Below are 56,445 nucleotides of genomic sequence, written 5' to 3'. Positions count from 1 at the left end.
CGAGGCGGGCCGTTTCTCCCCGAAGCTGGTTGAACCGAGCCCCACGAGCTGGCTCAACCAGCTTTGGTCTTCCCGAAGGTGGTTGAGCCGGCCTGCGAGCGTCAGCGAGTGGGTCGTGTCGAAACCATGGTGACCGTGTCCGGGGAGCTGGGGTGGGGTTTTACCCGCTGGGTGCCAGTAGTGGTTTCGACTCAGCCGTTCGCTTCGCTCACGAGCTGGCTCAACCAGCTTTGGTCTTCCCGAAGGTGGTTGAGCCGGCCTGCGAGCGTCAGCGAGTGGGTCGTGTCGAAACCATGGTGACCGTGTCCGGGGAGCTGGGGTGGGGTTTTACCCGCTGGGTGCCAGTAGTGGTTTCGACTCAGCCGTTCGCTTCGCTCACGAGCTGGCTCAACCAGCTTCAAAAGGGGTTTCGACTCGGGCTGCTCCTTCCTCGCGGCCCGGCTTAACTGGTTTTCAGGGGCATTCCGTGATTCAGCGCGGTTGGGTTGGCGTGCTTGGCTTCGAGGGTGTGCCCGGGCCGCACTCTTGTGGGGTGGGAACATGCGGCAGCGCCGTGGCCTCCCGGAGTGGGGCGGGAGACCACGGCGCCGGCTCGGCAGCGATTGTCGGAAGACCTCTCAGTTCGCAGTTCCAAGGGTCACTTTCAGTTCAAGGGTTTCGCTGCCTCGGAGTACCTTCAGGGTCACCTCCTTCCCCACCTCGTAGCTGCGCACCTGCGCCACGAGGGATTCGGAACCGACCACGGGGGTGCCGTCGATCGCGGTGATGAGATCACCCTTCTGCAGCCCCGCCTGCGCGGCTGCAGAACCTTGGGTGATTTCCTCCACCCGGGCGCCGAGTTGGGTGCCGGAGGTGCCGTTGCTGGCCCGGATGCCCAGTTGCGGGTGCTTGACGGTGCCGTTGGCGATGAGCTGCTCCACCACGGACTTGACCTGGGCCGACGGGATCGCGAAACCGATGCCGATGTTGCCGGACTGACCGGAGGACGAGCCGCTGGAGGCCAACGACGCTATGGAGGATGTGATGCCCACCAGCGCACCGGACGAATCCACCAGCGCACCACCGGAGTTGCCCGGGTTGATGGCGGCGTTGGTCTGGATGGCGGAGGTGACCACCACGTCGCTGTCCCGTTGGCTGTTGAAATCGGTGCCGTCGACGTTGTTGTCGTTGACCGCCTGGGTCGTGACGGGCCGGTTCAGGGCGGAGACGATGCCGGTGGTCACCGTGTCGGACAACCCCAACGGGTTGCCGACCGCCATCACCGGTTGCCCCACCTTGAGCTTGGAGGAATCCCCCCAGGACGCGACCGTCAGGTTCGACGGTGGGTTCTCAAGCTTCAGCACCGCCAAATCGGTGGAGGGATCGGTGCCGACGACCTTGGCCGAGTAGGTCTTGTCGCCGATCGTGACGCTGAGTTTGGCTCCCTGTCCCGCGCCGGAGACCACGTGATTGTTGGTCACGATGTGGCCCTTGGCGTCGATGATCACACCGGAACCCTGCCCTTGTTTGTTGCTGCCCTCCACCTTGATCGCCACCACTGCGTTCTTGATGGCGGCCGCCGTCGCGGTCCAGTCGGGGCTGTTCTCGGAGGGCTGCGCCACCTGGGTGGTGGTGGCCGTCGAGATGGCGCTGGGTTGGTTGCCCCCCAGGTAGTGGTTCGCGGCGATCGCGCTGCCCCCACCAACCCCGGCCGACAGCAGGGCGACGGCGACGAAGGCCGCCAGGGTTTTCCGGGCCTTCCGGGGTTTCTTAGTCGCGGTCTGCACCTGTACCGGGGCCGAGGCGGGGTAGGGCCCTGCCGCTTGGCTCGCACCGGAAGGCAGCGGTTGTGGGGCGGGGGCAGGTCCTTGGGTCGCCTGGGGGTTCTGGACCGTTTGGGGGCCTTGAACGGTCTGGGGTCCTTGAACGGTTTGGGGGCTTTGAGGACCTTGGGGAATGGGGGCGCCCGCGGGCTGGAAGGTGGGGGTGCCCTGGCCGGGTTGTCCGGGCCCGGAGGCCGCCTGGCCGGGTTGGGGATTGGCTTGGCCGGGCTGCGGGTTGGCTTGGCCGGGCTGCGGGTTGGCTTGGCCGGGTTGCGAAACGGGCTGTTGGGAGCCGGCTGCGTTCCGGAAGGGGTTCCCGGGCAGACCCTCTTGGGTGTTGTGGGCCGGGTGGATGTTCTCCTGGTTCGTCATGAGGCTCTCCTGTTCGCTTCGTTGGCTACGGGAGATAGAGAACTCCGGGAATCTGTGTGTTACCTGTGTGTTGTGTGCGTGCTTCCTGTGGGCAGGTCACAGGTTTGTAAACGTCAGTTGATAGTTCCGGTCCTGGGCTACGACCCTGGTCCGACCAATCCGGGTGGCGAGCTCCCTGCGCCACGGCAGATGGGAGTTGAACACGCACCAGAACTGTCCGCCGGGACGCAGCACCCGGGCCGCCTCGTCGAACATCCGCAGGGTGGGTTCCGACTCCTTGGCGTGCCCCCGGTGGAATGGGGGATTGGTGGCGATCACGTCGAAGCTGTGGTCGGGGAAACCGGACAGGCCGTCGGCCCAGCGGACATCGATGTCGAGACCGTTGGCCTGAGCGGTGGCGCGGGTGGCGGCCACCGCCGACCAGGAAACGTCGGTCGCGGTCGTTTCGAGTCCCCGGCGGGCCAGGACCGCGGCGATCATCCCGTTGCCGCACCCCAGGTCCAGCGCGGTCCCGTCCCCGGGATCCAGGTGGTCCAGGAGGAGCCGGGTGCCGTCGTCGATCCGGTTGCCGTTGAAGGTGGCGCCGTGCGCGGCGAGGACCAGTCCGAGATCGGGGTGGTTGCGGGTCTTGGGCCATTCGGTTTCGAGCTGGTTCGGTCCCCAGGCCCGCAGCACGCGGCACTTGGAACGCCCGAGGCTGGCGTTGACGGCCGTGAAGTGGCGGGCCAGCACCTGGTTCATGGAGCGGTTCATGTGCTTGACCCTCGCCCCGCTGAGGAACATCACATCCGGGGCGCCCTGGACGCTGGCGCAGTGCTCGTCCAGGGCGGCCAGGGACTTCGGCAGATGCCCCCAGACCAGATCCACCCCGCGCAGCTCACCGGGATGGGAGACGAGCAGGCCGGGATCGATCTCGGACACGGCCTGCGCATCACGCAGGTCGTCGCACCACACCCTCACGTCGCTGCTGCGTTCCAGGGCGGCCGTGACGAGCCCCGGGGCGTCGATGACGGCGATGGCCCCGGCCCGTTCGGGTGATTCGTCCAGGATCAGGGGGTCGACGGGATGCATGAGGAAATCCTCCCACGGCGAAGAGAAAACGACGCTGATCCGGCGCCACTGCGCACGGTGGTTGTGCGCGTCCCGGGTCGCCACCGGATGGCCGCGGCGGAGGGCCCTCGTTCGCGGATCCTTCTTCAAGATCCTGCTGCCTCGGCTGTTCCGGTAGAGCGCCGGATCGTGTCCTTTCCCTAGGCGCGCACAGATCCGGATGATGTCCGTAGCGCGGCCAGGGTACGGTGTCCCGCTTCCGTTGCTGGCCTAGACTCGTGGGCGTGATCCGTTTCTGACACCGTCCACCAACCCACCCGGCCAGTCCCGTCACGAAATGGATTTCGTCATGCCCTCCGACCTGCTCACCGCTGATCTGTCCCTCCTCCCGGCCCGTGTCCTCCCCGAACCGTCGCCGCGGATCATCAGACCCGATGATCTTGAACCGCTGGCCCGGCTCTACCTGATCAGCTATCCCCCGGGGATCGGGGCCGGGAATCACGCCGAGGCCCTTTCGGAGATCGCCGCTACCTTCGAGGGCGACTACGGTGTTCTCCGTCCCGGGGCCAGCCTTGTGGCCGAGGCCGGTGGCCGGCCCGCAGGGGCCGTGCTGACGGTGGAGCGTTCCATCTGGGACGAGGGACTCGAGGGGCCCTTCATCATCGATCTGTTCGTCGATCCGCAATTCCGCGGCCGGGGAATCGGGCGGGCCCTGATGACCGGCGCGATGCTCGCCTGCCGGAAAGCGGGCGATGCCCAGCTGTCCCTGCGGGTGGGGGAGGGGACCTCGGATGCGGCCCACCGCCTCTACGGGTCGCTGGGATTCCGGAGGGCCGGTTCCCCGGAGCCGCGGGAGCGGCCCTGAAGTGGGCTCGCGCTCCCCGGGGCGGTGTGGCATGCTTCCTGTGCGGTGACGGGGTCGTCGCCGAGGAACCACCCGGGAGTCATTGATGAAAAGACCATTCACCGAACTCAGCCGCGTGCTCTCCCACGCCCTGCGACACGACCCCGGTCGCTACGGGCTGGAACTCGACCCCGAGGGTTGGGTGGGTCTCGGGGAGGTCGTCGCGGCGCTGCGGAGCAGGCCGGGCTGGGAATCGGTGGGCGTCGCCGACATCGAGGAGACCCTGGCGGTGGCCAGCAAACAACGACACGAGATCCGCGACGGCCGGATCCGGGCGATCTACGGGCACTCCCTGCCCGAACGCATCGAACGAACCCCCGCCACCCCGCCCGACCTGCTCTACCACGGCACCTCCCCGGACATCCTGGAACGCGTGATGCGCGAGGGGTTGCTGCCCATGTCGCGGCAGTTCGTGCACCTGTCCACGGATGTCGGGATGGCGCGCTCGGTGGGGTCGCGGCACGCGTCGCGCCCGGTCGTCCTGCACATCGACGCCGCAGCGGCCCACGCCGCCGGCATCCCCTTCTACAAGGGCAACGACAAGGTGTGGTTGGCCGACGAGGTGCCGCCTCGATTCGTGACCGCCCAGACCCGGACGAATTGAGGGAGAGCCGCGTGGTGCGCATCAACCAGCGATTCCCTCGGCCGGGACACGACTGAGGACGGTTGCGAACAATTTCCCGGTGAAACCGACGCGGGTGAATGCTTCGGGCCCCTCGACAGCCGCGCCGGTCGGATCAGCGCCATCTCCGGAACCGGCGGTGACATCACATTGGGGCGGTGCGGGAGCCGGTGAGCGGGACCTCCGCAGAACACTCCCAGGTTTCCGTGTCCCAGAAGCGGATCGCCCGGCCGGTGGTGCTGGCCACGAGGCTTCCTCCAGGACCCCAACCCACGGCCTCGACACCCAGATCCTGGAGGGCGCGGATCAGTTTCCCGGAAGCGGCCTCCCAGACCCGGACACCTTCGAGGCTGGGGGCGGTCAGGATCCGCTTCCCGTCGGGGCTCCAGGAGGCGTCCCAAGGAAACGGGTACCAGTCCTCGACCGGCTCCCGATAGCCGAAGGTCCGCAACAGCTCACCCGTTCCGGCATCCCAGAGGCTCGCCAGGCAGTTTTCGTCGGTGGTGGTCAACAGGTGTTTCCCGTCGGGGCTCCAGGTCACGGCGCAGACGTGGGCTCCGTGTTCCAGGACCCGCGGTGTTCGGCCGGTCGCGACATCAAGGATCTGGGTGGTGACATCTCCCGCGGTGGCCAGGCGGTCACCGCCCGGGCTCCACGCAAGGGCCAGGATGCCTTTTCCGTGGCTGGTGCCGAGCCCACCATCTCGGGCTCCGGTGCAGGCATCCCACAGCTGCACCTCCTGCGGCGCCCCTGCGGTCGCGATCCTGGTGCCGTCGGGGCTCCAGGCCACCGCGCGGGTGGCATCGCTGGAATCCAGAGTGGTGAGCAGCTTTCCCGAAGCGATCTCCCAGACCCGGGCAGCGCCTTGCCAGGACCCCGTGACCACGCGGCTGCCATCGGGGTGCCAGGCCAGCGACCACACCGGTTCCGGGGCGATAAGCTTTCCGGCGGTCGCATCCCGGAGGTGAAGCCCCTGCCCGGAACCCACCGCGATCCGTTTCCCGTCGGGGCTCCAGGCCAGTGAGACGGCATCCGAACTGCTGTGGTGAGGAGGTGGCACCGGAGCATCCTAGTGGCGTGGTCCCGTAAATGGTGGAAGCTTATTCACAGCCTCCCCGAAGCTGGTTGAGCTGGACTGCGACGAAGGAGCAGTCCACCGCGAAACCACCAGAGCCCGCCGCAATTCCCAAGACACGACCACTAGGGGTTTCGACACGGCCAGCTCGCAGAGCGAGCAGGCCGGCTCAACCAGCTGTCAATTTTCGAAACCTAGGCCACAACCCCCTCACCAGAGGATTGCGCTGGCCGGTGCCCCGCCCACCTGGTGCGCTACTGGATGCAGCTCGACCCAGAACCACATGATGCTCCAGCAGCAGAGGTCATTGAGCTGTCGGCCCTCCGGCGCCGCAAACTCGGTTTGGCGTCGTCCCCAAAGGAGGAAGGCCAAGGACCGACGAGTCCGAGCGGGAAGGCGACATGATGGAGCGGTTGGTCGAACTGCTGTGGCACAGCAAATCCCTTCAGGTAGCGTGTCACAGTCACTACTTCTCAGGCAAAGGTTCCGTGAGAACCCGGGAGCAGCCAATGAGACGATATGTGCACTGGAAGGACTGAACCATGCAGATCACCCATGTCACTGCACACAACTGGCGCAATTTCAAGAACCTTGACTTCGCAGTGGCGGATCGCCTGCTGATTGTCGGACCAAACGCAGCGGGTAAGTCGAATCTGCTTGACCTCTTCCGCTTCCTGCGCGATATCTCCCGGCCAGGCGGTGGTTTGGCGGCGGCCCTTGAAGCGCGCGGTGGCTTGTCAAGGGCACGTTGCCTGTTCGCCCGAAACAACCACAAGGGCGAACTCGCCATCATGGTTGATCTGCGCGACGGGGAAGATGAATGGCGCTATGAGTTGGCGATCAAGGGGAAGAAGGGCGGCCACAACCGCCCCATCGTCGTTCGCGAGATCGTCACCCGCAACGGCAGGGAGCTGCTGTCCCGCCCGGACACCAACGATGACCGGGACCCAGAGCAGCTCACCCAGACGCACCTGGAACAGATCTCCGCCAACCAGGAGTTCCGGCCCATCGCCGAGTACTTCGCCAAGGCCAACTACTTCCACCTGGTGCCCCAGATGATCCGTTATCCTCAAGCGGGCGGGGCGAGCCCTCGGGCATTCGGCAGTTCCATGATCGCAGACATGAACGCGACGCCGGCCCGCACCAGGCAGGCGTGGTTCCGGCGCATCGAGCGGGCCCTGCAGTCGGCGGTTCCAGGATTCGAAACGCTGCGGCTGGAGGTGGACAAGGCGGGACAGCCACACCTGATTGCCGGATACCGCAACTGGCGCAAGAGCCCGTCGGAGCAGAACGAAACCGACTTCTCTGACGGTACCTTGCGCCTGATCGGACTCCTGTGGACCATCATCAGCTCTCCTGCCAACGGCGGAGTGCTGCTCCTGGAAGAGCCGGAACTCTCGCTCAACGCGGCTGTCGTGCAGAAGCTGGCCTCGCTTCTGGCGATGGCCCAGCGCGGGACCAGCATGCAGGTGATCCTCTCGACCCACTCCCCGGAGCTGCTCGACGACGAAGGCATTCGCCCAGGGGAAGTTCTGGTACTGCAGGTGACCAGCGACGCCACGGTCGCCAACCAGCTCTCCGAGATAGCCGAGGTAGAAGCTCAGATCAGCGCCGACCTTCCCCTGTCCGAAGTGGTGGCGGAGCTGATCAACCCAGGCGACCTGACCGGTCTCATCAAGGCCGCGAGGCGGTAGCCATGCACGTCGTGGTGGAGGGCGAGTCCGACAAAGCAGCCGCGACATCCGGGAAGAGGTTGTGCACGGGCAAGCACATCCAGGCCCGCTGTTCGTGGAGCACCTGACCGAGTTCGCATCCCGCCACTGGGACGTTTCCGCCGCCGCTCAGAGCTGCCCGTCCCTGCAACGAGCCATCACCGCTATCCAGGCGCTACCAAAGGCTGGCCAACGATAAACGAATCCGAGCGGGCGGACGCCATGATGGGGGGCTCCGAGTGTGGCTGGCTGCTCGGCGCCGGACCGATCTTGAGGCGGGCCGGGCGTCGTTGGATGACCTGGTGCTGCGCGACGAGTTCCTCCACGCCCTGTTCCTGTTCTTCGAAATTCACGACTAGGACGGCAGGGCCCCGTCGGTGATCAATCTCACCGACCCGCTCATCGTCCAGCGGGGATGCAAGAAGCGGGCAAAGAAGAACGCCGACGGCGAGATCGTCCGGTCCGAGGAGAACGAGGACTGATCCCGCCGTCGACGCTGGGTCAGGCCAGGCGCAGGTCCTTGGCCTTGATCGCAGCGACCTCCTCATGGGTCGGTGCGTAGGCGCCCGCGCGCTGGACCGTCAGGCCCGACGTGATCGTTGCCCGGTGCAGCGCCGGCATGACGTCGTCCCAGCCTGCGGACCGGAGCCGGGCCTTGGCCTCGCGGCTACCGAGCAGGTCGGCGTCGAGCAGGCCCGAGATGAGGCCACCCATGAACGAGTCGCCGGCGCCGACGGTGTCGACGACGTCAGTGGTGAGCGGGTCGATCACCAGCATGTCGCGTTTGGAGGCGAGCTTGACATAGATGCCCCACGGGCCGCGGGTGACGATGACCAGGCTCGGACCGAGCTTCAGCCACTGCCGCATGACCTCCTCGACGGGGGTGCTCTTGCCGTAGAGCCACTCGAGGTCCTCGTCGGAGACCTTGACAACATCGGCCAGCGCAACGAGCTCCTCGACGCGGCCGCGCGACTTTTCGGGGGACTCCATGATCGCTGGACGGGCGTTGGGGTCGTAGGAGACGGTGCCGACCTGTGACATTGCGCGGGCCGCCTCCAGGACCTGGGTGCCGCCTGGCTCAAGGGTTGCGGCGAGGCTGCCGGTGTGGAGGTGGACGATCGCTTCCGGGGCGGGCAGCGGCGGGACCTCCCACGACAGGTCGAACTCGTACTCGGCGCTGCCGGCCTCGTTGAGGCGGGCGTACGCGAGCGATGTCTTGGCGGCTCCGTCGCTGCCGGGCACGACCCCGACGCCGTGTTCGGCGGCGTAGTCCTCGATCAGCTTGCCGTGGTCGTCGCGCCCCCACCAGGCCCCGATCAGGGCGGGCCGGCCGAGGCTGGTGATCACGCAGGCGACGTTGAGGGGGCTGCCACCGACGTGCTCACTCCTGGTGTCGTCGCGGATGACGACGTCGATGAGTGCCTCACCGAGGCAGAGGACGGGCTTGGATTGAGTCATGGGGACCTCCTTGTCGGTCGGCTACTTGTTGAGGCCGAGTTTGTCTTCCATCTCCTCGAGTGGGATGCCCTTGGTTTCCGGCATCTTAGTCAGCACCCAGACGAGTTGACCGAACATGCAGACCAGGAAGATGGAGAACGCCCAGCCGCCACCCCAAGCGCCGATGATCGGCGGGAACGCGTAGGTCGTGATCGCGGCGAACACCCAGTGGGTCAGCGAGCCGAGGGACTGACCGAGGCCGCGCACACGCGTCGGGAAAATCTCGGAGATGAACACCCAGATCACCGACCCTTGACCGAAGGCATGCGCCGCGATGAACACCAGGAGGCCGATCAGCACCAGCGTCGACGAGGTCGAGTCGAAGTGCCCTTGGAACATGAACATGACAGCGGTCAGGAAACCCATCGAGGCCAGGTAACCGATGGAGCCGACGATCATGAGGGAGCGACGACCGATGCGGTCGATGACGGTCAAAGCGGCCATTGTTGCGACCAGGTTCATCAGGCCGACGGCGACGGACATGAGCAGGGCCGCGTTGTCGTCGGCACCCGCCTGCTTCATGACCTCGGGGGCGTAGTACAGGATCGCGTTGATGCCGGAGAGCTGGTTGAACATGGCGATGAAGAAAGCCAAGGCGATGACCTTGAAGTAGCGGCGCGTGAAGAACTGGCTCAAGGTGGCCTGCGACCCGGCGGCGGCGAGCTGGTCGCGAATCTCCTGGACCTGCTCGTCGGATTCCTCGACGGTGTTGCAGAGACGACGGCTGATGGCGATCGCTTCTTCCTCGCGGCCTTTGGCCATGAGCCAGCGTGGTGTTTCGGGAACCACCATCAGGAATGCGAGGAACAGCACCGACGGGACGACCATCACGCCGAGCATCCAACGCCACGCGATCTGCGGGTCGTGGACGATCTGAGCGACGATGTAGTTCGATAAATAGGCCACGAGGATGCCGAGGACGATGTTGAACTGGACGAGGCCGACGAGGCGGCCGCGGACCTTGGCCGGGGCGATCTCCGCGGTGTAGATCGGCGCGCACACCGAGGACAGGCCGACGCCGACGCCGCCGACGAACCGGAAGATCATGAGCACCAGGTGGCTGGGCGCCAGGGCCGTTCCGAGGGCGCCGAGTACGTACAGGATGCCGATGAAGAACAGCAACTTGCGGCGGCCGAAGTAGTCGGCGGAGCGGCCACCGATGAGCGCGCCGACGATGGTGCCGACTGTGGCGATGGCGACGGTTGCGCCGAGGCCCCCGTCGTCGAGGTTGAACTGGACTTTGAGCGCGGCGTTGGCTCCGGAGATGACGGCGGTGTCGAAACCGAAGATCAGGCCGCCAACGGCGGCGACAATGGCGCTGCGGATGACGAGCGAACTCGCCTTGGATGAGGTTTGTGTGCTGTTGGACATCGCGACTCCTTGTTCTCGACTTGGACGGAAACGGGTACAGCGATAGGGGCGGCCGGAGTAGCACTTTGTTCCGGTCGCCAGTGACGAACCGGTGTCGCTAGGAAGCGTAATCCGGATGGGGCGCCGCTGGGCGGAAGGCGAAAAGTTTTTCATCGCGAGACGCGACCCATGTGCCTGGACAACACACCTAGAACGTCGTCGTGCTCATGCTGTTCATGAATGCGCCGTGGCCGGTGGTCGTGTTCCAGCAGGTCATGCCCGCCCTCTCGGATGCGCACGTGTAGTCGCCGTGGTAGACGACGGTGCCGTAGGGCACCACCTGTGGGGGAGTTTCCGGTCTTTGGAAAGCGGCGGCCCTGTTCTTGGACCTGATCGTGGGCTCCTCAAGGCCGGGAGAATCGCTCGTGGACATCTCCACCCACCATTTCGATCCCGCATGGTCGCGGCCATAGGGCATGTCCGTGACGTAACTCTCGATCCCGCAACCAACATACGAGTGCTGGTCGGCGAATTCGCAGCCGATGTTCTTCGCCGGATTGATTATCGTCGCCACATCCTGATGAACGGCGGTGACCGGGGTTGCGTTCTCGGGACGTGGACCACCGGCCCCCGGATAGGCGCCGGGAATCTGCACCGGCGTCGGGGCAGGGCTGGAGGCCGGGGCCGGCGATGATGTTGGGCTCGGTGACTCGGAGGCCGGGGTTGGTGATGGTGTTGGGCTCGGCGATTCGGATGCCGTCGTTGGGGTGGGCGTCGTGGCATCGGGAACCGGGGCGGGCAGAGGATTGCAGCCGACCAGTAGACCTCCGGTCAGTACAACGGCGACAAGCAGACTCGGACGACGGTGGACGCACTGAAACATGGTCTTCTCCTGGCTCTCGTTGCCTCGGCAGGGTCAGTGATACCATTTACCCTGCCACGCGAGGATCCGCGGAGAACAGTCATCTCAGGACGAACACACGTGCTGTGTTCCCGGATCTCTCCGCGCGTCGTCGGCGCCGACCGGAAACCCCGGTTGCACGGCACCCAGCCCGGATTTGACCCCGAAAAAGGCGGACGGGGCGGCTGAGCGCTGCCCAACCGGGGAAACGCCCGTGAGGCACAGCCGAGATCGGGAACGGAAACATCGAGAAAGCACAGCGCCCCAGGTCCTGAAGGAGCGGGGCGCCGTGCGTGGGCTTCTCGGTGGTGCCTCTGCCGGCAGCTACCGGCTCGGGGAACCCTCCTGGGCCAGCGCATCCATCAGATCGATCATGAACTCGGTGTCCTCCTGGCCCAGACGCTCCCAGCCGTGGGGTGCACCCAGCGCGGTGAGCAGTTCCGCATCGCTGGGATCGGCGTTCATCTGTTCCAGGCCGTGCCAGATCGGTTCCACGAGATGTGCGATTCCGGGGCTGGCGAGGAGGCTGCTGCGCACCACGTAGATGCGGCTCCGGATCAGTTCCCGGAGCTGCTTCTTCACCATCGACGACAACTCGTCGTAGGCGTCCTGCGGGAAGAAGCCGACCTGCACCTGGCCCTGCATGACCGCTTTCGCAACGAGCACAGGATTGGGTTTGAGGGAGACCTCGATGTCCGGGTAGCCGAGGCTCGCGGGTTCCAGGAGGATGCGGCAGATCCTCTCGACGTCGGGGGCGTCCGTGGCCGCCGCGGTCAGCGGGGCCGTCAGGTCCGTGACCTCCTGGAGGTCGCTGTCGGCGGCAACCACCACGGTGGCTTCCTTCGCCATTCCACTGGCCCAGGCGACGGGAAGGTATCCTTTGTCCCGGACGAGGTAAGCAGTATCCGCTGCGTTCGCATAGACCAGGTCTGCCCTGTTCTCCTCGAAAGCGGCGTGCAGGTCCGCGAAGTCCGTGTAGGAAGTCGGGCGGAAGGCCTCTCCCGTGATCCGCTGCAACTTTGTGTTAAAAATAAACCAGTCCGTGACATTTTGAATGTTCACATCCGGACTGATGGCGAACTGCAACGTCATTTCAGCGACCCTCGGCCTTCACCATTTCCGCGTACAGCGCTTCCATTTCGGACACTTTGTTCCGCGACGGCTCGCGTCGCACGGAGGTGTGCCCGACGATCTCGCCGCCGCGCACCTTCGGGATCACGGTGGCGTAGACCCAGTAGTAGCCACCGTCGGCCCGGAGGTTCTTCACGTATCCACTCCAGCGCTTGCCCTGCTGGACGGTGGCCCACAGGTCCGCGTACGCGGCCCGGGGCATGTCCGGGTGGCGCAGGATCGAGTGCGGTGACCCGATCAGTTCTTCCTTGGTGAATCCCGACATGATGACGAACGCCTCGTTGCACGTGGTGATCACACCATCCCGGTCGGTCTGTGACACGATCAACTCACCCGTCGGGAAGCGGGTCTCCACGTCGGTGACCACCACCTGACGGCTGCTTCCGTCGTAGTAGGTCCACTGCGTGGCCTGCCCCGGGCAGGTCATGTCCTCCAGCGGTTTCATGCGAGTTCGCGAGCGAGGTCCTTGGCAGTCGCCTTCATCTCGAAGAGGATCATGCCGAGCTTCGCGTATCCGTTGGAGATGCCGATCAGGACGGCTTCGGGTCCGGCCGCGATGTGGACGATGTAGCCGTCGCTGCCCTTCACGAGGACCTGCTCCAGCTCGCCACGCTTCAGTTCGCTGACGGTGCGGGTGCCGGTGGCCAGCGCGGCCGCACCCATGGCGGCGACGCGGTCCTCGTCGGTGCCCCCGGCCAGCGCCGATGCGATGGGCAGGCCGTCGAGGGTGACGAGAAGTGCGCCCTCGAGGTCGGGGGTGAGAGCGACGAGCCTTTGTAGGTGCTGATGGATCTGATCAATCCTTGACATTGTCTTCCTTTGGTTTTGCGGTCCGGTGCTGGTCTCCAGCGCCCTGAGTGGTACGGTCATATTAGAAGTTTGGCGACGGAACTGGATGGTTGTCAAAAGTTTAAAGCTCAGCTTTAGCAGCGTCGCTGAAAGTTACTGGCCTTCTTGAGTGAAAGAAGCTTGGTTCGCCAGCCCGAGATGCCTTGGAAAAACGTTCTGGGCTGTTGAGAAGTCGGCGGGTGATGTGCATCCGGTGTGCGCGTTTCGCGGGGGCAGGGCCGGCGAGGAGTTTCCCCGGGGAGTGACTGGTGGGCCGGTGGGTGGTTGGATCGGGGTTGGTGGCGGTCGGGTGGAGCGCGTCCGCCCGGGGTTGACATTTGCAACAGCGAACTCTAGATTCGCAGTTGCAAAGATTGGAGGTAGATCGATGAACCGATCCCATCGCCTGGCGGCGGCCTGCGGGGCCTTGCTGCTGGTTTCCGTGTGTGGTCCCGTCCTGCCCGCCGCACACGCGGATGAACCCGCACCCAAGGTCCTGCTGATGCTGGATTCCTCGGGGTCGATGAAGGACGCGGATCCGTCCGGCGGCACCAAGATGGATGCCGCGAAGAAGGCCCTCATACACGCCCTCGACTCCGTGCCCGCGAACGCCGAGGTCGGGCTCAGGGTCTACGGTGCCGACGTCGACGGCAACGGCGCCCCGGGTTCCTGCACGGACTCCCGGCTGGCCCATCCCGTCGGCGCCCTGGACAAGGCGGGCCTGACCAATGCGATCAACCAGTTCCAGCCCCGCGGCGACACCCCCATCGCGTACGCGCTGAAGGAAGGGGCGAAGGACCTGGGCGACAGCGGCAAGCGCCACATCATTCTCGTCTCCGACGGGGAGGAGACCTGCTCGCCCGATCCCTGTCAGGAGATCCGTGAGTTGATCGCGGGCGGGGTGAGTCTTCAGATCGACACCGTCGGTTTCGGCGTGGAGGACAAGGCCCGCCAGCAGCTGGCGTGCGTGGCCGAGGCCGGTGGTGGCAGCTATTACGAAGCGAAGGACGCCAAGTCCCTGGAATCGAGCCTTCAGCGGCTCGGCGCCCGCACGGCGCGTGGTTTCACCGTCGCGGGCACCCCGGTGCAGGGGGCGGACATCCCCGCCGGTGCTCCGTTGCTGGCCCCCGGACAGTACACGGACATCTCCGTGGCCTCCAACGAGAAAACCGAGAAGTACTACAAGGTGAGGCGGAGCCAACCCGGCTCCACGCTGCGCGTGAATGTCCTCACCCGTATGCCGAACGCCCGCTTCTTCGACTCCGTCAAGCGTGGCTCGTGGGTCTGGGAGTTGAAGACCATGGACGACGACGCGTGCGCATACGAGAGCAGCACCGGTTTCGACAGCGGCAAAACCGGGGTCGTGGTCGGGCAGACGCTGGTCGCGCTGCCCGCGGATCCCAGGAATCCGGCGTCCAAGGGAACGAAAGAACAGACCTGCGCCGACGCCAAGGATTTCTACTTCAAGGTGGCGCGCATGCCCGGTTCCGGCGGGGCGATCCCGATCGAGATCCGGGTGATGGAGGAGGCGCCCGTGGAGAACGCCGACCAGCTTCCGACCGGGGTGCAGGAGGTGCCCTCGAGCAACTCCGAGGGGGTCAGTTCACCCGCGACGGACAACGTCACGTCGGTGCTCGGCGGGGCCAGCTTCAATGACGCCCTCGAGGTGGCTCCCGGCACCTACAGCGTCGAGCTGGTGCCCGGGGAGATGGCCTTCTTCAAGACCCCCATCAAATATGGCCAGAGCGGGATCTTCGCCCTCGACGGTCTCGAACTCTCTCCGGATGTCATCAGGAATTCCACTCTGTCAGACCACGTCGCAGTCTCCTCCGCGGTTTACGCGCCGGACTTCAGCCGGATGGATTCGGCATCCAGCGGGCAAGTCACGTTCTTCATGAAGAAGACGGGCGCGCACTCCAGCAGCGCCCCGCACATCAATCAGGTGCCGGAGGTGCGCTACCGGAACCGTTGGGACTCCCCCGAGATGCACTACTCCAGCCGGGGTTTCGCGATGGAGGGTTACTACTACTACGCGGTAGCGCTGGGCGATGAAACGTTCCTGAAGGGGCAGCCCGCGAACGTCAAGTTCTCGCTCGCCGTCTTGGGTGAGGCGACCGAGCAGTCCGGTAACGTCCAGGTGAGCGAGGTTCCCGCGGGTGAATCCAGCGGCACCGATTCCGGTCAGGAAAGTCCCTTCGGGGATTCCACCAAGCTGGCGCTGTTCGGGGCCGGCGGCGCCCTGGTGGTGCTCGGCGGTGGGGGCGTGGCCTACGTGCTGCTGCGGCGCCGCAGCTGATCGGGAAACTCCACGACGGTGGTTCCGGAATGCCCGGAACCACCGTCGTTTCGTTCCGGTTTCTTCAGGGCAGGTACCAGACGACCAGCAGGATCACCCCGCCGAGGAGCAGCAGCACGGAGGCGGCGAGCAGCACCCGGTCCGGGATGCGGCGTTTCCCGCCGCGTTTCCCGGGGGCGGGGACATCCGCTGGTGGGGGCGTCGCCAGCGCCTGCGTCGGCGGCAGGGCCGGGACGGATGTGGGTGCGGATTGGAGCGGGCTGGTCGGGGGAGTCGGTTGCTGGGGCCGGGAGACCATTGAGGGTGGCTGCCGGGGCTGACCGGTCGGCGGGGCCGGCGGCTGTGGGGTTCCGGGAGTCGCCGGGGAAGGAGCGGGGTACTGGGGGGACAGCGGTCCGGGCGTCCCGGGGCGGCGGGACGTCGTCGTCGGGTTTTCGGAATCCAGCGGCTCCAGTTGTTGGAACACCTCGACATCCCTGGCGGCGCCGTCCTGCCAGGCCAGTTCCGGGACATCCAGGCGGCGCAGGGCCTCCGATGTACCCGGCCGCGCCTCGGGGCGGGGGGCGGTGAGGTCGCGGACCAGGGACCAGAAGCTCTCGGGGACGCCGTCGGGGGTGCCGCGGTTGAGGTCGATGTCGCGGGGGCGGGCGCCGGTGAGCATCGATGCGGCCACCATGCCGGCCGCGAACATGTCGACCGCGGGGGTCACGTCCCCGAGGGTCATCAGTTCGGGGGCCAGGTACCCGGGGGTGCCGTGGACCATGCCGGTTTCGGTGAAGCGTGGCCCGGCGAGGTCGATGGCGATCCCGAAGTCCGTCAGGTAGGCGTGGGGGCGTCCGGAGCCGGTGGCGTCCAGGAGGATGTTCGCCGGTTTGACGTCGCGATGCACCAAGTGGGCGGAATGCACGGCCTGGAGGCCGGACAGGAGCTGCCGCAGGATCTCGGCGGCGAAACGGGGAGGCAGGGCGCCGTGGTCGCCGATCAGCGTCGCGAGCGAACCCCCGGCGACGATGCGCATGGTGAACAGCACCTGGTTGTCCTCGCCGATCCAGCCGAGCGGGGCGATCACATTCGGGTGGTTCACCCTGAGGCCCTGTTCACGGACGAAACGCAGCAGGGTCGAGGCGTCCGACTGCCGCAGCACCTTGGCCGCCACGATCCGGTTCAGTTTCAGGTCGCGGGCGCGCCACACGGCACCCATGCCACCCTCACCGATCAGGTCGATCAACTCATAGCGTCCTCCGAAAACCTCACCCATGTTCGGCAGCGATCCTCAGCAGGCGGGCGAGCTCCGGGGCGGTGGTGAGTTCGGCGAGTCGCCGCAACTCTTCCGCGGGGGCCGCGTTGTGCAGTTCTCGGGTGGCCGGGTTCATGGAGGTGGAGATCGTGGGTGTGGCCTCCCGGATCTCCTTGAGGCGTTCCGTGCGCTGTGCCGTGGTCAGTTTCGGGGCCTGCTGGGACATCTCGATGAGCGCCTGAAGGCGTCCCAACACGGCGGGGTTCCCGATCTTGGCGCGCTGTCCCGACAGCAACTGCGACATCATGGGGGCTGACAGCCCCAGGACCTGCGCCAGACCCGCCTGGGTCAGTCCCAGGTCGCCCCGGATGCGCCCCGCGATGTCGGCGAGCGGCTCCCCGTAGAGCTGTCGTTGTCGTGCCAGGTTCTCCTCGATCGCCATCTCGCCTCCTTCGCCGACATCCTACGGGACGGGCAGCCGACGGCATGCCACGGTTTGTCGGGATGGGGCGGGTTTCAGCAGCTGGGACGGTGGGTGTCCCGAGGGGTCAGTGGCGCAGTCGGCGGATGAGGCACACCGCCACGGGGAACAGCAGCAGCCAGAAACCCGAGGCCGGCATGAGAACCACCCCGGTCAGCGTCAGCAGACCGAAGAGCACGATGAAGGACCACGGGATCGCCACCCCTGTGCGTTCCAGCTGCGCGGCGAGCAGACCGATGGCGATCAACGCGAATCCCGTCACCAGGAACCAGAAGATCAGACCTTGTGGGGGTGGGTCGTCCCAGACTCCGATCAGCCCCGCGTTCGCGGCGTCGAGCAGAATCCGCCACCCGACGACGATGCCGAAGAGATTGTGAATGATCCCGATGAGCACGAGACTCCAGCCCACCAGGGGAAAAGTTTTTGATTCCATGCTCAAAAACTAGCACGGGGTGGGTACGCTTGCTGTCGTGGGAAGGCCGCCGAAGTTCAGTGAAGACGCGCTGTTGGACGCTGCTCTCGTGGTTGTTGCCCGGGACGGGAAGACGGCCACCACGGCCGATGTCGCGGCCGCCGTGGGGGGTGGGGTCGGGTCGCTCTACTACCGGTTCGCGAACCGGGAGGTGCTGCTGCTGGCCTTGTGGGTGCGCAGTATCAAGCGATTCCAGGTCGACTTCCTGGCCGCCGCCGGGTCGTCCCGGGATCCCGGGGAGGCGCTCGTCGCGGCCGCCGTCGCCATTCCCCGTTACTGTCGCGAGAACCCCGGCGAGGCCCGGGCCTTGACGCTTTTCCGTCACGCGGAGCTGCTGGCGCGCCTGGAGGCCGGTGACGACGAGCTCGCCGCCTGCCCCGGCGACCTGCGGGAGGCGGTCCGGGGACTCAACGACGAGGTCCTGGCGGTGCTGGGGGAGCTGACCCGGCAGCGTTTCGGGTCCCTGAAACCCCTGGAACTGGTGCGGGTCGCGGTCCAGCAGACCCCCTATGGCCTGGTTCGACCCTTCCTCGGGGCGGGCGCCGGGCCGATGCCCGCCTGGCTGGACGACATGGTGGCGGCCATGGTGCCCGCGGCCCTGGCGGTCGCGGATCGTCCGGGATGGTCCGAGGGGCACGAGTGATGTCGAACGCCTGCCCAAAGGCTGAACGCTTGTCTTGTTGTCGAATGCTTGCGCTGTAGCGCTGGCGGATGACCATAAGGCTGGCGTTTGTGTGGGAAGGCCAGCGGATGACCATAAGGCTGGCGGTTTGCGGGAAGGCTGGCGAACCGGGGTGGAGTGTGGGCGACGCTTGTCTTGTTGTCGAATGCTTGCGCTGTAGCGCTGGCGGATGACCATAAGGCTGGCGTTTGTGTGGGAAGGCCAGCGGATGACCATAAGGCTGGCGGTTTGCGGGAAGGCTGGCGAACCGGGGTGGAGTGTGGGCGACGCTTGTCTTGTTGTCGAATGCTTGCGCTGTAGCGCTGGCGGATGACCATAAGGCTGGCGTTTGTGTGGGAAGGCCAGCGGATGACCATAAGGCTGGCGTTTGTGTCGGGTGGGCTGGCGGTTTGTGGGAAGGCCGGCGGACCGTGAGGGCGGGAGGGCCGATGAGCCGGGGTGGGGAGGGTACTTCTCCGGGAAAGACCGAACCCCCGGTGTGAACGCCGGGGGTTCGAGCGATATGGCTTGTGGCGGAGGATACGAGATTCGAACTCGTGAGGGCGTGAACCTGCTTTGACAAGGATATTTGAGAACTATGAGAATCGGGTAATGGGCAGTAGGGGGGTTAACAAAGGGGGCTAACAGGGTCTACCATGGTCCCATGCCAAGGAAGAGCAGCTGGGGGCTATCCTGCACCATCGAACGCCCAAAAACTTCCCAAGGAACGCGGAGTTTTCGAGCAGTGAGCTGGCCCGGAGGCACTGGGGGGTCGAGGGTCAAGGCCAAGGGCACCACCATCCCCATGGCTGTGGCCCGGTTGGTGCTCAAGCTGGAGGCTCTTGGTCAGCAGGAGGAAGCCGCCAAGCTGCGGGCCAGTGCCGAGGCAGCGCTGGGAGCCTCCTTCATCGATGTTCTTCTGGCACCAAAGGACTCCGCGACACCTCAGGGCGTACTGAAGCCCCTTGGAGAGGCCGTGGAGTCCCTCATCGAGACCCGGCACAAGGCTGGCAAGCTCAGCGGGGGTACGTACCCCCGCTACCGGGGTTTGCTCCGAAACCACATCATGCCTAGCGCCTTGGCCAAGATGCCGATGGATGCCATTTCCCCTAAAGACATCGAAAGGTTTCTCGACCAACTGCGGGCAAAGAAGGGGAAGGACGGTACTCTTCTCCTTGGGACCACCCCGCTAACCACGATAGAAGGGCTCCTGGCGCAGGCCTTCCACAAGCAGTTGGCCGAAGGGAAGCTGGTCATCGACCCCATGGCGTCCATCGAGCGCACCAAGAAGCTGTCCAAAGCCGTTGGAGCGCAGTTCGCGGCCAGGGAAGGGGCGGCGCGATTCATCACCCTGCTGATGCAGGAAATCCCCTATAAGGCCTACTTGACAAGCTTTCTGCTGGGGTTTGGCCTCAGAACCTCGGAGAGACTGGCCATCCGTCACTGCTCCATTGCGACCGCGTTGCGCCATGGGAAGAACCGCCTACCGCAGCCAGTCATTACGGTTGACAGGCAGTTGGCTGAGGACCTCAGCTTGCAGCCCCTCAAGAAGAACTCTGAGCCCAGGAGACTCCCCCTTCCGATGGTGTCAGCACCTCACTTGGATGCCCTCTATCTCCGGCGGGCTATCCACCTCGTGAAGCTGGCTGAGCAAGCCGGAACCATTGGGGAGCTTCGGCGGAAGATGGAAGCCCATGCACAGCGCTGGGACCGGCCGAACATGGGGCCATCTGGGGCGATGTTTTCCCCGCTCTTTGAGCAGAGCACCTACCTTTACGCCAGCAGCAAGGGGGGACCGCTCCGCCGCCAGAATGTTAATGCCGCCTGGAAGCGCCTCTTGGAAAAATATGGAGATGGCGAGCAGGTGCGGGAACACGACTTGCGACATGTCTGCGCCACTGAGCTGGGCCGTCGAAACTTCCCGGCGGTTGTGATTTCGGCCATTACGGGTCACGCGGTCGACAGGCGAAACACGCTCCAAGCGGTCTACACCCACCCGAGCGCAGGCCAAAAGAAGGAAGCGATGGAGTTCCTCGGAGCCATTTTCGGCAGGCCCGCAGAGCCACCTCAGGAGCCCCTCCCGGATACGCTGGCAGATTACGCGGGCATGGCACCGCTTTGGAGTCTTTGGAGGGCTGACCGGGAAACCGACTATGCCCTGCCAAGGGATGCCACACCCCATGCTCGAGCAGTACATGCCATGAACCAGCTCTGGATGCCAGAAGCATTCCGAGTTGAGCACTTGAATGAGCCCATCAACCTAGCCTCAATCTGGCCTTTGAATCAGAGTTCCGTCGAGTGGCATCAGAAGCAGGGTATTGATGCTTTGAACTACTTCCCGAGGGGCAAGTAGCCACCCCAGCCCGATACCTGAAATCGCATCCTGGAACACCCCGGGATGCGGCAGGTTCTACCGGCCCCATTCAGGGTCACTTTCGCAGTTTCTGAGAAGATTTCTCAAAAAGTGCTCATCCTAGGCAGAACATCAGGGGCAGGGCTCAGGAAGACTCAGAATCGCTCTCTGTGCGCTCCTCAAGGTCAGGGAGGTCCGGCACGAGTTCGTGGATGGAGCAGCCCAGCGCTTCGGCCATGGTGATTAGCCGCTCGGCAGCGGTGGAGACCTGACCCAGCTCGACCCTCGACAAGTGATGGCGACCCCAGCCCGCCGCTGCTGCGAGACTCTCCTGGCTCAGCCCCAGCGCTAGCCGTCTCTCGCGGATTCGCCTCCCCATCTGCTCCCGGAACCCCATGACTCTCCTCAACGTTTCGGTATCCAAGGGGAGCGAAGTAGGCATCCCCTAAGTCTGACGCCTTGAAGCGGCACGTTCTACCGCTCTAGGGCGGCAAGCATGTGCTATCCTAGCGTGGATGCCGCTCTAAAGCGGCAATACTTGAAGGGATAGTCATGTCATTGGGAGCATTCGCAGGCGGTTTGGCGGCGGGCATAGCCACCGGAGAGGACCCGCGACGGGGAACGAGGCGGCTAGTAGCCCTCTTTTTCATCCTCTTCGCGCTCCTCGGGCTGGTGGTGGCGGTGGCCATGCAACTCGCAACCCAGAACGGTTCCTTCCTTCCCGGCTGGGTCTTCTTCACGCTCTTCTGGGGCTTCACCCTGGCGGCCTCCACTATGAAGTGGGTTACCTTCACTCCTGTATCTGCTTTCAGCATCCTTCCCAGGGCCATCCTGGCGGCAAGGCAGACAACCTCAGGCAAAGTTTGGGCTATCGGCGCAGGAGCGGCTTGGGTCTTGGCCATCATCACCGGAGCCACCAGGGCCACCACCCCCACCATCTTCATTACCTTGGTCTTGGTGGTCTTCGCCTGGGGCATGGGGATATCTGCTGGTAAGGCCGAAGCCCGCGTCATGGTTTGGATGGAAGAGGTTAGGTCGGCGGTGGCCAGGGCCATCCCGTGTGACCCCGGGCAGCTTGAAGGCGGCAACTCCGGGGACCTAAGAAGACCAGAGGTAACTTTGATGTTTCCTTGGGTGCTCTACGGGGAAGCTGGACTGAGGTTTCTCAAAGACTTCAGCGAGCTGACTAGGGGCGCCCGATGGCACATCTTAGGCATGGACGGCACCGGCATCACCATCTGCTTGGACAAGGACAAGGAACACCACCAGAACCGCAAACGCTGACCTGCACTCAGTGACAACCGGTCCAGAACCCCAGGTTCTTTCAGGGGTTTTGGGCTGGCTGCATGGTCCGGCCAGGCGGCATCACGGAGGGCGGAGGTGGGTAAGGCCATGGGGCAGCTCGGCCTCCTCTGGAGAAGCCCCCTCAGTATCTGCACGGCAAAAGAGCAGCCAGCATCCCAGCATTGTCCAGGCCTGGGCACAGGACCCAAGGACTCCACTGCCACTCATCTGGAGTCAAAGGGGCAATCATTTGGCTTGCCACCAGACGCCCTGAGCAGACGATAGAAGGTTGCTCGGGATACCCCCAGAGCACGGGCAGCCTCACCCGCAGTAAGGGAGGGATTGCCATGCAACTCTGCTGCTCTGCGAACCAGCGCCTCATTGACGACGCTCGGTCTGCCCCCAGTCTTCCCAAGCTCCGCAGCTCTGGCTCGGCCGATAGCTGTCCGCTCCAGAATCATCTCCCTCTCAAACTCTGCAATGCTAGCTAGGACCCCAAAGAGCAGTCTCCCTTGAGCCGTGCCGGTGTCCAAGCCGTCCAAGGTTCGGAGAGTCGCCCCAGTTTCCTCAATTTCCCTCAATAAACTTGAGAGGTCGGACAGCGAGCGTCCCAGTCTGTCAAGCTTCACTAAGAGTACGACATCATCGGGGCGCAGATGTCCCAACAAAGCCTCCAATCCGGGCCTCTGACGGTCCTTGCCACTCAGGGCATCATCAAACACTCTCGTAGCTCCAGCTGTCTTCAGGCGGTCTTTTTGGTCCTGTAACGAATAGCCCTCACGGGCTTGGGTGGACGTCGAAACCCTCGCGTAGCCAAGAATCGCCATCACTAATCTCCTGTCTCAAATACCCGTGCGTCTCACGAGTTGGAATCAATATCTGTTGAGACGGGGATATGAGACGGCTTCTCTCGCGCCGAGACTGGAACCTCCACCTTGGTCAACACAAACGTGCGCTGTCTCGCAAGGTCATGAGAAAAGAGACGACTCGCAGCTGCGGTAGAGACCAACTGGACGGGCGAAGTGCGGACGCCAGATGGGCTCCGGGCAACCCATCTAAGCTCGATGGTCACCCCTCGACTCAGAAGGGTCGGTGTCTTGCTCTAAGATGGGCAGAGCCGACGGAGGATGGAGGGTAGCAGGATGGCGGCCAGGGCGCCTATCAACCCGGTTGCCCTCAAGTGGGCAAGACAAGTTGGCCAGGTGAGCGTATCGGACCTAGCAAGGGCACTGAACGTGAAGCCCGAGCGCATCGTGGACTTCGAGGGTGGGGACGCGCTTCCAACGTTTCGACAGCTCACGCTCATGGCAAAGAAGCTGGACCGTGCCCTAGGATTCTTCTTCGCGCCGCCTCCAAGTGTTCCGGATGTGCCTGCGACAGCCGACTTTCGTGGCCGCCCAGGCGAGACTTTGACATCCGACTTGGCCAAAGAGATGCGCAGAGCTGAACAGCACCGCAACGCTATGCTCGAACTCGCCGACAGGCAGGTACTCCGTCTTCCAGTGGGGCCGATTCGTTGGGATAACCTCGCCAGCCAAGCAAGGGAGTTTCGAGAAGAGCTGGGACTGACTCAGAACTATGTGCCTAAGTCTGGCCCAAACGCGTCTGTGTTCAGCGACTGGAGGTTGCTTCTAGAAACTCATGGCCTTCTAGTCTTGCAGACGACGGGAATCTCCCTTACAAGCTTTCGAGGGTTTTCCTTACACCATGAGCATCTGCCTGTAATTGTGGTTAACGGAGCCGACAGCCCAGCAGGGAAAACCTTTACATTGTTCCATGAGGTCGCGCACCTGATAAATCGTACTAGCGGCCTATGCACTCTACAGGACAGGGTCTTTGAAGAAGCCCTGGCTAACAACTTCGCCGCTGAGTTCCTGATGCCTCGCGACGAGTTCCTGACGCTTGCGCGTGATTATGCCGATGTCAAAGCGTTTATCGAAGAACTTGCCGCACATTTCCGCGTGAGCACTTTGGCCGTGGCGGTGAGACTTCGCCGATTCGGGCTCATCGATGACGCGAGCCTAGAGGAAGTCAGAATGGCCAGCGATGATGCTTGGGAGCGTGCGCGGGAAACGACCAAGAAGAAGAGTGGTTTCGTGCCCCAATGGAAGCTTCGCTACAGAGACCTGGGAAGCACCTTTATTGGCGTTGTTGCAGGAGCTCTTGAAGACGGGCGGGTCGACCTTGTTGACGCCACGTATCTCCTAAACGCGCGACTTCCAACTGTCGAGCAAATGCTGCAAGAATACTACCGTACCGGCGGCGCGCGGTGAAATTCACCCTGGATACAAACATCCTTGTCGGCCTCGTTCGACGCTATCCACGAGACATCTTCCCAGCTATGTGGGACCGACTGGAAGGTGCGGTCGCAGCAGGAAATAGCTGTATATGTGAGGCAATCCTTCGCGAGGTGCACCGAGGCGGCGACGAACTCCACACCTGGGCAAAGAATCTTCCCGGGTTTGTCTGCCCAGTAACTGACGTCGAGCTCATGACAGTCGCGGAGATTGCATCAGCGCACCCCGGATGGGTACAAGGCCAGGTAAATGAGGCAGACCCATTTATCATTGCGCACGCGAAGGCGGAAAGAGCGACTATCGTGACCGAGGAGACTAAGAAGGGCCCTGGAACTGCTGACCATAACCAAAAGATTCCTAACGTGGCTGCCGAATTCAATGTCTCCACAATAACGTTTCTTGACTACGTGCGCAGGCAGAACTGGAAGTTCTCCTAATTCCAATATGCTCTGTCCCTCACGATAGAACTCATTCGGCACGAGAGTAGATGAGCGCACACCAAGACTAGGGAGACGTGGGTGCAGAAGGAAAGAAGACATAGAGGTATCTATGACCCCACCCTGAAGTGAGGGACTTGGATGGCCGCCCACCCTCCTGACGACACCCCAGAGATTCCCTGGGCCTCCGGTACCCGCGATTTCCCTAAGTGCTGGTTAGCGTTCCAAATATGTCCGCATCCAAGTCAAGTGCGGCCCCATAGGGAAGGGTCCAGGTATCCCTCGACCTGAATGCCATGCTTGGCATCCGTAGGGAATTAGGACCCACTCACCGAAGTGAGCATCTTTTATACCCTGCCATCATGGTCTAGTCCGAGACGGTGCCATGGTTCACCGCTTGGTCAATCTTGGGAATGCCTGAGACAGAGATATCTGTGCCCCACTGCCAGCGTCCATCTGCCCGAAGGCCCTAACACGCGGATGGCCCGAAACCTGGTGGCGCCCAAAAAGCGCCCAGGGGTTGACCCTGGCGCTCTATTCATTCTTTGCTGCTTTCAACATTCTCTCGTCCGCCGGAGTCGCTACTAATATCTGAACAATAAAAATGACCCCCGGAGAAGTCGATTCCTCTGGGGGTCAATGCGTCCTGGCGGGAAAGCATTGGTATGAATATCTAAATGGCTCTAGTCGTGGTGAGGGTTGGGAGGGTGAGGCGGCAGGGAGAGGAGACCTGAAAACCTCGGGCGTAGACGCAATGCCCACAGGGCCATCGACACTGGACGCGCTGTCGTCATACTTGGGTCATTCTTGGCGGCCAACTGCTGGGCCATTGGAGGGAATCCAAGGAAGGATTACGTGGGTTCTGCTGAAGACTTTGTCTAAGCAGAACATCTTTCGCTTTTCCGTCGCCAAAAAACCCTCTTATCTACGAGGCAAAACAGCTCATAATAATGTTCTGGGGTAGGAGTAGGCGGGAATTAGAAGAGGATAGGGAGGGGGATAGGGGAAAGTGTGGCGATATAGAAAACGGGAACACCCCTCAGTGTCAGATTGGAGGCAATCATGCTCGAACCAACCGACTTATTGGCCGAACTGCTAGACGATTCTCCGGAAGAGATGGATTTGATAAAGCCGGTCTCAACACTACTGAAATTACCTGAAAAAGAAGCTGCACATAGCAGACGAATCATATCCAAGAACCGTCGCCAACCAGAAATCTCCCCTGGAAACCTAGAACTCATGGCCTTCCTGGCCAAGTTTCCTGGAGCCACATTGGAAGCGATGAGTATGCTCCAGGTGCGCCAGGCCAACCCCTTCTATGAGGCTGGTGTCCTTAGGGCAATTGGAGGTGTGGAAGCGACTTTGAAGAAGCTGAGGCGCATGGGGATGCTCACCTGGCACAGAGACCCCGCAGCCCAGGAGAACTATTTCTCCATCACTACCGAAGGTATCGAAACCCTGGGCTCCAAGGGGTACGAAACTGGCGCCATGCAAACGCTCCGGGGGGTCGCCAAGACCCGAGCAGCTCATCTTTCCGCTATTGCTCAAGTGGCTGCCCAACTCTACAGCCCCGCTGGCTTCTTCAAGAACCTGCTAGGGATTGCACCCCTAAGTCTGGATGCGCTCATTTCTGAAAAGGAAATGCGCAATGCCTTCGAGCCGGTAAAATCAGCTCTGAGGGAGGCCAAGAAAAGGGGTGAACCGAGCGAATTCGGCCCCCTTCGCGCTGCCACCATGAAGGCGCGATTTGAGCAGGTGGCCCAAGGGACCTTGGTCTACGAGGATGTTGTGGATGCTGAGCCCATGCTTTGGACCTTGGGTTTCAAGCAGCGCGAGGGGAGCATCAGGAAGGCGGTGCACCAGCCTGACTTGGCCGCAAGGGTGCCAGCGCCAGCGGGCGGGGTTCGCTCTCAAAATCTCTTAATTGAAGTGGAGCTAAGCAAGAAGAACTGGAAGGAGTATGAAGCCATCTTGGCCACCTTGGCTGCCGAACTGAAGGAAGGGCTGACCTACGGTAGGGCAATCTATTTCACCATCGGCACCCAGATTCCCACACTACTCAAGAAGGTGGATATCAGTGGAAATCTCGGCCTCATCAACACGGGGAAGCTTTTAATCTTGCCCCTGAAGCATCGGGATGGGACCCCCTACAGCGACAATCGCCGCATCAAACTCGCATGACAAGCCGCACCAGATTGGAGGAACATCATAATGGATAAGCTCTACTCGCTCTACGACGCTTACATTGGCGCGAACCTCTGGGCCATCGGCATCTCACTTACCGGGGCCATCCTTGCCATCCGTATCTTGGTGCCTCTGGTCATCAAGGCGGCCGCCCGCTGGAGGAACTTTGCGGGACGCAGGACCATCAATCCCGGGACTTGGTTTGCCATGCAGAGCAGACCTCTCTTCAAAGCCCAGAGCATGCTTCTGGCCAACTCGGGCCTTCGGGAGCTGTTCGCCCCGGCCAGCAACTTCCTGAAGGAGCTGACGGAAGAAGAGAAGGCGAAGGGCGTCATGAGCTTCGGGGCAGCCTGGCTCAGTCCTTATCCCCGCGCGGTCAAGGCCAGCATCAAGGCCAATCGCGGCGCGGCCAGGGGAAAGAAATTAGATGCTCATGCACAGGTTCGAGAGGTGGCCCGCTGCATCACAGTGGTGCCGCTGGAGCCCCGATATGGAGGCGGAGATGATTCGCAGCACTTCCAGATTTCGATTGACCTGCATGGACACGGGGCTGAGGAAGTAGCCCGCATCGAAGGGAAGATATCATCTCAGCTGGACCTGGTGGAACTCAACCCTATTCCGGGTCACCGAGGGGGTCGAGGAGTAGCTTATGCGGCTCACCGAACGGCACCTATCGACACCTTGATGCAGACCAAAATCGGGGTTGACTTCCTCAGGGCTAATCCTCCAAAGAATCCGTTCTCTCTACCCGTGGCGCTGGAAGAGTGTGGGGAGCCTTTCAGCCTACCTACCCATCACACCTTGGTTCTGGGTACCACAGGAAGCGGGAAATCCTCGCCGCTGAACTGCCTAATCTTCCAACAAGCAGAGTTTGTGGAGCAGGGAATTTCAGAGTTCTACGGGATTGACCCAAAACGGTCTGAGCTTAGGCCTTATGAAGACTCATGGCTGTTTAAAGAAGTGGTGTACTCGATGGAAGATGCCGTGCAGCTCATCGGGCACGTTGCAGGCATCCTCGACAAGCGCTCCAAGGCCAACCCCATCGACCTCTCCAAAGGGGAGCTGGGACGGAGCATGACCCCCTCGAAGACCCATCCCATGGTCTTCCTGGTCATTGACGAGATGCTTAGCCTGATTGGAGACTTGCAGACCAATCGTGAGACTGCCACCCTGAATCAACTCACAAAAATCATGGCGATGGGGCGGTCTCTCAACATCCTCATCGTAGGAGCCACCCAGAACGCAGACAAGGCTGTCTTGGGATGGATGCGGCCAAACATCGGCAATCCCGTGGTTCTCAGGCAGCCTTCTTCCTACTACAACGACCTGTTCCTGGGGCCAGATGCAGCCAAGAGGGGTTTCAACTCAACTACGATTGCTCCAGCAAACATAGCTAATGGCTACCGCACCGCAGGCATTGGGTTCACCTTGGGGGCGGACGGTGAGCCTGTGAAGGTGCGCTTCGCACATCTGACAGACAGAGACATCTCCGAGCTGATTCAACGCCACCCTGGCACTGGCTCTGCTCACCAAGCTGCTCCAGCTCCTCAATTCTCCGCGCCCGCTGTCGGTTCCGCTCTGACCAAGGAAGCGAGCCTTCAAGAGGCCGCTGAAGTCCCCGAGAGGCGCTCTCCCGAGGAATCCCAGGCGGCAGCTCTGATGGCGGCTCTGCGTCGCACACAGGGCCGCTGATGCCCAAGTCTCTGGAGGCAGGTTTCACCCCCCAAAACCTGGACCTCCATCGTCTGCCGGACCAATGGGGGGTTAACAAGGGGGGCTAAAATGTGCAAAAACGACCCTAGCCAGAGGTAAACCCCCTAGTCAAAGCCGCTCTTACTCTTTGTGGCGGAGGATACGAGATTCGAACTCGTGAGGGCGTGAACCCAACCCGCTTTCCAAGCGAGCGCCATAGGCCTCTAGGCGAATCCTCCGCGGGGAACCCTACCCGAGGACCCGGGACTGGGCAAACTCGGCCGGTCTCGGCGGCGGAAAACCGGCTCATCCGAGACCAGACGGCGCAGGCCTGGCGGAACGCGGCACCTCCGGATGTGAGGCGCCGAGGCGGAACCTTTTCAGAGCACCATGGCAGCAACCCAGCCCGCGGCCAGCAGCGGCAGGTTGAAGTGCAGGAATGTGGGGATGACGGTGTCGCGCATGTGGTCGTGCTGGCCGTCGGCGTTCAGGCCTGCGGTGGGGCCGAGGGTCGAGTCGGAGGCGGGGGAACCCGCGTCGCCCAGCGCGCCCGCCGTGCCGATGATGGAGACGGTGGCCAGGGGTGAGAAACCCAGTGCCACGCACAGCGGGACGTAGATCGCGGTGATGATCGGCAGGGTGGAGAACGACGACCCGATGCCCATCGTCACGAGCAGACCGACCAGGAGCATCGCGAAGGCCGCCATCGCCTTGTTGTCGCCGAACAGTCCGGCGGTGGCCTGGACGAGGGGTTCGACCTGCCCGGAGGCCTTCATCACCGAAGCGAAACCCTGCGCGGTGATCATGATGAAACCGATCAACGCCATCATGCGCATCCCGGAGGTGAACACCTCGTCGGCCTCCAGGCGTCGCACCACGCCCGTCGCGATGAAGACGAACAGCCCCACCAGGGCGCCGACGAGGAGCGGATCGGCCTTGGAATTGGTGATCGTCAGCCACGACTGGATGACGAAACTGGCGCCAATCGCGACCACGGCGATGATCACCTTCGGTTTGCTCACCTTCGCAGGGGCGGCGATGTCGACCTTCACGTCGGGGTCGTAGTCGCGGGGTTTGCGGTAGGTCACCAGGACCGCGATCAGCAGCCCTGCGACCATGCCCAGCGCGGGAATGCCCATCGCCACCATCACGTTGACGCCGTCGACGTCGAGCCCGGCCTTCGTGATGTTGCCCAGCAGGATGTCCTCCAGGAAGATTTTCCCGAACCCGAGCGGCAGGTACATGTAGGTGGTGACCAGGCCGAAGGTGATGATGCAGGCCACGGCGCGACGGTCGAGTCGCAGCTGGGTCATGATCGCCAGCAGCGGCGGGATCAGCAACGGAATGAAAGCGATGTGCACGGGAACCAGGTTCTGGCTCATCACAGCCATCGCCGCGATGCCCGCGAACATGCCCCACTTCACCCAGAAGACGGTTCTCTGTCCGGAGCTCTGACCGTCGAGCCGGCGGATGAGGGCATCGGCGAGCAGCTGCGTCAACCCGGAGTGGGCTACGGCCATGGCAAATGCCCCCAGCAGCGCGTAGGAAAGAGCGATGCGTGCACCACCGGCCAGACCCTCCTGGAAGGCGACCATCGTCGCTTCCAGGCCGATCCCGGAGAGCAGGCCGCCCACCAGCGCACCCAGGAACAGCGACAGCACGACGTGCACCCGGAAGGTGGCGAGAATCAGCATCACGAGGACGGCGGCGACAACAGCATTCATTCCAGAACCCCTCAAACGGCGACGGTAGGAGCCTAGAGGGCGCCGTTCCCAGGACGTCTTGACCCCCTGAAGTTGATTGGGTCGAGCGTCAGCGAGCCGGTCGTGTCGAAGCCATGGTGAGGGTGTCTGTGGGCTTGTGGTTGGGTTCTGGCTGTCGGGTGTGGGGTGGTTTCGACTCAGCCGTTCGCTTCGCTCACGTGCTGGCTCAACCGGCTTTGTTCTTGTGGAAGTTGGTTGAGCCGGCCTGCTCGCTCTGCGAGCCGGTCGTGTCGAAACCTCTTGCGCGTGTCCGGGGAACTTGGGTGGGTTCTGGCTGCCGGGTGTGGGGTGGTTTCGATTCGGCTTGCTCGTTCCTCGCGACCCGGCTCAACCGACTTCAAAGGGTGGAGGTTTGTCTGTGAGGTCGTTGCCGAGGTGCTGTCTCATGTACACTTGTGGATGGTTCCTCGCGCGGCGGTACCTCGCCCAATTCCCCCAGGGTCGGAAGGCAGCAAGGGTAAGTGAGCTCTTCCGGGTGCGCGAGGGGCCTTTTCTTCTGCCGCGGGATGGTCAGCGATTTCCCAGCTCCAGCCGAACCCAGGACCGCGTCGTGAGGATGGCCCCCGCGAGGCCCGCCGCCAGTGGGAGCAGTAGGGCGAGGGGCGGCGTGTTGCCGCCCGGGGTGGCCCACAGGACGGGAGTCGCCCACGGGATGAGATCCCCGATGCCGAGACCGGTGGCCAGGTTGGTGACGATCACGATCCCTAGAGCGGCCGCGATCCCCGCCAGGTAGCCGCGTCCGAGGGTCGCGAACCACGCCATGGGCAGTGCGCCGGCCCCGAGGAGCACACCGACCAGGGTGATGGTTCCCGCGCAGCCCGCAGCCCCGGTGACGGGCAGGCCCAGGCAGATGCCCACGAGGGCCGTCAGAGCGCCGGATGCGACGGCCAGCGCCGCGGACCATGCGGTGATGACGAGCAGTTTCGCCAGAGCGATCGTGCCCGGGCCGACAGGGAGGGCGAACAGACCCACCACGGTGCCGTCGGTGAACTCCCGGCCCACCAGCCAGGACGCGACGATCCCGGCGGCGAGCAGGACGGTGACCCCGGTTCCCATGGCCGCCAGCCCCGTCAAACCGGACCAGCCCACGGTGGTCATGAGCCCGGCCGCCTTCGTGCCCACCTGGGTGTCGGGGGCCATCGTCGCGGCCGCATACCCGCCCGCAGAGGTGGCCACCACCAGGACCAGTGACGTTGCCGTCGCCACCCGGGTCACGGTCGACCGTGTGAGTTTCCGGGCCTCGATGCCCAACAGGTGGCCGGGAATCATCGTTTCCTCTCCTTCTCCTCGCGTTCCTCGGCGGCCAGTACGGTCCGGAAGAACCTGGCCTCCAGATCGGGTCCCGTGGGGGTGAGGGAGTCGATGACGCGACCGGCGTGCAGCACGTCGACGCGATGCGCGATCCGCGTCAGCTCGTCGAAGTGGTGGCTCGTCACCAGAACGGCCACGCCGTCACGGGTCAGATCCGCGATGATCCCGCGCAGCCCGGCGGTGGCCAGCGGGTCGAGGGCGTTCGTCGGTTCGTCGAGGACCAGCAACCGGGGTCGGTGGGCCATGGCCGCCACCAACCCGACCTTCTGCCGGGTACCCAGCGACAGGCGACGTGCCGAGACATCCAGCCAGTCGCCCAGCCCGAGAAGATCGGCGAGTCCGGCGATGTGATCCGCGACGTGTCGGGGATCGTGGCCGTGCAGTGCGACGGAGGCGAGGATGTTCTGCCGGGCCGTCAGCTCGGGATAGGAGAACGGGATCTCCACCAGGTGCCCGACCGCGCCCCACGGTTCACCGCCTAAGGTCCGGGCGTCGTGCCCCAGGACCTCGACGCTCCCGGATCCGGGCCGCAGCATGCCCAGGGCGACGCGCAGGGCGGTCGTCTTCCCGGCGCCGTTCAGGCCCACCAGTGCCAAGCACTCGCCGGGGTTGACGACCAGATCCAGGTTGTCGAGAACCCGTCGGCCTCGCAGGTCGCGGGTGATGCCCCGGAGGGCCAGCGCGGGACTCACCGCGTCTCTCCCAGCAGGAGCTCCAGACCCTCCCGCAGGGCCTGGACCGCCGGTTCGCCCGCCGGTTCATCCGCCCAGGCCAGGAGCAGGGACGTCGCGGCACCGATCACGGCCCCCGCTGCCACGCAGGCCTCGCGAGGTCTGGTGTCCTGCGTCATCAGCGCTTCGCGGATCGCGTCCCGGGTGGCCTGCCCGGAGGCCCATGCTGCCGACCGCAGCGAGTCGGTGGTGGCGATCAGCTCGATGCGTTCCCGGAACTCCTGTGAGCCCAGCTCGGCCTCGGCGGCGGGGTCGTCGAGGGCGGCGAGCAATCCGCGCACGGCGCGTTCCAGGGGCGGGAGTTCTTTGGGCTGGGCGGCGGCCGAGGTCGCGATGAGGGGGTCGAACAGGTCGCCGACGACCACGGATTCCTTGGTGGGGAAGTGTCGGAAGAAGGTCATGTGGGAAACCCCCGCGGCTCTCGCGATCTGCGTGACGGAGGTTTGGGCATAGCCGTGTCGGTGGAACAGGTCCAAGGCGGTCTCCCGGAGCCGGGCCCGGGTTTGGGTGGGAACGGATCTCACCCTCATATGTTAGCAGCTAACTGTTATTGAATAACGTAATGGGTTGAGGAGATCCCCGGGGCGGGACCTTGTCCTCTCGCAGGCCAGGCCTGCTGCCCGGCCGTCGGATGGTTCCGACACGGACTGTTCGCCGGTGCCCCCCGATCCGGCTCGCCGATCCTGGGGTGAGGAATGTGGCTGGCGGGAAAGTGTCGGTGGCCTCCAATACAGTTGAGCGCGTGGAAGACGAGTACGACGGCGAACCCGAGGACGAGTACGCACCCCTGGACGAGGGATACCTCGACGAGCCCGCCTTCGAGCAGGAGGGGCCGGGCCTCTTCGACGAGCCCGGGGACGAGGGACCAGCGGCCCCCGCGTCCGAGGTGCCGTCGCATCCGGTCGCGGACGACCAGCGGGCACGCGCCGAGGTCGCGCCCCCACCGCTGGCGCTCTACCGGCGTTACCGCCCGGATTCGTTCGCCGAGGTGATCGGCCAGGACCACGTCACCGTGCCCCTGATGCGGGCCCTGGACAACAACCGCGTCAACCACGCCTACCTGTTCTCCGGGCCGCGCGGCTGCGGCAAGACCACCTCCGCCCGCATCCTGGCGCGCTGCCTGAACTGCGAACAGGGCCCCACGTCCACGCCCTGCGGGGTCTGCCGTTCCTGCCAGGACCTGGCGCGCGGCGGGCCGGGCAGCATCGACGTGATCGAGATCGACGCCGCCAGCCACGGCGGTGTCGAGGACGCCCGCGACCTGAGGGAACGTGCCTTCTTCGCCCCGGTGCACAGCCGCTACAAGATCTACATCGTCGACGAGGCCCACATGGTCACCACCGCGGGTTTCAACGCGCTGCTGAAGCTGGTCGAGGAACCCCCGCCGCACGCGAAGTTCGTCTTCGCCACCACGGAACCGGAGAAGGTCATCGGCACCATCCGGTCGCGCACCCACCACTACCCGTTCCGTCTGGTGCCGCCGCGCCTGCTCGGTGAATACCTTTCCGGGATCTGCGCCACGGAGGGTGTGGTGGTGGAGCCGTCAGCCCTGCCGCTGGTGGTGCGCGCGGGTGGCGGATCAGTGCGCGATTCCCTGTCGGTGCTGGATCAGCTGCTCGGCGGCGCCGGTCCGGAGGGTGTCTCCCACGACCAGGCGGCGGCGCTGCTCGGATTCACCCCGGACGCGCTGCTGGACGAGATCGTCGACGCCTTCGCCGCGGGGGATGCGGCGGGGGTGTTCCGCAGCATCGACAAGATCATCGAGATCGGCCAGGATCCCCGCCGGTTCGCCGAGGACCTGTTGCGGCGGTTGCGGGACCTGGTGATCCTCGCCGCGGTGCCGCAGGCCGCCGAGAACGGCATGCTGGAGGTTTCCGCGGACCAGGCGCAGCGTCTCGCCACGCAGGTCGCGGGCATGGGTGCGGGGGAGCTGACCCGCGCCGCCGAGGTGATCGCCGACGGTCTGACGGCCATGCGCGGCACCACCGCGCCCCGCCTGCACCTGGAGCTGATGTGCGCCCGGGTGCTGCTGCCCGGGGCCGACACCGACGAACGCGGCCTCCACGCCCGGATGGACCGGTTGGAGCGGCGGGTCGGGATGATCGGCGACGGGGCACCCGCGCCGGCGCCGCAGGAGCAGCGACCCCCGCAGCAGGACCGGCAGCCATCGCCTCGGCAGCCCGCCCCGGAGCCGCGCCCCGAACAGGCCCCTCGGCCCGAGCAGCGGCCCCCGCGACCCGAGCCCGCCGCGCCGCACCAGCAGCAACGCTCGCAGTCGGAGCCCACGCAGCCGCCCCGGCAATCCCAGCCCGGCAGGCCGCAGCGCCGCCCGGCCGGGGCGCCGCCCGCCGGCGCGCAGACCCCCGCCCCCCAACGTCCCCCACAGCCCGGGCCGGAGGCGCCGCACCCGGCCCAGAGTGGGCGCACCCTGACCACGCCGGAGCTGCGTCAGGTGTGGCCCAGCGTCCTGGAGGACGTGAAACGTCGCCGCCGTTTCGCCCACATGATGCTCAGCAAGCACGCGCAGGTGCTGGACGTCACCGACGGGCAGCTGCTGCTCGGTTTCAGTGACGCCGGGGCCAGGGAGAATTTCTCCTCCTCCGGGGTTGGGGACCTGCTTGTCCAGGCCATCATCACGGTCATAGGCGTCGAGGTGCGCATCCAGGCCGTGATGTCCGGCGCCAACGAACGCCCCGCCCAGCCGGAGCAGCAGGCCGCGCCCCCAACCCCGGAACGTGAGGACCCGCGGCAGGAACCCCCGCCGGAGCCCAGGCAGCCGCGTCGCCGGCCCGAGCCGACACCACCCACACCTCCGGAACCTGATCCCGAACCCGAGATCGCCGAGGACGACCAGAGCCTGGAGAACGCCGATGAACTGGCCGCCCAGCTCCTCGCCGACGTGCTGGGGGCCGAGATCATCCCCGACGAGCCCCTTAGTTGATCCGGCCAATTGAAGTTGGTTGAGCCGAACTTCACGAGCGTCAGGGGTTTCGACTCGGGTCGCTCGTTCCTCGCGACCCGGTTCAACCAGCTTGGGGGAGGGGTGTTCGCGACCCGGCTCAACCGGCTTTGGGGGAGGGGTGTTCGCGACCCGGCTCGACCAGCTTCGGGGCCCGATCGGCGCGCGGGAGAACTCGTTTGTCCGTGGGACCTTTTATCATTGAGCGCGACGGAAGGACGCCATGACCGAAGGATTCGACATGAATGCGCTGCTGGCCCAGGCCCAGCAGATGCAGGAACAGATGCTCGCTGCCCGCGACAACCTGGCCGCCAGGGAGTTCGAGGCCGCCGCGGGTGGCGATCTCGTCACGGTGAAGCTCAACGGGTTGGGTGAGCTGCTGGACGTGACCATCGCGCCCGCCGCCTGTGACCCGGAGGACACCGAGAGCCTGTCCGCGTTGATCGTCGCCGCTTTCCGGTCGGCGCGCCAGCAGGTGGAGTCGGCGGCTGCCTCCGCCACCCCCCAGATCCCGGGAATGGGTTTCTGAGTTGTACGAGGGCCCCATTCAGGACCTGATCGATGAGCTGAGCCGCCTGCCCGGTATCGGCCCGCGCGGCGCGCAGCGCATCGCCTTCCACCTGCTCGACGCGCCCGATGAGGAGGTCTTCCAGCTCGCCGACGTGCTGCGTCGCGTCAAGGAGGCGGCGCGGTTCTGCGAGGTGTGTTTCAACGTGTCGCAGGAAACCCGCTGCCGGGTGTGCCGCGACCCGCGTCGCGACCGGTCGCTGCTGTGCGTGGTGGAGGAGTCGAAGGACGTGGTCGCCATCGAACGCACCGGCGAGTTCCGCGGCACCTACCACGTGCTGGGTGGGTCGATCTCTCCGATCGACGGCCGCGGCCCCGGCGACCTGCACACCCGGGAACTGTTCCAGCGCCTCGCCGACGGGACCGTCACCGAGGTGATCCTCGCCACCGACCCCGACACCGAGGGCGAGGCCACGGCCTCCTACCTGGGACGGATGATGCGCGACTTCGGGGTGCGCGTCACCCGGCCCGCATCCGGGCTGCCCGTCGGCGGCGACATCGAGTACGCCGACCAGATCACCCTCGGCAGGGCCTTCGAGGGACGCCGTTCCATGTTCGGCGACGAACCCGAACCGGCACCCCAACCCACCCCCGAGGAGCCCGTGCGGGATGAGGCGAGGGGGGACGAGCGGGAATACAACACGGCCTACCAGTCGCTGGTGGGAACCCCGGCCCGCTGACCGGCCGCGCCGGCACCCCGGTCCTGCATCGTCGGCCGGGGTCGTTCACACCGGAGACCCCGCCGGCGGTCCTGCTCTCGCCCGCGAGCGCATTCCGTGCGGCCGGGAGCGGGAATCCCGCACCCGCTGTGCAGGAATTCCCTGATCGCACGGCCCGCGTCTCCCTCACAGGTGTGGGTGAGACCGTCACCGTCCGCGGAGCCAATCCAGTATGGCGGGGACCCGTTGCGTGACGGCGAGCCAGAGCAGGTCGCCTTTCCGGGAATGGTCGCCGGGATGAATCCGGGGTCTCGCACATCACATCGGCGGTGGCGATTTGCGACCGGACCGGTCCACACATGAGCCGGCTTCGGCCAGGCGGCGAACGACTTCCGTCGATGGGGACGACGTGGTGGGTGAGTGCATCTATAGTCCTGTCATGTTGTCGCGGTGGCGGTGGCTTGCTCGACGGGCAAGGGGGTCCGTGGGGTTGCTGGCCGTGCTCCTGGCGCTGTCCGCGGTCGTTGCGGGTGTCCTTTCCGGGGTGCTCGGCCGGGCGGCTTTCGAGGAGGGATCCGCTGCCCGCCGGGCGCTGACCGTCGACGGGACGGCCGGCGCCGAGATCGTCACCCGCCGGGCCGCCGACCCGGCCGTTCAGGACGAGACAGTGCGGCGCATCATCGGATCGTGTTTCGGGGACGTGCCGGTGGAGGTGACACGCGACGTCGTCGCCGATCCCGTCGTGATCGCAGGAGCCTCCGAGGCGGAACCCTTCGCCAGGTGGACGATCCGGCCCGAGCCCGCCCGGATCACGGCGGAACACCTCGATCCCCTCGCCCGGGGTGCCACCGCCCTGAGGCAGCAGCTGCGTTCCAGCGAAGTTGGTGTGCGGGGTGTGCAGGTGCTGGGCGACCTGGAGAAAACCACCACCTCGGCTGCCCGGAACCTCGCGGTGGCGCGGGCCCTGTCCTGGATTCCGTCGGGGTTGCTGGCCATCGTCGCCGCGCTGGCCGTTTCCCGGGTGACGAGGCTGCTTGCAATCACCCGGGAAACCGAGATGCTGCAGCTGCTGGGCCGCGGCGCCACCGGAGGTCAGGTGCTGTTCGCCAATCTGGTGGAGGCGGGCGTCGTGGCCCTGGCGGGTTCGTTCGCCGGTTCGGGTTTGGCGTGGGTGGTGCTGACTCTTTTCGGCGGCGTCCCGGTGGCGCCGGTGCTGGCGGGTGGGGCCGCCACCCTGGGGCTGGTGCTGGGTTGTGTGGCCCTGGCCGGGATCGGGCGGCTGCGTGGGCCGGGCCGGGACGAGACCTCGCGGCTGCGTGCGGGCAGGTTGCGGACGGCGGTGGCCGCCACGTCGCTGGCGTTGGTCGCGGGAGGGGCGGGGCTGGCCTCGGCGCAGTTGCTGCGCGTCGGATCGACGATCCGATGGGACCGGGAACGCCCCGTTCCCGACTGGCTGGCCACCGCGGCCCCCGCGCTGCTCCTGTTGCTGGCCGCCCTGGTGGCGGTGGCCCTGCTCGGCCCCCTGGCGCGTCTCGCCGAGGTGTTGCTGCTGCGGGGTCGTGGTCTCACAGGTGCGCTGGCCGCTGCCCAGGTGGCGCGGAACCTGGGGGCCTTCGCCGTCGCGGCCGTGGCCACCGTGCTGGCCGTCGGAACCACCCTCCTGGCGGCGGGATACGACGGCACCGCCCCGCCCCTGCAGCAACGGCTCAGGAACCTCGCCGCCGGGGCGCCCGTGGTGGCGGACCTGCGGGAGGCCGACGCGGATGTGGGGCGGTCGACCTCCCAGCCCTCGACCCCCGTGTGGCGTTACCCGGAGGCCTCGATCGGCCCGGTCGCGCTGACCGCCATCGCCGCCGACATCCCCGGGCTGGCTGCGGTCTCCGGTCAGAGCCTGCCGGAAGGCCTGGGGGCGCAACTGCCAGGACAGCGCCTGCCGGTTGCCATCACCCCGCGGCTCGCCGAGGAGACGGGGCTCGCGGTGGGTGATGAGTTCCAGATCCAGCTCTTCTCCCGGTATCTGCTGGCCGTGGTCGCCGCCAATGTTGAGGCCGTTCCCGGGACGACCCGGTCGAACGCCCTGCTGGCGGATGCCGGTTCGCTCCGGCGGGCGCTGGAGAGCCGGGGAGCGGAGCTGCCCGCCCCCTCCCAGCTGTGGCTGTCCCCGGTGGGGGAGGACCCCCGGGAGGCCGCCGACCGGTTGCGCGGAATGCCCGGGACCTCGGCGGTGACCGTCACACCGGCGGAGGCCGCCCCCGACGATCCCAGCCGTCTGGTCGCGTCCCGGTTCCGTTCGGCGGCCCTGGGGTCGGTGGTGCTGGCGGTGCTGGGGATCGGGGCGGTTGCCTTCACCCAGGCCGGGATGCGCCGCGGCCAGGTGGTGGTGTTGCACGCCCTCGGCGCCGACGCCGGGAGCCAGGTCCGCGGCCGGGTCCTGGAACTGCTCGGGGTCGTGGTCTTCGCCGCCGTGTTCGGGGCCGGTGCGTCCTGGCTGCTCTGCCGGGTCCTGATGGCCGGTCTGGCCGGCGGTGTCGTAGCGCCCGGGACGGTGTCGCTGCCCATCGAGCAGCGCATCGAACCCGCCTGGCCCGGTGCGCTGCTGGCCGTTTTCGCGTTCCTGATCGCGGTGACGACGTGGGCGCTGGGCCGCGTCATCCGCGGGCAGGTCCGGGACGGACACCTCCGGGAGGAGGCGACATGAAACTTTCCCGGCTGGCGCTCCGCATGTTCACCGCCGAGATCTGGGCGCCTTTGCTGCTGGCGCTGTTCGCAGCCGTGGTTTCGGGGCTGGTCACCCTGGCGCCGCGCGCCCTGGCGCAGGCCGACGCGGAATACCTGGCCTCCCGGGTGGGGGAGGTCTCGGCCATCCGCGGCGATCTCCGCGCCCGGTGGGACACCGAGGTCGCGGTGGGTGGCAGCGGCACCGACGAGGCGTGGGGCATCTGGTTCGACTCCCTGAACCGGTTGCGCGCCGCGCAACCCGAACCGCTGCGCGGACTGCTCGGGTCGCCCCAGATACTGGCCCATCTGGGGGCTCAGTCCGTTTTCATCCCGCAGGGCACCGAGTTCTACCAGGTTCGCGTCACCCTGACCGCCAACCCCGAGATGACGAGCCAGCTCGAGTTGGTCTCGGGACGCTGGCCGCAACCCGGGGCGTCGCCGCAGACCGGGGACGTGGAGGTGGTGCTTCCCGACGACGTCGCGGCCCGGATCGGCAAACGGGTGGGTGACGCGCTGGGTGAGGGCATCGCCCTGGTGGGCACCGTGCGCATCGCCGACCCCGCCGCCCCGCGCTGGCGGTTCGACCCGAGCCTCCAGCTGGAACAGGAGGTGGATCCCAACAGCGGCACCGCCGCCACCGTCGCCGCCTTCATGGCCCCCGAGGACCTGCTGAACGTCGCGGCCGAGAGCGGGACCCGGGTCGGTTTCTTCGCCTGGTATCCCCTCGACGCCGCATCGCTGGCGGCGGGACGGGTCTCGCTGTCCGAGCTGCGCACCCAGCTCGTCGGTTTCCAGTCCGATGTCCGTGAGGTGGTTCCGACCGGCGCGCTGGAACCCGCCCTGAAACGCCAGGAGGCCCGGTTCAGCACAGGGCTTACCGAGGTGCTCGACGAGATCGTGAAACAGCAACGCACCACGGCCTCGCTGGTTGCCGTCGTGGTCGCGGGACCCGTCGGGGTGGCGGTGGCGTTGATGCTGGTGGCGGCCCGGATGGTGCTGCAACGACACCGGGCGACGCTGGCCATCACCCGGTCCCGTGGCGCCTCACCGCGGCAGCTGCGCGTCTGGGCGGCCGGCTGGGGGCTGCTGGCCGGGATGCCCGCCGCGTTGCTGGGGCACCTGGCAGCGACCCTCCTGGTGCCCTTCGACGTTGGTGCCTGGCAGTGGCTGCCCACCATTTGGGCCGGGCTGTTTCCCGCCGCGATGCTGGCGCTGGGCGTCGAGGCCACCACCCCCACGGGGCGCCGGGACCTGTCGGTAAGTGGCGGCGGGCGCTGGCGGATCGCCGCGGAGGTGGCCGTGCTGGCGGGTGCCGCACTGGCCTGCTGGCAGCTGTTCACCCGCGACGCCGGCTCGGAGGCGGGAATCGACTGGCTCGCGACCCTCACCCCGCTGGCCCTGGCGGCCGCCGGGTGCGTGGTCGCGCTGCGGTTCTACCCGCTTCCCCTGACCGGGTTGGTCCGGTGGTTCCGGCGAGGCCCGGGGCTGACGGGGTTCCTGGGGGCGACCCGCGCGCTGCGTGCCCCCGCGGCGGGTGGGGTTCCCGCCATGGCGGTGGTGCTCGGAGCCGCCGTCGCGGTGGCCGGCGTCGGCCTTTTCGGCACCGTCTCCCACGGCGCCCGGGCGGCGGTCTGGCAGGACGTCGGGGCGGCCGTGAAGCTGTCGGGGCCGCGCATCACCGACGACCTGCTGGCGAAGGTGAGGGCCATCGACGGGGTGGTGGCTGCCGGGAGGCTGTTCTTCACGGGGAACCAGCGCGACCTCAAGGGCCACGACGTGAGGTTGTGGCTGGCCGAACCCGAACTCGCGCGGGTCTGGGCCCAGGGCATCGAGACGCAACCGCCCCGGGAGTTCTGGGAGGACGGCGAACCGAAGGTGCTCACCAGCGAGGGCATCGGGAGGGGCACCGCGAGCCTGGCGGAGCTGGGCAGGGCGCGGCTGGTCGGATCGCTGCCCGCGCTGCCCGGGGCCGGCGAGACCGGCGACTGGGCGCTGGCCAGGACCGACCAGTGGCGGGGCAGCCCGGGTTCCCCGGCGATCCTGCTGGTGGCCACCGGGCCCGGGACCGATCCCGCGTCCATCGCGGCCCAGCTGCAGGAGCTGGAACCCTACGCCCAGGTGCTGACCGCGGCCGACGGCCTGACCGCGGTGGCGGATCACCCGGCCCTGTCGTTGCTGCAACGCATCTTCGCCGTCTCCGGTGCGCTGGCCGGTGTCTTCGCGGTCGCGGCGGTGCTGCTGGTTCAGGTGATGGGTGGTCCCGACCGGCTGCGGCTGCTGGCGGTGCTCCGCACCATGGGCGCCACCGGTGAACAGGCCCGGGGCATCACCGCCTGGGAGTTGGGGCCGCTGGTCGGGGTGGCGCTGAGCCTCGGGGTTGTCCTGGGGCTCGGAACCGGATGGCTGCTGGTTTCCTGCCTCGACCTCAGCGGATTGACCACCGGAAACCACCGGCCCGCCTGGCACCCGGACCTGGTTGCCCTGGCAGCGGTGGTGGCGGCGCTGGTGTGCGGCGCGGCGGCGGCGGTCGTGGTGAGCGCCCGGGCGGCCGGGCGGGCCAGTTTGAGCAGGGTGCTGCGAATCGGGGAGGAAGGATGAACATTCCACAGATCTGGTGCGAGGACCTGGTGCGCATCTACTCGACCGACGGGATCGAGGTGCAGGCGCTGCAGGGCCTCAACCTGAGCATTGACGAGGGCGACGTGGTGGCGTTGGTGGGGGCCTCCGGGTCGGGCAAGTCGACGCTGCTGGGGATCCTGTCCGGCAACGACCGGCCCACCGCAGGGCGGGCGCGTGTCGCCGGGGTGGAGCTGACCACCATGAACCGCGCCCAGCGGGTCGACTACCAGCGGCACGTGGCCGGGTTCGTCCGGCAACGGACCTCCAGCAACCTGCTGCCCTACCTGAGCGCCGCCGAGAACGTCGCCCTGCCCATGGTCATCGCGGGCCGCAGGGAACGGGACGGGCGGGTGCGGGAACTTCTGGGGCTGCTGGGCGTTTCGGACTGCGCCGACCGGCGTCCCGCGCAGCTCTCCGGCGGGCAGCAGCAACGGGTCGCCATCGCCGCGGCGCTGGCCAACGACCCCCGGGTATTGCTCGCCGACGAACCGACCGGGGAACTGGACCGGGAGAACTCCGCGCAGGTCCTCGAGGCGATGCGCCGGGCCGCGGAGAACCTCGGCACCACGGTGCTGATCGTCACCCACGACCGGGGCGTCAGCTCCCATGTGCGCCGCACCGTCGCCATCCGAGACGGCCGCACCTCCACCGAGGTGATCCGCCGCAGGATCACCGGCCCGGACGGCCGGGAGAGCACCCTCGCCGAGGAGTACACCGTGATCGACCGGGCAGGGCGCATCCAGATCCCGCAGGAACACGTGATCCGTCTCGGGTTGAAGGACCGGGTGCGGATCCTCGGGGAGGAGGACCACATCACCGTGCGGCGAGGAGAGGACCGATGAGTGTGCTCAGGGGCGTGGGGCTGGGACGCAGATACGGTTCGGGGCAGACCGCGGTGGAGGCCTTGGCAGGCGTGGACGTCGAGGTGAGGGCCGGGCGTCTCACCGTGGTGCGGGGCCCGTCGGGTTCCGGCAAGACGACGCTGCTGAACCTCCTCGGTGGCCTGGACCGCCCCACCAGCGGGCGGGTGCTGCTCGGCGACGACGTCCTGTCGGAACTGTCCGAGGCCGAACTGGCCGCCGCCAGACGCGACCGCATCGGCTACGTCTTCCAGAATTTCGGGCTGATCCCCGTGCTGTCCGCGGCCGAGAACGTCGAGGTGCCGCTCCGGCTGCGCCGGATGGAACGCGGGCAACGCGACGAGCGGGTGGCGGAGGTCCTCGAACTGGTGGGCCTGACCCGTCACGCCGGGCAGCGGCCGGGGGAGCTGTCCGGCGGGCAGCAGCAGCGGGTCGGGATCGCGCGGGCCCTGGTGGCGCGCCCCGAGGTCCTCATCGCCGACGAACCGACCGGGCAGCTCGACTCCGAGACGGCCGAGCGGATCATGGACCTGATCCTCGAATTGACCCGGATCCGCGGCACCGCGACCGTGGTGGCCACCCACGACCCGCTGCTGATCTCGCGTGCCGACGAGGTCCTTGAACTGCGCGACGGCCGAGTGGTCGCGGGGCATCCGGGGTAAGCGGCGTCCTTGCACGCGCGCCGTGTAGGAAAACAACGGGTGTGCACGAATGTGCAATCGGGTTGTGAACGTTCGTGCAAAGAGGGAGGCTGGGGTCACCGAGCGAAGGAGCCATCAAATGACAGTCCTGTCCCAAGAACAGCGCGCCACATCCCTTGAGGCCATGACCTCCCAGAAATTCGATGTCCTCGTCATCGGTGGCGGTGTCACCGGAGCGGGGATCGCTCTCGACGCCGCGGCGCGCGGCTTGAGCACCGCCGTCGTGGATGGCCAGGACTGGGCCGCCGGCACGTCGTCGCGGTCCTCCCGGCTGGTTCACGGCGGGCTCCGCTACCTCTACAACCTCGATTTCAAGCTGGTGGCCGAGGCCCTCAGGGAACGCGGCCGGCTGCTGACCACGATCGCCCCGCACCTCGTCGAGGCGCAGCCCTTCCTGTGGCCGCTGAAGACCCCCGTCATCGAGCGCGCCTACTCCGCGGTCGGTGTCGGCATGTACGACGCCCTCGCGCGCATCGGCTCCAAGGGTCGCAAGACCGTGCCGATCCAGCGTCATCTCTCCAAGGCCGGGGCGATACGGCGCTTCCCGGAGATCAAACGCGACGCCCTCGTCGGTGCCATCGAGTTCTACGACGCCCGCGTCGACGACGCCCGCCTCGTGATCACGCTGATCCGCACCGCAGTCAAGTACGGGGCCGTCGCCGCCAGCCGCGTCAAGGTCACCGAGATCCTCAAGGACGGGCGCGGCCGGGCCTGCGGGGTCAAGGCCGTCGACCTGGAAACCGGCAACGAGTTCACCATCGAGGCCGACCGGATCATCAACGCCACCGGCGTTTGGACCGAACAGACCCAGGACCTCGCGGGCGGCACCGGGGGGTTGAAGGTGCTCACCAGCAAGGGAATCCACATCGTCATCCCGCGCGAACGTCTCAAGGCCACCACGGGCCTGTTCCTGCGCACCGAGAAGTCGGTGCTGTTCATCATCCCGTGGCAGCACTACTGGGTGATCGGCACCACCGACACCGCCTGGCACGAACAACTCGAACACCCCGTGCCGACCTCCGAGGACATCGACTACGTGCTGGATCACGCCAACGAGGTCCTCGACCCGCCGCTGACCCGCGACGACATCATCGGAACCTACGCCGGGCTGCGGCCGCTGCTCCAGCCGAAGGTGCTCGATGAGTCGAAGTCGACGAAGGTCTCGCGCGAACACACCGTCACCGAGGTGATCCCGGGCATGGTGGCCATCGCCGGCGGCAAACTCACCACCTACCGGGTGATGGCCGAGGACGCCGTCGACTTCGCCCTGGGGAAGTCCCTCGCGAAGGCGCGGCCCTCGGTGACGGCGCAGCTGCCGCTGCTGGGTGCCGAAGGTTTCGACGCCGTCGAGAACCAGGCGCACCGTCTGGGCGTGAAGTACGGCTTCGACGCCGACCGGCTGCATCACCTGGTGCGCCGCTACGGCTCCGAACTGCCCGACCTGTTCGCCGCGATCGACGAGGACCCGAGCCTCGGCAAACCCCTTGAGGCGGCCCCGCAGTTCCTGCGCGCCGAGGTCCACCGCGCCTGCGCAGTCGAGGGTGCCCTGCACCTGGAGGACATCCTCGTCTCCCGGGTGCGCCTCAACTCCGAGGCCCGCGACCGTGGCGGCGCCGCCGTCGACGAGGTGGCCGAGATCGCAGCGTCCGTCCTCGGCTGGGACAAGGCCCGCCTGGAACAGGAGAAGTCGAACTACCGGGAGCGGATCGCCGCGGAACTGGCCGCCGAGGAGCAGGCCACCGACGCCACCGCCTCGGCCGCCCGAATGGTCGCGGAGGACATCGTCGGCTGAGAGGTCGCACACCGATCGAGCCCGTGCTCTCCTGAAGCAGGCCGGCTCAACCAGCTTGGGAATGGCGAAGTTGGTTGAGCCGGCCTGTGAGCGTCAGCGAGTGGGTCGTGTCGAAACCATGGTGACTGGGGTTGGGTTCTGGCTACCGGGTGTCAGGGGTTTCGACTCGGGTCGCTCGTTCCTCGCGACCCGGCTCAACCAGCTTGGGGAGGGGTGCTCGCGATCCGGCTCAACCGGCCCCAGCCGGACTCAGTCCAGCAGCCCGCACTCGTGGGCGATCAGCACCAGCCCGACGCGGTCGCGGGCCTGGAGCTTGGCCAGCAGCCGGCCGATGTGGGTTTTGACGGTGCCCTCGGCCATGTAGAGACGGGAACCGATCTCGGCGTTGTTGGCGCCCCGCGCCACCTCCATCAGCACCTCGCGTTCCCGCTCGGTCAGCCCGTCCAGCCGGGAATCGTCGCGGGGTTTGCCGGCCGGCAGTTTCGGGGCGACGTGATCCAGCAGGCGCCGCGTGGCGGTCGGCGCCACCACCGCCCCACCGCCGGCGACGGTCCGGATCGCACCCAGGAGGTCGTCTGGCAGGGCGTCCTTCAGCAGGAACCCGGAGGCCCCGTTGCGCAGGGCCGCGAAGACGTACTCGTCCAGGTCGAAGGTGGTCAGCACCAGCACCTTCGTCTCCCCGCCGAGCTCCGTGATCTGGCGGGTGGCCTCGGTGCCGTCCATGATCGGCATGCGGATGTCCATCAGCACCACGTCAACCGGCTGCGACTTGACCACCATCACCGCGTCCGCCCCGTTCGAGACCTCGCCGACGGTTTCCATGTCGTCGGCGGAGTCGATCAGCATGCGGAATCCGCTGCGCACCAGAGACTGGTCGTCGGCCAGCAGAACCTTGATCATCCATTCCTCCTCACTTCAGCCAGCCCCGTCCCAGCTGGGAGGGCAGGGGCAGTCTCGCCCTGACCTCGTAACCGCCGCCGGTGCGTGGGCCTGCCTTGAAGGTACCGCCCATTGCCGCGACGCGCTCGCGCATCCCCCGCACCCCGGCTCCCCGTCCCTCGGTGGAGGCCTGGACACCGACCCCGTCGTCGGTGACGCGAATGTCGATGGCCTCCGGTTCGCAGGTGATCGTCGCGGTGGCCCGGGCGGTCGGGCCAGCGTGTTTGAGGAAGTTCGTCACCGACTCCTGCACCACCCGGAAGGCGGTCAACCCCAGCGAGTCCGGGACGGGGGGCAGCTCCTCCGGCATCTCCAGGGTGATCCTGGGACCGGCCTTGGTAACCATCTCCGGGATCTGCGGCAGCGAAGGCGTCGGTCCGAAGGATGCATCCGACTCGCCCCGGAGCAGGGAGACGATCCGGCGCATCTCCCCGATCGAGCTGCGGCCCGTGCGGGCGATCACGTTCAGCGCCTCGACGGCAGCCTCGGGTTTCTTGGTGGCCAGGGCCTTCGCGCCCTCGGCCTGCACGACGATCACCGACAACGAGTGCGCCACCACGTCGTGCAGTTCCCGGGCCACCTCGGTGCGGGCCCTGTCGGCGGCCAGCTCCGTCGCATCCCGGGTGTTGCGGGCCCCGGCCAGGAAACGTTCCTCCGCGAGGGTCTCGTCGAGTTTGGTCACCTGGTTCTGGACCGCCACCCGCCTGCCGAACAGGTAGGCATTGGCCATCAGCGACAGACACAGCAGGCTCAGCAACCCGCCCGCCAGGAACTGTTGGCCCTCCGGGATCCGGCCCAGCCACGACAAGGGTCCGAGGATGGATGCGGCGATCCCCAGGGGAATTACCACCAGCCCTGCGGTGACGCTCAGGTGTTTGGCGGCGGAGAAGACGATCACCAGCACCACGAGCATCGCTGGCACGGGGGAGGGGACCTGCAGCACCATGCCGGTGCCCGCAACCGCACACACGACCACGGCCAGCAGCGGATTGACGCGCCGGAACGCCAAGGATGCGACCATCAGCGTCGACCAGCCGATCACGGCTGCCTCCTCGGGAATCCCCAGCGCAACCAGGGGAACCACCAGGAGCAGGAACGTTCCCAACGCCGTCCCGGCGTCCAGCAGCAGGCGGCGATGCGTCTCGGAGAGATCGGCCATCATGGTCGGCAAGCCTATTCAAGGGCGGGGCGCAGCGGCGTCGGACCGTGGTCGCGGATCACCCCGAACCAACCCCACTCCGGTCTCGAAGTTGTTTCCGGGAAGGTAGGTTTGGCGTCATGATCCGCAAACTGTTCTGGACCATTCTCCTGCTGACGGGCATCTGCGTGGCAACCAGTCTGCTGGACCGTCGCCGCGCCAAACAGCGCCGCCAGCTCTGGGCCGAGGCCACCGAGCCGTTCTGAAGTCGTTCAATAACCCAGCTTCTCCTTGCGCACGGGCAACCACGCGATGGCGTCGCGCACGGCGTCGGTCTCGGTGAGTTCCGCCTCCCAGCCGAGCACATCCTTCGCCTTGGTGGAGACGGTGTAGACGCCCGCGACGTCACCGGGGCGGGGATCCCCGAAACGCACCTTCAGCGGGTCGCCGGTGATCTTCTCGAAGGAGGCCGCCAGTTCCTTGACGGTGACGCCGTTGCCGGTGCCGATGTTGAACACCTGGTAGGGGCCGGCGGCGGTGGCCTCGTCGAAGTGTTCCAGGGCGGCGACGTGAGCCCGGGCGAGGTCCCAGACGTGGATGAAGTCGCGGATACCGGAGCCGTCGCGGGTGGGCCAGTCGACGCCGGTGACGGTGAAGGTCTCCTTGTTCACCCAGGCCTCCAGAAGTTTCGCCAGCACGTGGGAGGGTTTCTCCAGCTGCTGGCCACTGCGCAGCTTCGGGTCGGTGCCGATGGGGTTGAAGTAGCGCAGCGACGCGACCCGCACGTCGCTGGCGCGCGTGAAGTCCTCGAGGATCAGTTCCACCATGAACTTGGTGCGCGCGTAGGGGGAGCCGGGCTGCAGCGGCGAGTCCTCGGTGACGACGAAGTTCTCGTCGGGGGCGTAGATGGATGCGGAGGAGCTGAACAGGAACCGCTCGACGCCGTTGCGCTGCAGGGCGGCCAAGAGGGTGACGGTCTTGGCGACGTTGTTCTCGTAGTAGGCCAGCGGTTCGGAAACGGATTCCGGCACGATGATCTTCGCGGCGCAGTGCACGACGGCGTCGATCCGCTGCTCGCCGAAGAGCCGGTCCAGTAGGGAGTCGTCGGCGATGTCTCCCTCATAGAGGGGGCGCTCGCCGATGAACTCGCGGCGCCCGGTGGAGAAGTCGTCGAGGATGATGACGTCGTGGCCGGCGTCCTCGCAGGCCGAGGCGACGGTGCTGCCGATGTATCCGGCCCCGCCGGTGATGAGTACCTTCATGTCGCAGTCTCCTGGTTCGGTTGGGGACAGTCTAGGGATTGGAACCCTGGTGGGTGGTGACGGCGTGCAGAAGCGTTGCGTCTTGGTGGGGCGGGCTCGCGTAGGGTGCTGGCGTGGGTGTCGTTCGTACCGTGGTGCTGTTCGTCCTGGCCGCCGCCGCCGAGCTGGGCGGCACCTGGCTGGTGTGGCAGGGAATCAGGGGCAACCGCAGCTGGCTCTGGGCCGGCGGCGGGTTCCTGGTGCTGGCCCTCTACGGGCTGATCGTGACCTTCCAGGGCGAGTCGTCGTTCGGGCGGATCATGGCTGCCTACGGGGGGCTGTTCATAGCCGGGGCCCTCGCGTGGGGGATCGTCGCCGACGGCTACCGACCCGACCACTGGGATCTCATCGGCGCCGGCATCTGCCTGATCGGGGCGGGGGTGATCATGTTCGCCCCGCGTGGGTGAGGGATTCCGGAAGGTTTCCCGGCTGCGCAGCACGCAACCCGGAATCGGGGCCCAAACGGGTCTTTTTCCGGTTTTAGTGCTGCGCAGCCGGGATGAGCCCGGGAGCCTCTAGGCTCGGAGAATGACGCCGGAAGAACTCATCAGGATCGTCTCCCTCCACCCTGCGGTCGCGGAGGTGCCGCAGCCGCAGCCCGAGAGGTTCAAGGAACTCGGGGTGGTCTACTTCCGGATGAACGACGGCAGGGGCCTGGGGATCAACCCGGACGTTTTCCCGGCCGGCGGAACCGGGATTCCGGAGCAGGAACTCGTTGCTCAGGTGCACCAGCATCTGGAGGAGATGTGGCAGCAGAGCATCAACCGCCCTCCGCTCGACCTGACGAACGTGGTGCCCATCGTGCGCGACGCCTCCTATTTCATGGACCGGGGCGGGGCGCGGGTGGCGCTGGTGGGGAAACTCACCGACTTCATCGGCATCGGGCTCGTCATCGACGAGCCCTCCAGCATGCGGGTCATCACCGAGGATGAACTGCCCCAGCCCCGAACGGACGTCGAGGACCTCCAGTTCTTGAGCAGGGCCTTCGAGAACTTCGGGGCCCTGGCCCACGACATCCTGGTCCAGGACGTGGGATACGACTCCGATGTCATCGCGGTGAAGAATCCCCCCGCCTACGAGGTGTCGTGGTTCGCCCAGCCCGCCTACGTTGCCAAAGCCCTGGAATACTACTCCGGGAAGACGGGCACCCCGTGGGTCGCCATCCCCGCCTTCCGCAAGGACCTGTGGCTGGTCAACTCCACGACCCGGCACTGGGGAGAGCTCATGGACCTGCTGGAACCCAAGATCGACGCCCGGGAGAGAGTCCATCCGGTTCCGCACGTCGTCGTCGACGGCAGGTGGCAGGAGTGCGTTCCGCAGCTGGAACCCGCCACGCGTCGCCGCCTGCAAACCCTCAAGTTCAACGCCGAGAACGTCGTTCACCGCGCGTGCCGGGACGCGCTGCAGCGTCACGGCGAGACGCGGGTGGACCTCATGAGCGACTTCCTGGGAACGTTCGCCGGCGACGATGTGGTGACCTTCTCGGAGGTTCCCCTGGACCTGGAAGCCACCAGCATCCCCCAGGTGGATCTGGTGGACTTCATGGACGGCGGGAACACCGTCCACCGGGTGTTGTTCGAACAGTTGGTCGCGGAACTGCCCTATCTGGTGCGTCCCCATCCGCAGTCCTACCCGCCCCGGTTCATCATCGGGCGTCCGGGCCCGGAGGACCGCGCCCGCCTGGCGGCCATTCAGCTGTGAAAAACCCGCGGGCGGAGCCGGGGCGCGGTCCGGCTCATCGGCTCCTTGCAGGGGCAGGGGCGGGTCCCGGCGCGAACTGAGAACGCGACCACTCGCAGGGCGGGATCAGGCGACGACGGGCGCGCCGCCGTCAACCCGCACGGCCTCCAGGTCGGGGTTCCGGAGGAGCCTCTCGGCGGTTCCCTCGTGGCAGCCGACGACGGTGCTGGGCAGGTCGATGTCCGCCAGGATGATGAAGGTTCCGGCTTCATCCCAGATGACGTCCGGGAGACGGTTGGGGTTCAGTCCCGTCAGCAGCTTCCGCGGTGATGTCGCAGTCATGTGATATCTCCGTCCCGGAACCGTGAGCGGCCGGGAACCCGCAGGGCGTTTCCGGTCACCCCACCCGTCCCATTCGCCAATCCAGACGCGGCCTTCCGGGACGCCGGGCAGCATCTGCCGGAGCAGCACCGGCAGGACCAGGGGACTCGGGCCGATGTCCGGTTCGTGGTCCCATCCCGGACCGGCGGTTCCCTCGTGCAGCCCGACCCCGGAGACCTCGGACCAGCCAGCGGTCGCGATTGACACTCCTTCCGGAGCGATCTCCTGCCACCGCACCAGGTGTTCCACGCCGCCGGTCCGTCGTGACGCGGGATGCAGCACCCGCACGTGGGCGGGCCAGCCCGCCCCGACCAGCGCCCGCCAGGAGTGCCCCTCCGGGATCGGACGCGGCCAGGCGACAGGTCTCACCATCCCCGGGCGATCCACTCGTCCAGGTGCGGGCGTTCCTTCCCGATGGTTGTGGAGGGGCCGTGGCCCGTGTTGACGACGGTGTCGTCGGGCAGGATGAGCAGGTGTTCCCGGATCGAGGCGATGATCCGGTCGAAGTCCGAGTAGTCCCAGCGGGTGGCCCCCGGGCCGCCCTCGAAGAGGGTGTCGCCGGTGAAGACCACCCCGTCGGTGACGAAACACGTCGCGCCCGGGGTGTGCCCCGGGGTCACGACCGCCCGCAGCGTGACCCCGGCGACCGTGAACTCGTCGCCGTCGGCGATGGGCCGGAACGCCTCGTGCGGGTGGGTTTCCCGCCACAGGAACTCGTCCGCGGGGTTCAGGTGGATGGGAGGGTCGTCCATCAGGGCCGCGAAGGCCGGGGCTGCCGTCACGTGGTCCCAGTGCCCGTGGGTCAGCAGCACCGCCCTCACCTTCCGGTCGCCGACGGCGAGTGCGATGCGGTCGGGTTGGTGGGCCGGATCGATGACGATCACTTCCCGGTCATCGCCGACGATCCAGGCGTTGTTGGTGAAGTCCGGTTGCCCGGGGGCCTCCGTGATCAGTTTCTCGATGTTCATGCCACCCAGTCTGCCCGCTTGGCCGAAGCGCCGCGGGAAATCGGGCCGGGCCTCTCAGGAACCTTCCCCCGAGGTGGTCAGGGCGGAGCCCTCGGCGATGGCCTGCAGCGCCGCCAGGTGGGACTTCCACAGCTTGCGGCCCTTCGGGGTGAGGCTGAACCAGGTGCGGGGACGTTTCCCGATGTAGCCCTTGCGGACGGCGACGATCCCGAGGCCCTCGAGCTGGCTGGCCTGGCGGGAGAGCACGGAGTCGGAGACCTGGAGGTGGTTGCGCAGGGTGGCGAAATCGATCTGCTCTACCCCGGCCAGCCCTGCCACCAGCGAGAAACGAACCGGGTTGGTGAACTCGTCCACCAGCTTGTGCCGGGGATGTCCGGTGCTCATCTGCGTGCCTCCACGAAGGCGCCGACGAAGGACGCGACCGCTATCACCGCCGCGAGTGGCACCCGGACCGCGGCTGTGGGGAAGAACATGGAGATGATCCAGCACAGGGTCCAGACCGCCATGTAGATGCCCCAGCGAATCACGAAACCGTTCTTGGCGACCTTCGCGAACGTGACCACGAGGATCAGGGGTGCCAGGAGCCAGACCATCATGCCGATGAAGGAGACGGGGTCGAAATCGATGTCGCGATTGGCCAGCAGGTACACGGAGGTGGCGGCACCCAGGCTCATCTGGGTGGTTATCGTCGGCCATCCCGCGTTTCCCCGGGTGTGGGTGAGGGTGGTCTCGGCCTGCCGCAACAGGTTTGCGGCCTCCTCGGAGGTGGGGTTCGGGTGTTCGGTCATGTCATCCTCCCGGGATGGCGGGCAACAATTGACAGCTAGACTAACAAGTAGTTTCTAAAGTGGCAAGTAATTGTTTGGGTCATGTCGGTCAGGTGGCCAGTTTTGACGCCGATCATCCGATGGTGTGTCCGCCGCACGTATGGTCGGGCCCATGAGTCGAGAAGAAGCGATCAGGATCCTCGCGACGCATCCCGGGGTGGTCGAGGTGCTGGATGCCCCGCAGCCGGGGGAGCCGGATTCGGGGATGCTGATGTTGCGCCTGGAGGACGAGCAGGTGATCGGGATCGACCCCCGCCTGGCCGAACCGGTTCACGCCGGCGAGCCCGAGGCCGCCCGCATCGCCCGGGTGCACCGCGCGGTGGACGTCATGAGCGCTTCCGGTGAGGCGGGCGAGAAGGACCTCGAGGCCGTCGTCCCGCTGGTCCGCAGCGCCGACTACTTCGTGCCACAGGGGCAGCTGGCCCCGGCGGCGGTGGGGTGGCTAACCGAGTTCATCGGTTTCGGGCTGGCCATCGACGAACCGACCACTCTCCGCGTGGTGTCCGAATCGGATCTGCCGGGCGACCGGATCGCGGAGTACGACATCGAGCTCCAGGGCAGGGCCATCGGCAACCTGCGCCTCATGGAGGAGGCCATGGCCTTCTCCGAGATGGGGCTCGGGCCCGATGTGCTGACCCTGACCACTCCGCCCGGGAACGAGGCGGCCTGGTTCGCGGATGCCGCGGCCATGGAGGAGCTCCTGGGCGGGCTCGGCGAGCGCACGGGTACCACCTGGGCGGTTATCCCCGCCCGTCGTAACGATGTCTTCCTGGTCAACGTCGCGACGGACCGCTGGGATGACCTCCTCGACGACCTGGAGGAGGCCGTCCTCGCCCGCGACGGCATTCATCCGTTGCCCCATGTGGTGGCCAACCGGCGCTGGCAGCTGAGCCTGCCACCGAGGACCTCCCAGCTCGGGAGGCGACTGCAAAAGCTCAGGCAACACGCGGAGTGGCGTGTCTACGACGTCCTCAAGGATGCGATCCGGAAGGATTACGACCACTACGTGTCCGACTACGAGGACCTCTACTCCTTCGATGAGCCCTTCTCGATGGCCTTCGTCCCCGAGGACGTGCCCGGTGCCAGCATTCCGGTGGTGGACGTGATCACCTTCGAACGCGGGCACAGCGTCCTGAACGTGCCCTACGCCGAGGTGGTCGGGCAGCTTCCGCACCTCGTCAAACCCCATCCCGGCACGCACCCGCCGCGGGTGATCGTCACCCACCCCTCGGAGGAGGACTACGCCCGGCTGAGGTCGCTGAGGCTTCGGGTTTCCTCGCGGTGAGGCGCCGCCCACCCCGATCTCCCCGGTGACGTGATCACTGGGGTTTCTCGCTCTCGCGGATGAGGGAGATGGCCAGGGGGGTGAGCAGCTGGCGGACGCTGTCCCCGTTGTAGCCTTGGATCTCGTAGGAGTACAGCGCATCGAAGATGGTGAGGATGTGCTCGGTGGGGAGCACGAACTTCACGTCCATCCTCGCCGCCAGGCTCTCGATGAACCCGACGAGGGCCGGGCGGGTCTCCTCGTTGAGCTGTTCGAGCCGGGTCACCAGGCCGGGGGAGCGCAGCGCCCGCAGGCGGATCTCCGTGAGGGTGACCTTCATCTCCCGGCTGGGTGCGAGGACCTTCAGGAAATGCTCCAGGGTGGTGCTGGTCACCGTCTCGACGTCCGCATCCGGGGGTAGTTCCGCGATGGTCTCGGACAGGCTGGCGAGCACGTTGTCGCGGTAGCGTTCGATGATGGCCATGCACAGGTCATCCTTGGACGTGAAATTGGAGTAGAAGGCCCCCCTGGTGAATCCCGCGGCCTCGCACAGCTGTTCCACGCTGGTCGCGTCAATGCCCCGGGCCGCGAACTGGGTGATGGCTGCCTCCACCAGCCGGCCCACGGTGGCCTCCCGGCGCGGCGTCAGGTCGGTCATGCCCGTCAGTCTAGTGGTTTCGTGCCCCGGCCCGGGCGGGGGCACCGGGCTTGAAGTCTCGATACAGTCTTGTATTCTGTGTCAGGATTCATGACTGTATCGAAGTGGGGAAGATGTCCGCTCAGCTCTACGCCCTCGGTCGCTGCTGTTTCAGACACGCGAAACTGGTTCTCGCCGCATGGCTGGTCGTCGTCCTGGCCGTGGGTGGTGCGGCCCTGGCCTTCCGGGGCAGTTTCGCGGACGTGTTCAAGATTCCCGGCTCCTCCTCCCAGGTGGCCCTCGACAAGCTGCACATGACCTTCCCGCAGGGCGCCATGACCCAGGCCACCGCGATCTTCGTGGCCCCGGAGGGCGGCCGGGTCGACGACTTCCGCGGCGTCATCGAGGACACCGTCACCGAGCTGGATGCGATCGATTTCGTGGACTCGGCCACCTCCCCTTGGGACGAGCGGATCTCGGGAATGGTCTCCGACGACGGCCGGGCCGCCATCGTCACGGTCCTGATCGATGTCAAGGGCGCCCCGAGCAACGAGCAGCTCGCGCAACTCACCGCCGTCGCCGAACGCATGTCCCAGCGGCTGCCGCAGGGCGCCACCCTCGACATGGGGGGCCAGGCCTTCAACATCGAACTGCCGAGTATGAGCGTCACGGAGATCGCGGGCCTGGGGGTCGCACTGGTGGTGCTGGCGCTGGTGCTCGGTTCCCTGGTGGCCTCGGGGCTGCCGCTGCTGACCGCGGTCACGGGGGTGGGGGTGACCATGGCCGTCATGCTGCTCATCGCCCGCCTGGCCAGCATCAACTCCACCACCCCGATGCTGGCGGTGATGCTGGGGCTCGCGGTCGGCATCGACTACGCCCTGTTCATCCTCTCCCGCCACCGCAACCAGCTGGGCGAGGGCATGACGGCGGAGGAATCGACGGCCCGCGCCGTCGGGACCGCCGGTTCGGCGGTGGTGTTCGCCGGGCTGACGGTGTTCATCGCCCTTCTCGGGCTCGGGGTCTCGGGGATCCCGTTCCTCACCGTGATGGGTGCGTTCGCTGCCCTGGCCATCGTGCTGGCGGTGTTCATCGCGCTGACGATGCTGCCCGCGCTGATGGGGCTGCTGGGGGAGCGGCTGCGGCCCCGGCCGAGGAGGCCCCGGCGCCCTGGAACCCACAGGGGTGGCGTGTTCGCGTGGTGGGGTCGCGTCACCACCGGGCATCCCGTCGTGGTGCTGCTGGTCGTGGTGGCCGGTCTCGGGGCGCTGACGATCCCGGGCCTGGGTTTGCGCACCGCTCTGCCGAACTCCGGGCAGCACGCCGCGGGCGCTCCGGATCGTGTCACCTACGACCTGATCTCGCAGCACTTCGGGGTGGGGCGCAACGGCCCGCTGGTGCTGACCGCCGACGTCATCTCCAGCAAGGATCCGCTGAAACTGGTGGCCGACCTCAAGGAGGAGGTGGAGGCGATCGACGGTGTCGCCGCGGTGCCGCTGGCCACCCCCAACCAGAATGCGGAGGTCGCGATGCTCCAGGTGGTGCCCACCACCGGTTCCGACGACCCCGCCACCGCAGACCTCGTCCAGACCCTGCGCGACCGGCACGACCAGTGGCTGGAACGCTACGGCGTCGAGACCGCCGTAACGGGCATGACCGCCATGCAGATCGACGTCAACTCCCGTCTCGTGGGGGCGCTGCTGCCGTTCGGGATACTCGTGGTCGGGTTGTCGCTGGTGCTGCTGGCCGCGGTGTTCCGGTCGGTGTGGGTGCCCGTAAAGGCCACCCTCGGTTTCCTGCTGTCGGTCGGGGCCGCTTTCGGGGCCACCAAACTCGTGTTCAACGACGGCTACCTGAAGGAAATGGTGAACCTGGAACGCGGGATGCCCGTGATCTCCTTCCTGCCAATCCTGCTGATGGGAATCCTGTTCGGCCTGGCCATGGACTACGAGGTGTTCCTCGTCTCCCGGATCCGCGAGGAGTACGTGCACGGCA

Annotated in this window: 49 protein-coding genes, 1 tRNA gene, 1 other RNA gene and 1 pseudogene (1 of these 52 cut by a window edge); 25 read left to right on the top strand and 27 right to left on the bottom strand. The window is 66.2% G+C overall.

Features of this window, described 5'->3' with window-relative positions:
• Positions 1-617: 617 nt before the first annotated feature.
• Positions 618-1,766 carry a S1C family serine protease gene (locus tag ACO6D6_RS12770; RefSeq protein WP_484785621.1) on the bottom strand — a complete coding sequence of 383 codons (1,149 nt, stop codon included), beginning with the start codon at positions 1,764-1,766 and terminating at the stop codon, positions 618-620.
• A 504-nt stretch (positions 1,767-2,270) separates the two neighbouring features.
• On the bottom strand, positions 2,271-3,245 hold the full coding sequence (locus ACO6D6_RS12765) for a class I SAM-dependent methyltransferase (RefSeq protein ID WP_484785620.1): 975 nt from the start codon (positions 3,243-3,245) through the stop codon (positions 2,271-2,273).
• A gap of 316 nt (positions 3,246-3,561) precedes the next feature.
• Between ACO6D6_RS12765 and ACO6D6_RS12760 the strand changes: the two genes are divergently transcribed.
• Both ACO6D6_RS12760 and ACO6D6_RS12755 read left to right on the top strand, forming a co-directional pair.
• Complete coding sequence (locus tag ACO6D6_RS12760; RefSeq protein WP_484785619.1) at positions 3,562-4,089, top strand: GNAT family N-acetyltransferase; 528 nt, start codon at positions 3,562-3,564, stop codon at positions 4,087-4,089.
• Positions 4,090-4,174: 85 nt separating this feature from the next.
• Positions 4,175-4,732 (top strand): RNA 2'-phosphotransferase, encoded by a 558-nt coding sequence (locus ACO6D6_RS12755; RefSeq protein WP_484785618.1) that lies wholly within the window; start codon positions 4,175-4,177, stop codon positions 4,730-4,732.
• A 163-nt stretch (positions 4,733-4,895) separates the two neighbouring features.
• On the opposite strand, the gene ACO6D6_RS12750 is transcribed toward ACO6D6_RS12755, so the two are convergent.
• Positions 4,896-5,810 (bottom strand): WD40 repeat domain-containing protein, encoded by a 915-nt coding sequence (locus tag ACO6D6_RS12750; RefSeq protein WP_484785617.1) that lies wholly within the window; start codon positions 5,808-5,810, stop codon positions 4,896-4,898.
• Between the two features lie 557 nt (positions 5,811-6,367).
• Here ACO6D6_RS12750 and ACO6D6_RS12745 point away from each other — a divergent pair.
• A complete protein-coding gene (locus tag ACO6D6_RS12745; protein WP_484785616.1) occupies positions 6,368-7,519 on the top strand; it encodes an AAA family ATPase in 1,152 nt (383 codons plus the stop codon).
• A 519-nt stretch (positions 7,520-8,038) separates the two neighbouring features.
• Here the strand turns inward: ACO6D6_RS12745 and ACO6D6_RS12740 are convergent.
• The 6 genes from ACO6D6_RS12740 to ACO6D6_RS12715 all read right to left on the bottom strand — a co-directional run bounded on the left by ACO6D6_RS12740 (position 8,039) and on the right by ACO6D6_RS12715 (position 13,226).
• On the bottom strand, positions 8,039-8,995 hold the full coding sequence (locus ACO6D6_RS12740; RefSeq protein ID WP_484785615.1) for a carbohydrate kinase family protein: 957 nt from the start codon (positions 8,993-8,995) through the stop codon (positions 8,039-8,041).
• A 21-nt stretch (positions 8,996-9,016) separates the two neighbouring features.
• Entirely contained in the window at positions 9,017-10,405 is a 1,389-nt protein-coding gene (locus ACO6D6_RS12735) for a sugar porter family MFS transporter (protein WP_484785614.1), read from the bottom strand.
• A gap of 187 nt (positions 10,406-10,592) precedes the next feature.
• A complete protein-coding gene (locus ACO6D6_RS12730) occupies positions 10,593-11,039 on the bottom strand; it encodes a hypothetical protein (protein ID WP_484785613.1) in 447 nt (148 codons plus the stop codon).
• Positions 11,040-11,609: 570 nt separating this feature from the next.
• Positions 11,610-12,377: a PhnD/SsuA/transferrin family substrate-binding protein gene (locus ACO6D6_RS12725; protein ID WP_484785612.1), complete on the bottom strand. Its 768-nt coding sequence runs from the start codon at positions 12,375-12,377 to the stop codon at positions 11,610-11,612.
• 1 nt (position 12,378) lies between these two features.
• A complete protein-coding gene (locus ACO6D6_RS12720; protein ID WP_484785611.1) occupies positions 12,379-12,861 on the bottom strand; it encodes a PAS domain-containing protein in 483 nt (160 codons plus the stop codon).
• On the bottom strand, positions 12,858-13,226 hold the full coding sequence (locus ACO6D6_RS12715) for a roadblock/LC7 domain-containing protein (protein ID WP_484785610.1): 369 nt from the start codon (positions 13,224-13,226) through the stop codon (positions 12,858-12,860). Before ACO6D6_RS12715 ends, ACO6D6_RS12720 begins: the two co-directional genes overlap by 4 nt.
• A 406-nt stretch (positions 13,227-13,632) precedes the next feature.
• Between ACO6D6_RS12715 and ACO6D6_RS12710 the strand changes: the two genes are divergently transcribed.
• Positions 13,633-15,540, top strand: a complete 1,908-nt coding sequence (locus tag ACO6D6_RS12710; RefSeq protein ID WP_484785609.1) for a VWA domain-containing protein — start codon at positions 13,633-13,635, stop codon at positions 15,538-15,540.
• 64 nt (positions 15,541-15,604) lie between these two features.
• On the opposite strand, the gene ACO6D6_RS12705 is transcribed toward ACO6D6_RS12710, so the two are convergent.
• The 3 genes from ACO6D6_RS12705 to ACO6D6_RS12695 form a co-directional block, all read right to left on the bottom strand.
• A complete protein-coding gene (locus tag ACO6D6_RS12705; protein ID WP_484785608.1) occupies positions 15,605-16,798 on the bottom strand; it encodes a serine/threonine-protein kinase in 1,194 nt (397 codons plus the stop codon).
• On the bottom strand, positions 16,791-17,219 hold the full coding sequence (locus ACO6D6_RS12700; protein ID WP_484785607.1) for a DNA-binding protein: 429 nt from the start codon (positions 17,217-17,219) through the stop codon (positions 16,791-16,793). Before ACO6D6_RS12700 ends, ACO6D6_RS12705 begins: the two co-directional genes overlap by 8 nt.
• A 106-nt stretch (positions 17,220-17,325) precedes the next feature.
• Positions 17,326-17,691, bottom strand: a complete 366-nt coding sequence (locus ACO6D6_RS12695) for a DUF6463 family protein (protein WP_484785606.1) — start codon at positions 17,689-17,691, stop codon at positions 17,326-17,328.
• A gap of 37 nt (positions 17,692-17,728) precedes the next feature.
• On the opposite strand from ACO6D6_RS12695, the gene ACO6D6_RS12690 reads away from it, so the two are divergent.
• Both ACO6D6_RS12690 and ACO6D6_RS12685 read left to right on the top strand, forming a co-directional pair.
• The gene (locus ACO6D6_RS12690; protein WP_484785605.1) at positions 17,729-18,373 is read left to right on the top strand and encodes a TetR family transcriptional regulator; all 645 of its coding nucleotides are present in this window, start codon (positions 17,729-17,731) and stop codon (positions 18,371-18,373) included.
• Positions 18,374-19,196: 823 nt separating this feature from the next.
• Positions 19,197-20,744: a tyrosine-type recombinase/integrase gene (locus ACO6D6_RS12685; protein ID WP_484785604.1), complete on the top strand. Its 1,548-nt coding sequence runs from the start codon at positions 19,197-19,199 to the stop codon at positions 20,742-20,744.
• A 145-nt stretch (positions 20,745-20,889) separates the two neighbouring features.
• Here the strand turns inward: ACO6D6_RS12685 and ACO6D6_RS12680 are convergent, their stop codons facing one another.
• A complete protein-coding gene (locus ACO6D6_RS12680; RefSeq protein ID WP_484785627.1) occupies positions 20,890-21,123 on the bottom strand; it encodes a helix-turn-helix domain-containing protein in 234 nt (77 codons plus the stop codon).
• Positions 21,124-21,296: 173 nt separating this feature from the next.
• Here ACO6D6_RS12680 and ACO6D6_RS12675 point away from each other — a divergent pair, with 173 nt between their 5' ends.
• Positions 21,297-22,028 carry a hypothetical protein gene (locus ACO6D6_RS12675; RefSeq protein WP_338569155.1) on the top strand — a complete coding sequence of 244 codons (732 nt, stop codon included), beginning with the start codon at positions 21,297-21,299 and terminating at the stop codon, positions 22,026-22,028.
• 224 nt (positions 22,029-22,252) lie between these two features.
• Here the strand turns inward: ACO6D6_RS12675 and ACO6D6_RS12670 are convergent, their stop codons facing one another.
• Complete coding sequence (locus ACO6D6_RS12670; protein WP_484785603.1) at positions 22,253-22,855, bottom strand: recombinase family protein; 603 nt, start codon at positions 22,853-22,855, stop codon at positions 22,253-22,255.
• 375 nt (positions 22,856-23,230) lie between these two features.
• Between ACO6D6_RS12670 and ACO6D6_RS12665 the strand changes: the two genes are divergently transcribed.
• From ACO6D6_RS12665 to ACO6D6_RS12650, 4 genes are all read left to right on the top strand, one after another.
• Positions 23,231-24,301, top strand: a complete 1,071-nt coding sequence (locus ACO6D6_RS12665) for an ImmA/IrrE family metallo-endopeptidase (RefSeq protein ID WP_484785602.1) — start codon at positions 23,231-23,233, stop codon at positions 24,299-24,301.
• The gene (locus ACO6D6_RS12660) at positions 24,298-24,762 is read left to right on the top strand and encodes a DUF4411 family protein (protein WP_338569147.1); all 465 of its coding nucleotides are present in this window, start codon (positions 24,298-24,300) and stop codon (positions 24,760-24,762) included. The genes ACO6D6_RS12665 and ACO6D6_RS12660 overlap by 4 nt, the downstream gene beginning before the upstream one ends.
• 1,062 nt (positions 24,763-25,824) lie before the next feature.
• Entirely contained in the window at positions 25,825-26,943 is a 1,119-nt protein-coding gene (locus tag ACO6D6_RS12655; RefSeq protein ID WP_338569145.1) for a hypothetical protein, read from the top strand.
• 30 nt (positions 26,944-26,973) lie between these two features.
• Positions 26,974-28,638 (top strand): FtsK/SpoIIIE domain-containing protein, encoded by a 1,665-nt coding sequence (locus tag ACO6D6_RS12650; RefSeq protein ID WP_484785601.1) that lies wholly within the window; start codon positions 26,974-26,976, stop codon positions 28,636-28,638.
• A 151-nt stretch (positions 28,639-28,789) separates the two neighbouring features.
• Here ACO6D6_RS12650 and ACO6D6_RS12645 read toward each other — a convergent pair.
• Together ACO6D6_RS12645 and ACO6D6_RS12640 are read right to left on the bottom strand one after the other, a co-directional pair.
• Positions 28,790-28,877: transfer RNA gene (locus tag ACO6D6_RS12645), tRNA-Ser, on the bottom strand.
• Between the two features lie 141 nt (positions 28,878-29,018).
• The gene (locus ACO6D6_RS12640) at positions 29,019-30,362 is read right to left on the bottom strand and encodes a Na+/H+ antiporter family protein (protein WP_484785600.1); all 1,344 of its coding nucleotides are present in this window, start codon (positions 30,360-30,362) and stop codon (positions 29,019-29,021) included.
• A 437-nt stretch (positions 30,363-30,799) separates the two neighbouring features.
• On the opposite strand from ACO6D6_RS12640, the gene ffs reads away from it, so the two are divergent.
• Positions 30,800-30,896, top strand: an RNA gene (ffs, locus tag ACO6D6_RS12635) — signal recognition particle sRNA small type.
• A 15-nt stretch (positions 30,897-30,911) separates the two neighbouring features.
• Here the strand turns inward: ffs and ACO6D6_RS12630 are convergent.
• Genes ACO6D6_RS12630 through ACO6D6_RS12620 form a run of 3 tightly spaced genes read right to left on the bottom strand, consistent with a single transcriptional unit; the run spans position 30,912 to position 32,967 of the window.
• Complete coding sequence (locus ACO6D6_RS12630) at positions 30,912-31,670, bottom strand: ABC transporter permease (protein WP_484785599.1); 759 nt, start codon at positions 31,668-31,670, stop codon at positions 30,912-30,914.
• A complete protein-coding gene (locus ACO6D6_RS12625) occupies positions 31,667-32,404 on the bottom strand; it encodes an ABC transporter ATP-binding protein (protein ID WP_484785598.1) in 738 nt (245 codons plus the stop codon). The genes ACO6D6_RS12630 and ACO6D6_RS12625 overlap by 4 nt, the downstream gene beginning before the upstream one ends.
• Positions 32,401-32,967: a TetR/AcrR family transcriptional regulator gene (locus ACO6D6_RS12620; RefSeq protein WP_484785597.1), complete on the bottom strand. Its 567-nt coding sequence runs from the start codon at positions 32,965-32,967 to the stop codon at positions 32,401-32,403. Before ACO6D6_RS12620 ends, ACO6D6_RS12625 begins: the two co-directional genes overlap by 4 nt.
• Before the next feature lie 218 nt (positions 32,968-33,185).
• Between ACO6D6_RS12620 and ACO6D6_RS12615 the strand changes: the two genes are divergently transcribed.
• From ACO6D6_RS12615 to ACO6D6_RS12580, 8 genes and pseudogenes are all read left to right on the top strand, one after another.
• Positions 33,186-35,384 (top strand): DNA polymerase III subunit gamma and tau, encoded by a 2,199-nt coding sequence (locus ACO6D6_RS12615; RefSeq protein ID WP_484785596.1) that lies wholly within the window; start codon positions 33,186-33,188, stop codon positions 35,382-35,384.
• Between the two features lie 241 nt (positions 35,385-35,625).
• Positions 35,626-35,931, top strand: a complete 306-nt coding sequence (locus ACO6D6_RS12610; protein ID WP_484785595.1) for a YbaB/EbfC family nucleoid-associated protein — start codon at positions 35,626-35,628, stop codon at positions 35,929-35,931.
• Between the two features lies 1 nt (position 35,932).
• A pseudogene (gene recR / locus ACO6D6_RS12605) lies at positions 35,933-36,514 on the top strand (recombination mediator RecR); the annotation flags it as partial.
• A gap of 598 nt (positions 36,515-37,112) precedes the next feature.
• Positions 37,113-39,326 (top strand): cell division FtsX domain-containing protein, encoded by a 2,214-nt coding sequence (locus ACO6D6_RS12600; RefSeq protein WP_484785594.1) that lies wholly within the window; start codon positions 37,113-37,115, stop codon positions 39,324-39,326.
• Entirely contained in the window at positions 39,323-41,944 is a 2,622-nt protein-coding gene (locus ACO6D6_RS12595) for an FtsX-like permease family protein (RefSeq protein ID WP_484785593.1), read from the top strand. Before ACO6D6_RS12600 ends, ACO6D6_RS12595 begins: the two co-directional genes overlap by 4 nt.
• A complete protein-coding gene (locus tag ACO6D6_RS12590; RefSeq protein WP_484785592.1) occupies positions 41,941-42,807 on the top strand; it encodes an ABC transporter ATP-binding protein in 867 nt (288 codons plus the stop codon). Before ACO6D6_RS12595 ends, ACO6D6_RS12590 begins: the two co-directional genes overlap by 4 nt.
• Positions 42,804-43,487: an ABC transporter ATP-binding protein gene (locus tag ACO6D6_RS12585; protein WP_484785591.1), complete on the top strand. Its 684-nt coding sequence runs from the start codon at positions 42,804-42,806 to the stop codon at positions 43,485-43,487. The genes ACO6D6_RS12590 and ACO6D6_RS12585 overlap by 4 nt, the downstream gene beginning before the upstream one ends.
• 118 nt (positions 43,488-43,605) lie before the next feature.
• The gene (locus ACO6D6_RS12580; RefSeq protein WP_484785590.1) at positions 43,606-45,318 is read left to right on the top strand and encodes a glycerol-3-phosphate dehydrogenase/oxidase; all 1,713 of its coding nucleotides are present in this window, start codon (positions 43,606-43,608) and stop codon (positions 45,316-45,318) included.
• Positions 45,319-45,567: 249 nt separating this feature from the next.
• Here ACO6D6_RS12580 and ACO6D6_RS12575 read toward each other — a convergent pair whose 3' ends face one another.
• Together ACO6D6_RS12575 and ACO6D6_RS12570 are read right to left on the bottom strand one after the other, a co-directional pair.
• Positions 45,568-46,218: a response regulator gene (locus ACO6D6_RS12575; RefSeq protein WP_484785589.1), complete on the bottom strand. Its 651-nt coding sequence runs from the start codon at positions 46,216-46,218 to the stop codon at positions 45,568-45,570.
• 10 nt (positions 46,219-46,228) lie between these two features.
• On the bottom strand, positions 46,229-47,419 hold the full coding sequence (locus ACO6D6_RS12570) for a sensor histidine kinase (protein ID WP_484785588.1): 1,191 nt from the start codon (positions 47,417-47,419) through the stop codon (positions 46,229-46,231).
• 116 nt (positions 47,420-47,535) lie between these two features.
• Between ACO6D6_RS12570 and ACO6D6_RS12565 the strand changes: the two genes are divergently transcribed.
• Positions 47,536-47,661: a hypothetical protein gene (locus ACO6D6_RS12565; RefSeq protein ID WP_484785587.1), complete on the top strand. Its 126-nt coding sequence runs from the start codon at positions 47,536-47,538 to the stop codon at positions 47,659-47,661.
• A 6-nt stretch (positions 47,662-47,667) separates the two neighbouring features.
• On the opposite strand, the gene galE is transcribed toward ACO6D6_RS12565, so the two are convergent.
• A complete protein-coding gene (galE, locus tag ACO6D6_RS12560) occupies positions 47,668-48,657 on the bottom strand; it encodes a UDP-glucose 4-epimerase GalE (protein WP_484785586.1) in 990 nt (329 codons plus the stop codon).
• 113 nt (positions 48,658-48,770) lie between these two features.
• Here galE and ACO6D6_RS12555 point away from each other — a divergent pair, with 113 nt between their 5' ends.
• On the top strand, positions 48,771-49,103 hold the full coding sequence (locus ACO6D6_RS12555; protein ID WP_278692522.1) for a YnfA family protein: 333 nt from the start codon (positions 48,771-48,773) through the stop codon (positions 49,101-49,103).
• A 121-nt stretch (positions 49,104-49,224) separates the two neighbouring features.
• Positions 49,225-50,397 carry a DUF1444 domain-containing protein gene (locus tag ACO6D6_RS12550; RefSeq protein ID WP_484785585.1) on the top strand — a complete coding sequence of 391 codons (1,173 nt, stop codon included), beginning with the start codon at positions 49,225-49,227 and terminating at the stop codon, positions 50,395-50,397.
• Positions 50,398-50,502: 105 nt separating this feature from the next.
• Here ACO6D6_RS12550 and ACO6D6_RS12545 read toward each other — a convergent pair whose 3' ends face one another.
• The 4 genes from ACO6D6_RS12545 to ACO6D6_RS12530 are packed head-to-tail and all read right to left on the bottom strand — an operon-like array spanning position 50,503 to position 52,513.
• Positions 50,503-51,129, bottom strand: coding sequence for a hypothetical protein (locus ACO6D6_RS12545; RefSeq protein WP_484785584.1), 627 nt, complete (start codon positions 51,127-51,129; stop codon positions 50,503-50,505).
• Positions 51,123-51,725, bottom strand: a complete 603-nt coding sequence (locus ACO6D6_RS12540) for an MBL fold metallo-hydrolase (protein ID WP_454965638.1) — start codon at positions 51,723-51,725, stop codon at positions 51,123-51,125. Before ACO6D6_RS12540 ends, ACO6D6_RS12545 begins: the two co-directional genes overlap by 7 nt.
• Before the next feature lie 54 nt (positions 51,726-51,779).
• A complete protein-coding gene (locus ACO6D6_RS12535) occupies positions 51,780-52,109 on the bottom strand; it encodes a winged helix-turn-helix domain-containing protein (protein WP_484785583.1) in 330 nt (109 codons plus the stop codon).
• Positions 52,106-52,513, bottom strand: coding sequence for a hypothetical protein (locus ACO6D6_RS12530; protein ID WP_484785582.1), 408 nt, complete (start codon positions 52,511-52,513; stop codon positions 52,106-52,108). Before ACO6D6_RS12530 ends, ACO6D6_RS12535 begins: the two co-directional genes overlap by 4 nt.
• Positions 52,514-52,664: 151 nt before the next feature.
• Between ACO6D6_RS12530 and ACO6D6_RS12525 the strand changes: the two genes are divergently transcribed.
• A complete protein-coding gene (locus tag ACO6D6_RS12525) occupies positions 52,665-53,837 on the top strand; it encodes a hypothetical protein (protein ID WP_484785581.1) in 1,173 nt (390 codons plus the stop codon).
• A gap of 34 nt (positions 53,838-53,871) precedes the next feature.
• On the opposite strand, the gene ACO6D6_RS12520 is transcribed toward ACO6D6_RS12525, so the two are convergent.
• Positions 53,872-54,474, bottom strand: coding sequence for a TetR/AcrR family transcriptional regulator (locus tag ACO6D6_RS12520; RefSeq protein WP_484785580.1), 603 nt, complete (start codon positions 54,472-54,474; stop codon positions 53,872-53,874).
• Between the two features lie 113 nt (positions 54,475-54,587).
• On the opposite strand from ACO6D6_RS12520, the gene ACO6D6_RS12515 reads away from it, so the two are divergent.
• On the top strand, positions 54,588-56,445 hold the 5' portion of the coding sequence (locus tag ACO6D6_RS12515; protein ID WP_484785579.1) for an MMPL family transporter. 788 nt of this gene lie beyond the right edge of the window; only the first 1,858 of its 2,646 coding nucleotides appear in the window; its start codon is at positions 54,588-54,590; its stop codon lies off the right edge, out of view.

This window comes from Arachnia sp. (assembly GCF_057238465.1).
This window is presented reverse-complemented; position numbering and strand designations above follow the sequence as displayed.

Bases quoted from the DNA above. Each gene is read 5' to 3' on its own strand.
- ACO6D6_RS12675 (WP_338569155.1), top strand. From the start codon at position 21,297: ATGTCATTGGGAGCATTCGCAGGCGGTTTGGCGGCGGGCATAGCCACC.
- ACO6D6_RS12680 (WP_484785627.1), bottom strand. From the start codon at position 21,123: ATGGGGAGGCGAATCCGCGAGAGACGGCTAGCGCTGGGGCTGAGCCAG.
- ACO6D6_RS12710 (WP_484785609.1), top strand. From the start codon at position 13,633: ATGAACCGATCCCATCGCCTGGCGGCGGCCTGCGGGGCCTTGCTGCTG.
- ACO6D6_RS12595 (WP_484785593.1), top strand. From the start codon at position 39,323: ATGAAACTTTCCCGGCTGGCGCTCCGCATGTTCACCGCCGAGATCTGG.
- ACO6D6_RS12760 (WP_484785619.1), top strand. From the start codon at position 3,562: ATGGATTTCGTCATGCCCTCCGACCTGCTCACCGCTGATCTGTCCCTC.
- ACO6D6_RS12670 (WP_484785603.1), bottom strand. From the start codon at position 22,855: ATGGCGATTCTTGGCTACGCGAGGGTTTCGACGTCCACCCAAGCCCGT.
- ACO6D6_RS12610 (WP_484785595.1), top strand. From the start codon at position 35,626: ATGACCGAAGGATTCGACATGAATGCGCTGCTGGCCCAGGCCCAGCAG.
- ACO6D6_RS12550 (WP_484785585.1), top strand. From the start codon at position 49,225: ATGACGCCGGAAGAACTCATCAGGATCGTCTCCCTCCACCCTGCGGTC.
- ACO6D6_RS12655 (WP_338569145.1), top strand. From the start codon at position 25,825: ATGCTCGAACCAACCGACTTATTGGCCGAACTGCTAGACGATTCTCCG.
- ACO6D6_RS12520 (WP_484785580.1), bottom strand. From the start codon at position 54,474: ATGACCGACCTGACGCCGCGCCGGGAGGCCACCGTGGGCCGGCTGGTG.
- ACO6D6_RS12745 (WP_484785616.1), top strand. From the start codon at position 6,368: ATGCAGATCACCCATGTCACTGCACACAACTGGCGCAATTTCAAGAAC.
- ACO6D6_RS12640 (WP_484785600.1), bottom strand. From the start codon at position 30,362: ATGAATGCTGTTGTCGCCGCCGTCCTCGTGATGCTGATTCTCGCCACC.
- ACO6D6_RS12755 (WP_484785618.1), top strand. From the start codon at position 4,175: ATGAAAAGACCATTCACCGAACTCAGCCGCGTGCTCTCCCACGCCCTG.
- ACO6D6_RS12650 (WP_484785601.1), top strand. From the start codon at position 26,974: ATGGATAAGCTCTACTCGCTCTACGACGCTTACATTGGCGCGAACCTC.
- galE (WP_484785586.1), bottom strand. From the start codon at position 48,657: ATGAAGGTACTCATCACCGGCGGGGCCGGATACATCGGCAGCACCGTC.
- ACO6D6_RS12695 (WP_484785606.1), bottom strand. From the start codon at position 17,691: ATGGAATCAAAAACTTTTCCCCTGGTGGGCTGGAGTCTCGTGCTCATC.
- ACO6D6_RS12530 (WP_484785582.1), bottom strand. From the start codon at position 52,513: ATGACCGAACACCCGAACCCCACCTCCGAGGAGGCCGCAAACCTGTTG.
- ACO6D6_RS12540 (WP_454965638.1), bottom strand. From the start codon at position 51,725: ATGAACATCGAGAAACTGATCACGGAGGCCCCCGGGCAACCGGACTTC.
- ACO6D6_RS12735 (WP_484785614.1), bottom strand. From the start codon at position 10,405: ATGTCCAACAGCACACAAACCTCATCCAAGGCGAGTTCGCTCGTCATC.
- ACO6D6_RS12715 (WP_484785610.1), bottom strand. From the start codon at position 13,226: ATGTCAAGGATTGATCAGATCCATCAGCACCTACAAAGGCTCGTCGCT.
- ACO6D6_RS12720 (WP_484785611.1), bottom strand. From the start codon at position 12,861: ATGAAACCGCTGGAGGACATGACCTGCCCGGGGCAGGCCACGCAGTGG.
- ACO6D6_RS12565 (WP_484785587.1), top strand. From the start codon at position 47,536: ATGATCCGCAAACTGTTCTGGACCATTCTCCTGCTGACGGGCATCTGC.
- ACO6D6_RS12765 (WP_484785620.1), bottom strand. From the start codon at position 3,245: ATGCATCCCGTCGACCCCCTGATCCTGGACGAATCACCCGAACGGGCC.
- ACO6D6_RS12740 (WP_484785615.1), bottom strand. From the start codon at position 8,995: ATGACTCAATCCAAGCCCGTCCTCTGCCTCGGTGAGGCACTCATCGAC.
- ACO6D6_RS12585 (WP_484785591.1), top strand. From the start codon at position 42,804: ATGAGTGTGCTCAGGGGCGTGGGGCTGGGACGCAGATACGGTTCGGGG.
- ACO6D6_RS12545 (WP_484785584.1), bottom strand. From the start codon at position 51,129: ATGGTGAGACCTGTCGCCTGGCCGCGTCCGATCCCGGAGGGGCACTCC.
- ACO6D6_RS12590 (WP_484785592.1), top strand. From the start codon at position 41,941: ATGAACATTCCACAGATCTGGTGCGAGGACCTGGTGCGCATCTACTCG.
- ACO6D6_RS12700 (WP_484785607.1), bottom strand. From the start codon at position 17,219: ATGGCGATCGAGGAGAACCTGGCACGACAACGACAGCTCTACGGGGAG.
- ACO6D6_RS12525 (WP_484785581.1), top strand. From the start codon at position 52,665: ATGAGTCGAGAAGAAGCGATCAGGATCCTCGCGACGCATCCCGGGGTG.
- ACO6D6_RS12685 (WP_484785604.1), top strand. From the start codon at position 19,197: ATGGCTGTGGCCCGGTTGGTGCTCAAGCTGGAGGCTCTTGGTCAGCAG.
- ACO6D6_RS12705 (WP_484785608.1), bottom strand. From the start codon at position 16,798: ATGGGTGAGGTTTTCGGAGGACGCTATGAGTTGATCGACCTGATCGGT.
- ACO6D6_RS12580 (WP_484785590.1), top strand. From the start codon at position 43,606: ATGACAGTCCTGTCCCAAGAACAGCGCGCCACATCCCTTGAGGCCATG.
- ACO6D6_RS12570 (WP_484785588.1), bottom strand. From the start codon at position 47,419: ATGATGGCCGATCTCTCCGAGACGCATCGCCGCCTGCTGCTGGACGCC.
- ACO6D6_RS12630 (WP_484785599.1), bottom strand. From the start codon at position 31,670: ATGATTCCCGGCCACCTGTTGGGCATCGAGGCCCGGAAACTCACACGG.
- ACO6D6_RS12535 (WP_484785583.1), bottom strand. From the start codon at position 52,109: ATGAGCACCGGACATCCCCGGCACAAGCTGGTGGACGAGTTCACCAAC.
- ACO6D6_RS12725 (WP_484785612.1), bottom strand. From the start codon at position 12,377: ATGACGTTGCAGTTCGCCATCAGTCCGGATGTGAACATTCAAAATGTC.
- ACO6D6_RS12575 (WP_484785589.1), bottom strand. From the start codon at position 46,218: ATGATCAAGGTTCTGCTGGCCGACGACCAGTCTCTGGTGCGCAGCGGA.